A 57,671-nucleotide genomic window follows, 5' to 3' on the forward strand; every position below is an offset into this window, starting at 1 on the left:
AGTTTGGAGTTTAAAATTTTTATAAAAGTATCTTCAGCTACAACAGTGTCCGGATTTAATATGCATAAATATTCTCCTTTAGCTTCTGCAACTCCAATGTTATTTCCTTTTGGGAAACCTACATTTTCTTTATTTTCAATGAGTTTTATATCTGGAAATTTCTCTTTCATCATCAGACAACTATCATCTGATGAATTATTATCAATCAGAATGATTTCGCCATCAATGTTTTCTAATGCTTTTTGAACACTAAAAACACACTGCTCTAAAAAGTAGCGAACGTTATAATTGAGAATGATTACTGATAATTGCATAGTGCGAATATAATTAATCTTTAAAACTATTTATAGCAACAATTTATTTAATTCAGAAAATCTTAATATCTTCGAAGTTCAAAACATCCTAGATTCCTTATTAACAAATCAATAACTTTTCAAAATGAAATTTTTATTTAAAACATTAGTTTTTTTATTGTCATTAAATTTGTTTTCACAAGAAGACATCAAAGCCAACTACGACAAAAAAGAAGTTTATATTCCTATGCGAGATGGTATTAAACTTTACACAGCAATTTATACACCAAAAGACATTTCTAAGGATAAAAAATACCCTATATTAATGCAAAGAACTTGCTACAGTATTGCACCTTATGGAGAAGAAAACTTTAAAAAATCTTTAGGACCAAATTCTTTTTTAGAGGAAGAGAAATACATTTTCGTGTATCAAGATGTACGTGGAAGATATATGAGTGAAGGCACTTTTACCAATATGACTCCACAAGTAGAACACAAAACAAAGAAAGACGTTGATGAAAGTACTGACACTTATGATACTGTAGATTGGTTAATAAAAAATATCAAAAACAATAACGGAAAAGTTGGTCAATATGGAACATCATATCCAGGTTTTTACACAGCAGTTGGAACCGTTGCCAATCATCCTGCTTTAGTTGCATCTTCTCCACAAGCTCCAATTTCTGACTTCTTTTTTGATGATTTTCACCATAATGGTGCTTTTGTAATGGGCTATTTTAGAACTTTTCCAGTATTTGGAGTTCAAAAAACCAAAGCTGAAAATAAAGCTTGGTATACCGATCAAATGATTCGACCAACTTCTAAAGATGGTTCCATTTTCTATAATGAACTTGGAACTGTTAAGGAAGCTACTGAAAAATATTATAAGGATAATTTTTTTATGCAAGAAATTGTGAATCATCCTAATTATGATTCTTTTTGGCAATCCAGAAATTTATTACCTCATTTAAAAAACATCAAACATGCCGTAATGACTGTTGGTGGTTGGTTTGATGCGGAAGACTTAGCTGGACCATTAAACATCTACAAAACCATCGAAAAAACGAGTCCAAAAGCAAAAAACACGATTGTAATGGGACCATTTTCCCATGGTGGTTGGTCAAGAGAATCTGGAAAACACTTTCATAATGACATCTATTTTGGAGATAGTATTGCGACTTTTTATCAGAAAAATATAGAATATAAATTCTTCAATCACTATTTGAAAGGAAATTCAAAAAATGCCGTTGACCTACCAGAAGCTTATATGTTTGATACTGGAAAAAAAGAATGGAAAGAATTTACAACTTGGCCTCCAAAGGAAAGTTCAAAATTTAATTTTTATTTGAGTTCAAATGGAAAATTAGAAAATGAAAAAGCTCAAAACAATTCTTTTTCAGAATATTACAGCGATCCAAATAATCCTGTTCCAAGTAGTATTAATTATGCCGAATACAATGGATTTACACCAAGAAACTACATGAGTGAAGACCAACGTTTTGCTTTAAACAGACCTGATGTAGTTACCTTTACAACTGATTATTTGACAGAAGACATTACTTTAGCTGGAGAAATTATGGCTAAACTAAAAATAGCTTCTTCATCTTCCGATGCAGATTTCATAGTAAAGTTAATAGATATTTATCCTGCTGATGAACCTCAAAATGCAGATAAACCGGATGTTCTTTATGCTAATTATCATCAAATGGTTCGAAGTGAAGTAATGCCCACACGATTCAGAACTAGTTTTGAAAAGCCAGAAGCATTAACTCCAAATCAAACTACTGAAGTTAATTTTAGATTACAAGATGTTTTGCATACTTTCAAAAAAGGTCACAAAATACAAATTCAAGTAGAAAGTACTTGGTATCCAATGATTGCTGTAAATCCACAGAAATTTTTAGAAAATCCATATTTAGCTGATAAAGAAGATTATACAAAAGCCTTTATCAAAATCTTTAATGATAGTCATATTGAGGTCGAAATTTTAAAATAAATTTGAAAGCTGTCTGAAAAGGCAGCTTTTTTTATTTACTATTAAAACATTGTTTCATTATAGGCAATAAACTACTTTTGCACTTTTAAAATCTAAATACCAAATTCACTGTGAATTACCTTTCTGTAGAAAATATATCAAAAGCATATGGCGAACGTGTTTTGTTTGAAAACATCTCGTTTGGAATTAACAAAGATCAAAAAATAGCTTTTATTGCCAAAAATGGTTCTGGAAAAACCACCATAATGAATATTTTAAATGGTTTTGACGAACCAGATACAGGTCAAGTTGTGGTTCGAAAAGGAATCAATATGGCTTTTCTTTCTCAGAATAATAATTTGCAAGAAGAGCTTAGTATTGAAGAAAGTATTTTCGCTTCAGATAATGAAATTCTAAAAATTATTGAGCAATATGAAAAAGCTTTAGAAAATCCAGAAGATGAAGAAGTGTATCAAAGAGCTTTTGATGATATGGACCGACACAATGCTTGGGATTTTGAAACGCAATACAAACAAATTCTTTCCAAACTTAAATTAGACGACTTAAAACTTAAAGTCAAAAGTCTTTCTGGTGGACAAAAAAAGCGTTTGGCATTAGCTATAATCTTAATTAGTCGTCCTGATTTATTAATTTTAGATGAGCCTACCAATCACTTGGATTTAGAAATGATTGAATGGTTAGAAAGTTATTTTGCCAAAGAAAACATCACCTTATTTATGGTTACGCACGACCGTTTCTTCTTAGAACGTGTTTGTAATGAAATCATCGAATTAGACAATGGAAAATTATACCAATACAAAGGAAATTATTCGTATTACTTAGAAAAGAAAGACGAACGAATTGCTTCTGAAAATGCCAGTATTGATAAAGCTCAAAACTTATTCGTAAAAGAATTAGCATGGATGCGAAGACAACCAAAAGCTAGAACGACCAAATCAAAATCACGTCAAGATGATTTTTACAAAATCAAAGAAAAAGCGGAAAGTCGTAGAAAAGAAAATGTAGTTGAATTGGAAATCAACATGGAACGAATGGGAAGTAAGATCATTGAATTGGTTAAGCTTAACAAAAGTTTTAAAGACCGAATTATTTTAAATGATTTTTCATATTCGTTTCAAAGAGGTGAAAGAATTGGAATTATCGGAAAAAACGGTACAGGAAAATCAACTTTCTTAAACATCATGACCCAAACCATGCCACCAGATTCTGGAAAGGTAATTGTTGGAGATACTATAAAAATTGGATATTACACTCAAAGTGGTATCAATCCAAAACCAGGTCAAAAAGTTATTGATATCATTAAAGAATATGGTGAATATATTCCTTTGACTAAAGGAAAAATTATTTCGGCTTCGCAATTATTAGAACGTTTTTTATTTGATGCCAAAAAACAATATGATTTTGTAGAAAAATTAAGTGGTGGTGAGTTGAAACGATTATATTTATGTACGGTTTTAATCCAAAATCCAAATTTCTTAATTCTGGATGAACCAACTAATGATTTAGACATTGTTACCTTAAATGTATTAGAAAGTTTCTTATTAGATTTCCCAGGAAATTTATTAGTAGTTTCTCATGATAGATATTTCATGGATAAAATTGTGGATCACTTATTTGTTTTCCGTGGTGAAGGAGAAGTGGAAGATTTCCCAGGAAATTATTCTGATTTTAGAGCTTATGAAGATTCAGCAGATGTGCAACAAAAAGAAGACAACAAAGCGGAAAAGAAAGACTGGAAACAACAAAATATAACAACAGGTTTATCTTTCAATGAGCAAAAAGAATATCAAAAAATCGAACGAGAAATTAAAGATTTAGAATTCGAAAAAGCTAAAATAGAACAACTATTCACTGATGGAAAAGTGGCTGATGATGCTATAGAGATTAAAGCAAAAGAATTGCAAGCAATCATTCAAAAAATTGAAGCTAAAGAAGAAAGATGGTTTGAACTTTCTGCTAAAATGGAATAAGGTTGCACAAGGTCACATTAAGTTTTGCACAATGTTTCTCAAAGTTTTTTTTCTTTAATTTCTTTGCGTTACTTTGTGCCAAATATAGAGAAACTTAGTGCTACAATTAATTAAATCCTATCTAAAATTTCTAAAAAACTCCACAAATCAACATGGAGTTCATTCACCATTTGTATATAGTTTAGTTACAAAATGTTTTTACGATAATAAGAATTATGCCGAATATGAAATTCTAAAAAAATACAGAAAATCGCTTTTAACAAATAAAGATTTCATAGAAGTAACCGATTTTGGAGCAGGTTCAAGAGTTTTTAAATCCAACAAAAGACAAATTTCAAAAATTGTAAAAACAGCTGGAATTTCATCCAAAAGAGCTAAATTACTATTTCGAGTTGTAAATTATTTCCAACCCACAACCATTTTAGAAATAGGAACATCTTTAGGATTAGCCACTTCTGCACTATCTTTAGGCAATAAAACTTCTAAAATAATTTCTTTAGAAGGTTGTTCAAACACAATCACTATTGCAAAATCTCAATTACAAGATATAAACAACATCGAATTCATAAACACAAGATTTGAAGATTACTTTCAAAACTCCAAACTCCAAACTCCAAACTTCCAACTAATCTACTTCGACGGTAACCATTCCAAAAAAGCAACTTTAGATTATTTTGAACTTCTTTTACCAACAACCACAAACGAAACCGTATGGATTTTCGATGATATTCACTGGTCAAAAGACATGGAAGAAGCTTGGGAAATTATTAAAAAACATCCAAAAGTAAGAGTCACAATCGACACGTTTCAATGGGGATTTGTATTCTTTAGAACAGAACAAGAAAAAGAACATTTCGTAGTAAGAGTTTTATTTTAAACACAAAGACGCTAAGTTTTTCGCAAAGTTTGCTAAGATTTTTTCTAATTTCTTTAATTTTTCAAATCTGTGTTCCAAAAAATCAGTTTCTAAGTGTAACAATTTCAACCTTAATTCTACTTATGTTTAGTTATGAGTTCAAATTTTCTGAATTCTAAATTCTAAATTCTAAATTCTAAATTCTAAATTAAAATGTCAAAACCCATCATAGAAATCAAAGGAATCACCAGAAATTTCCCTTTAGGAAGCGAAACTGTTTATGTCTTAAAAGGAATTGATTTAACCATCAACAAAGGTGAATACGTTGCCTTAATGGGACCATCAGGTTCAGGAAAATCCACTTTGATGAACATTTTAGGTTGTTTAGACACACCAACGGCTGGTTCATACATGCTAAACGGAAAATTAGTCAGCGAAATGCACGACGATGAATTAGCAGGCATTAGAAACACCGAAATCGGATTCGTTTTTCAAACCTTTAACTTAATGCCAAGAACAACTGCTTTGGACAACGTAGCTTTACCAATGGTTTATGCAGGTTATTCAAAATCAGAAAGAAATGAACGCGCTACCGAAGTACTTACCCAAGTTGGATTAGCCGACAGAATGGATCACAAACCCAACCAACTTTCTGGTGGACAACGTCAACGTGTAGCTGTTGGTCGTGCTTTGGTCAATAAACCGTCTATCATTCTTGCCGATGAACCAACAGGAAACTTAGATAGTAAAACTTCTGTCGAAATCATGGGACTTTTCGATGAAATTCATGCCAATGGAAATACTGTTATCTTAGTAACACACGAAGAAGATATTGCCGCTCACGCACACAGAATCATTCGTCTTCGCGATGGTGTAATCGAAAGTGATAAAAAGAATAAATAAACATTTTTTGTCATGCTGAACTTGTTTCAGCATCTATATCTTTTGAAATTACTATTAATTTTTGAAATTGTATTTTGAGGTTGAAGCAAATAGCTTGGGCTTAATTTAGTTATGTATTTCCTGCTTTCCGTTACAATCTCTTCGAGGATTTCCACTGCAATCATGGCTATCAGAGAAATCATTTTTACTTTTATAAACTTTAGGCTATCTTTGAGGAAATTTAAACAAACATGATTCTTCTGCTTTCAGTTATTATTATTTTATACATTATCTTAAAGGTTTTGCATAAAAAGTATCCTAATAATATGAATCACAGAAAATCATTTCAGTTAAAGTCAAATAAGAAAAGTAAAAATGAAAAAGAAACTAACTAAAATACTCAAAAGCATTGCTTTATTAGTTATAATTCTCTTTGGATTGCTTTACTTTTTCCAAGAAAAAATCATATTTCATCCACAAAAATTAGATAAAAACTACAACTTCGCATTTGAAAATAAATTTGAAGAATTAAATTTTAAAACTAAAGATGGAGTTTCATTAAATGGCTTATTATTTAAAGCTAAAGAATCAAAAGGTTTAGTTTTTTATCTTCATGGAAATGCTGGTTCATTAAAAAATTGGGGACAAATTTCAGATTTATACACTTATTTAGATCATGACATATTTATACTAGATTACCGTGGATTTGGAAAAAGTGAAGGAAAAATAAAAAGTGAAAAACAACTATTTGAAGACAATCAAATTGTTTATGATAAATTAAAAGAAAGATACTCTGAAAAAAATATTATTGTAATTGGATATTCAATAGGTTCAGGTATGGCTGCCAAATTAGCTTCGGAAAACAGTCCAAAACATTTAATTTTACAAGCTCCTTATTTCAGTTTAACAGATTTAGTGAAAAATAAATACTCATTTATTCCTTCGTTTCTTTTAAAGTATAAAATAGAAACCGAGAAATTTTTAATAGATTGTAAAATGCCAATTACAATATTTCATGGTGATAATGACAATGTAATTTATTATGGTTCTTCAATTAAATTAAAAAATAAATACAAAGACAAAATAGATTTTATTACATTAAATGGAGAAAGTCATAATGGCATTAATGAAAATTATGAATACGCAACCCAATTAATGAAAATTCTAAATTATAAACCAAAAGAAATTCTAAATTCTGATTTCTAAATTCTAAATTTCACATGAAAGTCTACACAAAAACAGGAGATAAAGGAACCACAGCACTCTTTGGAGGCACAAGAGTTCCAAAACACCATATAAGAATCGAAAGTTACGGAACCGTTGACGAATTAAACTCTTACATAGGATTAATTCGCGATCAAGAAATTGATGCTCATTACAAAACCGTTTTAGCTGAAATTCAAGATAGACTATTCACTGTTGGAGCCATTTTAGCAACTCCACCAGAAAAAGAAACGCTAAAAAACGGACAACCTAGACTTCAAAATTTAGGTTTAGTTGAAACTGACATTGAATTTCTAGAAAAAGAAATCGATACCATGGAAGAATCTCTTCCTCAAATGACGCATTTTGTATTGCCTGGTGGACATACAACTGTGTCATATTGTCATATTGCACGTTGTGTTTGTCGTAGAGCTGAGCGATTATCTGTACATTTAAATGATTTAGAACCTACAGACGAACTTGTTTTGACATACTTAAACCGACTTTCTGACTATCTTTTTGTGTTGGCACGAAAGTTGTCCCAAGACTTAAACGCTGAGGAAGTAAAATGGATTCCAAAGAAGTAAGTTTGCAGTATTCAGTTTGCAGTAATCAGTTACTGTTTTAAAGTAATTTAGTATGTTGTTTAACATAGATACTGAACACTAAAAACTGATCACTGAACACTAAAAAAAAGACGTTCTTAAAAATAATTATAAAATAAATCAAAAAAAACTTGACTATTTGAGTTAAAAATTTATTTTTGCACAAATTTAAATCGATAAAAAGATGTATTGGACATTAGAATTAGCATCCTATTTAAGTGATGCACCTTGGCCAGCTACCAAAGACGAGCTTATAGATTATGCCATTAGAGCTGGAGCTCCTTTGGAAGTAGTGGAAAATCTACAGTCTATAGAAGATGAAGGAGAAATCTACGAATCAATGGAAGAAATTTGGCCAGACTATCCTACAGACGAAGATTATCTTTGGAATGAGGATGAGTATTAAAAAAATAAATAATCACAACAAAAAAGTCTCTACTTGAGGCTTTTTTTTTGGTTATATTTACAAACTATTAGATAAAACAAACTATTATGAGTTTTTTAAATTCAATATTGAAAGCTTTTGTGGGTGATAAATCCGAAAAAGACATAAAAGCTATCCAACCACTTATTGCAAAATCACACACTTTTGAAAAAGCACTTGAAGCTTTATCACATGATGAATTAAGAGCTAAAACAGCTGAATTCAAAGATAAAATTAAACAAGCTAGAGCAGAAAAAGATGCTAAAATTGCAACCTTAAAAACAGATGCTGAAAACACTATAGATATTGATGCAAGAGAAGACATTTATGCAGCAATTGATGTGCTTGAGGCTGAGGCTTATGAAATTTCAGAAAAAGTCTTAAATGACATTCTACCAGAAGCTTTTGCTGTAGTTAAAGAAACTGCAAAACGTTTTAAAAATAATTCAAGTATCACTGTTAAGGCTACTCCTAAAGATATTGAATTATCAGCTACAAAAGCATACATCACAATTGATGGTGATAATGCTGTTTGGGCAAACTCTTGGGATGCAGCTGGAAAAGCAATTACTTGGGATATGATTCACTACGACGTTCAGTTGATTGGTGGTGCTGTGTTACATCAAGGTAAAGTTGCCGAAATGCAAACAGGTGAAGGAAAAACTTTAGTAGCAACTCTTCCTCTTTATTTAAATGCATTAACAGGAAATGGTGTTCACTTAGTAACAGTAAATGATTATTTAGCACGAAGAGATAGTACTTGGAAAGCTCCATTATTCGAATTCCACGGAATGACTGTTGATTGTATCGACAATCACCAACCAAATTCAGATGCAAGAAGAAAAGCATACAACGCTGATATCACTTACGGAACAAATAACGAATTTGGTTTCGATTATTTACGTGATAATATGGCTCATGCTCCAGAAGATTTAGTACAACGCAAACATAATTTTGCTATTGTGGATGAAGTTGACTCGGTTTTAATCGATGATGCTCGTACTCCATTAATCATTTCTGGTCCAGTACCACAAGGTGATAGACAAGAATTTAGCGAATTAAAACCAAAAGTTGAAAACTTAGTTAATTTACAAAGACAGTTAGCAACTGGATTTTTAACAGAAGCTAAAAAATTAATCAAGGAAGGAAATACAAAAGAAGGTGGTTTCCAACTTTTAAGAGCTTATAGAGCCTTACCAAAAAGTAAAGCCTTAATCAAATTTTTGTCGGAAGAAGGAATCAAACAATTGCTTCAAAAAACTGAAAATCAATACATGGCAGATAACAATCGTGAAATGCCAAAAGTAGATGAAGCTTTATATTTCGTTATTGAAGAAAAAAACAATCAAGTTGAATTAACAGATAACGGAGTTCAATTTTTATCACAAGATACAGATGCTAGTTTCTTTGTTTTACCTGACATCGGAACTGAAATTGCTAAAATTGAAAAAGCCGATTTAAGCAAAGAAGAAGTTGCAGAAAGAAAAGACGAATTATTCAAAGACTTTTCTATTAAATCAGAACGTATTCATACTTTAACACAATTACTAAAAGCATATTCATTATTTGAAAAAGATACTGAATATGTTGTGATGGATAACAAAGTAATGATCGTTGACGAACAAACAGGTCGTATCATGGATGGACGTCGTTATTCTGACGGTTTACATCAAGCGATTGAAGCCAAAGAAAACGTAAAAATTGAAGCAGCAACGCAAACTTTTGCAACAGTTACTTTACAGAATTACTTCAGAATGTATAGCAAATTAGCTGGTATGACAGGTACTGCTGTTACAGAAGCTGGAGAATTATGGGAAATCTACAAATTAGATGTTGTTGAAATTCCAACTAACAGACCAATCGCTCGTAAAGATAAAGAAGACTTAATTTATAGAACCGTTCGTGAAAAATTCAACGCAGTTATTGAAGATGTTGTTGGTTTATCAAAAGCTGGTCGTCCAGTATTGATTGGAACAACTTCTGTTGAGATATCTGAATTATTGAGTCGAATGTTAAAAATGCGTGGTATTCAACACAATGTATTGAATGCAAAAATGCACAAAAATGAAGCTGAAATTGTTGCTGAAGCTGGAAAACCAGGAGTAGTAACTATTGCAACTAACATGGCTGGTCGTGGAACGGATATTAAGTTATCTGATGAAGTGAAAAAAGCTGGTGGTTTAGCAATTGTTGGTACAGAACGTCATGATTCACGAAGAGTTGACCGTCAGTTAAGAGGTCGTGCTGGTCGTCAAGGAGATGTTGGTAGTTCGCAGTTCTATGTTTCATTAGAAGATAACTTAATGCGTTTATTTGGTTCTGAAAAAGTAGCCAAAGTAATGGACAGAATGGGATTACAAGAAGGTGAAGTTATTCAACATTCGATGATGACTAAGTCTATTGAACGTGCTCAGAAAAAAGTAGAAGAAAATAATTTTGGTGTTCGTAAACGTTTATTAGAATATGATGACGTTATGAATGCACAAAGAGAAGTAGTTTACAAAAGAAGACGTCACGCTTTACACGGAGAACGTTTGAAAGTGGACATTGCAAATATGATGTATGACACTTGTGAATTAATCGTTCAAGAAAACAAAGCTGCTGGAGATTTTAAAAATTATGAATTTGAATTAATTCGTTATTTTTCGGTAACATCACCTATTTCTGAAAGTGAATTCAACAAACTTTCTGAAATGGAAATTACCGGAAAAACATATAAAGCTGTTTTAGCACATTACGAAGAAAAAGTAATTCGCAATGCAGAAGAAGCTTTCCCAGTAATTAAAAATGTTTACGAAAATAACGACGGAAAGTACGAAAGAATTGTAGTACCGTTTACGGATGGAATTAAATCTTTAAACGTTGTTACAAACCTTGAAAAAGCATATAATACACAAGGAAAATCGCTTGTTAGTGATTTTGAAAAAAATATCACTTTAGCAATTGTAGATGAAGCTTGGAAGAAACATTTACGCAAAATGGACGAAATGAAAACTTCGGTTCAGTTAGCCGTCCATGAGCAAAAAGATCCATTGTTGATTTACAAATTTGAAGCCTTCAAGTTATTCAAAAAAATGATTGACGATGTGAACAAAGAAGTGATTTCATTCTTATTTAAAGGAGATTTGCCTTCTCAAAATCCAAACGAAATTCAAGAAGCGAAAGTTATTCGTCAAAAAGAAAATTATACAGAAAGTAAAGAAGCAACAGAAATTAATGATTCTGCGGAAGCTAACAAACAAGCTGGACAAATGGCAAGCCAAAGACCACAAGTTACAGAAACAATTGTTAGAGATACTCCAAAAATTAACCGTAATGACACTGTTACTATCAAACATGTAATGAGTGGAAAAACGGAAACCTTAAAATTCAAAAAAGCTGAAAGCATGATTGCTTCTGGAGAATGGGTTTTGGTTTAGAAATTCAGAAGTCAAGATTTAGAAATCCTCAATTGAAAAATTGGGGATTTTTTTATTTTAAATTTAAATGAATATTTTTTCCAATCTCAATTTCTACATCATTCACAAAAAACAACTTTCCATCTTCATAAGTTGCTTCAATTAAATAATGACTTCCTTTGAAATAGTTTTGAGTAACTATTACTTTCAATTTTGAATCTTCTACAACTTGCAATTGATTTGGATAAATCAAAATTAACTCATCAGAAGCTTTATCAAAATAACTAGCTTTTATTTCGTTAACATCATCAAAAAGAGAAGCTACGTAATAATTGGGTGGATTTGCAATTAATTTTTTTGGTGTACCTTTTACCAACTGTTTTCCATCTTTTAAAACTACTATTTCATCTACAAAAGGTAAATAATCATTTTCATCGTGTGAGGCAATTATAGTAGTGATTTTATGTTCTTTCAAATATTTAAAAAGACTTCTGCGTAAACTATTTTTTCTAAAATTATCAATATGACTAAAAGGTTCGTCTAACAATAAAACTTCAGGCTCTAAAGCCAAAACTCTTGCTAAAGCTACTCTTTGCATTTGTCCACCACTTAAAAATTTGGCTTTCACATTGGCAAATTCAGTCATTTCTACAATTTCAAGTAATTCTAGAATTCGATTTTGTTTCTTTTCTTTATCAATATTGGACAGGTATTTTCCAACATTTTCTGCAACTGTGATGAAAGGCATCAAATCAAAATCTTGTGCCAAATACTTCATAAAATCCATTCCAGGAACTAAATGGTATTTTGGACCTAAAACTTCTTCTTCTTTCCAAAATATTTTTCCTTCATCTAAATCATGTAAACCATAAATTAGTTTTAACAACGTACTTTTTCCACAACCACTTTCACCAATTATAGCAAGAGTTTTGCCTTCTTCTAATTCTAAAGAAAATGTTGGAATTGTTTTTTGTTTTAAATACGAAAATGAAATATCTTGAATGGAAAGCATTATATAATTTTAGAATACAAATTTACAATAACAATTGCAATATCAATGTTAAAAGTCAATTTCAATAAATTAAACTACAAAGTTTAAAACCTCAAAGATTATTTCAATTTCTCTAATTTCTTGAATCTGTGTTCCTAAAAAAATAAAAAGAGCACAACTCTATTTAAAAGTAATGCTCTTTTCAACCAATCTAACTAAAAATTAAATGTATTTTTCAAATTGCTTTGTTTGTACTCTTGCTTTTAAATCGTGAAGTAAATTATACAATCCGAAAAATGTTCTATTGATGTATAAAAAATGTTTTGAACCTCTATTTCCATTCATTTTTCTTAATTGTGTGTCTTTTGAGAATTCCTCTCCCATTGCAGCGATTTGACCAAAAAATTCTGTATCAGAAAAATCAAAGAAATCACTATGAAAAGGTTTGGTAAACAAACTCAATAAACGATGAAATAAAGCTGTGAAATATTCAATTTCTTTTGGAGAATCATCTTCACGAAGAATTTCTAATTCATATAACTTCTCATTGAAAAGTTTTGGATTATCAATAATTTCTGGTCGAGCCAACTCAAAATAAGGCACATAAAAATCTTCGGGAACTTGTTTTATGCAACCAAAATCAATCGCAATTAAGTTTCCTTCTTTATCCACCAAAAAGTTTCCTGGATGAGGATCAGCATGAACTTGTTTCATTTTGTGCATTTGGTACATATAAAAATCCCACAAAGCTTGTCCCAATTTATCTCCTAAATCTCTATCTTCATTGTGAGCCGTAAATTCAGATAAATGTTCACCATGCATCCAATCCATTGTCAAAATTTTCTCTGAAGAAAGGTTTTCATAATACCTTGGAAAACGCAAATTATCTATTTGAGCACAAGCCTTAGAAATCTCATTTCCTTGTTTCAATTCCAAATTATAGTCGGTTTCTTCCATTAATTTATGTTCCACTTCCTTGAAATATTTTTCCGAATCTTTTCCTTGCAAATTAAACATCTTAATCGCAAAAGGTTTTACAATAGCCAAATCAGAACCAATACTTTCAGCAACTCCAGGATATTGAATTTTTACAGCTAATTCCTTTCCATCTTTAGAAGCTTTGTGAACTTGTCCAATACTAGCTGCATTTACCGAATTTTCAGAAAAAGTATCAAAAATTTCTTCTGGTGCTTTTCCTAAATATTTTTTAAATGTCTTTCTAACCAAAGGAGCAGACAAAGGTGGCACAGAAAATTGAGCTAATGAAAATTTTTCAACATAAGCTCTCGGCATAATATTTTTTTCCATGCTCAACATTTGAGCTACTTTTAAAGCACTTCCTTTTAGGCTTTTTAAACCATCATAAATGTCTTCTGCATTGTTTTCATTCAACTTATCTTTTGTCAAAGATGGATTCACCACTTTTTCACTGTAATAAGCCAAATAATTTCCTCCAACCTTAAAACCTGTTTTTACCAGTTGTCCAGCACGTTCTATTTTGTTAGTCGGAATTTTATCTAATGTTTTCATATTTTCTAATTAAATCGCTCTTTCCAAATGAATTTTCCTAAATCAATCACGCTTTCCAAAGGAGTTGTGTCCAAAACATCTAAAATAGCTTTGACTGATTTTTCAATCATAATGTCTGTTTTTTCAAATCCTTTTGAAGTATCATCCAACCAAAATTTCAACAAAAACAAAAATTGAATCCAAGCTCCTTCAGCATAAATTGGTTTTGTTATTTTTTGAATAGTTTCATTTTTAGGTTCTTCATTTTCATCAATAATTTGATTTATGAATGTTTTGAAATGAGTTCTTAACCCTTTTAATTGTTTTAAAGCTTTCAAACCTTCTTTATTATCTTTCAAAGTAAAATAGACATAACTTCTATTCAATGTTAATACTTCAAACATGGTAAAGTATAAAGACAATAATTTATTGCGATTTGAGTAAGAAGTAAAATTTTCATCTTTTGTTAAATTTGAAGCTGTATTTTCATAAAACTTAATCCAAATATCTTCTTTCAAAGCATCTATAGAACCATAAAAACTATAGAAGTCTACTTCTTCAATTTCGTTTTCTTTACAAAATAAGAAAATATTTTTAGGTTCAGTATTATGAGACAATACATAATCCATATACAAACTAACAATTGCTTTGTCGTCTATTTTTTTCTTTTTAGAAGTTTGTTTTTTAACTGGCATAATCTTGATTTTAAATATAGTATAAATTTACAAAACCGTTTTCCTTTGATAAAAAAACAAGAACCAAAGTTTTGTTAAAGTTCTTTCAAAAAAAAAGACCACTTAATTTAAGTAGTCTTTGTTATTATTTGTATATTTTAAATGATTATTCTCCTGCTTCTTTTTGAGCATCTTCAATCATTTTTTCATTAGCAGTAATCGCAAACTCTACACGTCTGTTTTTACTTCTTCCTTCTACAGTTTCGTTATCTGCAATTGGGTCTGCAATTCCTAAACCTTTTGTAGTAAAACGAGCAACACTTAAACCTTTTCCAGCTAAATAACTTTTAACTGAAGCAGCTCTTTGTTCTGATAATTTTTGATTGTATTCAACAGCTCCTGTGCTATCTGTATATCCAAAAATAGTAATATCAGTATCTGCATAACTTTGAAAAACCGGAATTAATTTGTCTAAATTTGCTTGAGCTTGAGCTGTTAAAGTTGATTTATTGGTATCAAAACGAACTGCATTTTCACCTAAAACCAATTTAATACCTTCTCCTACTCTTTCCACTTCTGCACCAGGTAAAGCTTCTTTAATTTCACGAGCTTGTTTGTCCATTTTGTTACCAATAATTCCACCAGTAACTCCACCCACTACTCCACCAAGAACTGCTCCTAATTCAGAACTTCCTCCTTTAACATTGTTTCCTATAACTGCTCCTAATACTGCTCCAGCAGCTGTTCCAATAGCAGCACCACGTTGTGTTTTATTTGTGTTTTTTACAGCTTCACAACTTGTAAAAAGTGTTGCTGCTAAAAAAACTACCGACAAACTATACATTATTACTCTTTTCATCTTTTTTTATTTTTTGGTTAGTATTATTGTTTTTGAAATTGGTAAGTTACTTCTTTCATGGAACCTCCAACATTTATTTTATCAATCAATTCAAAGCTAGTTTCTGTTACGTTAGCCACTCTCAAAATATAACCTTGATTTACTTTCTTCGCTTTGTAATCATTTATAATTTTCATTACAAAATTTCCTTCTTGATTTATGTACCAAGTAATTGGTGAACTAAATGCAATGCAATTTGCATCATTCAAAGTCATAGTTCCTTTGTTATTGTTAGAAACAAATTTCCAAGAACTTCCTACAAAACATTGTGAATCTGCTAAATCAAATGAAGTCACTTTGATATAATCTGAACCTGGAAAACTTACATTTGTAACCATCCAATCTCCTTTTATTACTCTTTCTGTCTTGTTGTCAACATTAGTGTTTGTAACTGATTGCGATTTACATCCAAATAATAAAACGGACAACACCATTATTAGAATACTTTTTTTCATAATTAAAATTTTAGTTAAATTAAGTTATACAAAATTAGGTCAGAAACTTTCTACTTTCTTATAAAATTACAAAATAATTTAACAAAATTCCAACATCAGTCAATTTGTCAGACGAAATGCAATTGGTACTCTATTTGTCTATTAAAAATTCAAATTGTTTAACTAAAAAAATATACATATGACAACAGGAAAAATTAATGTTTCAGTTGAAAACATCTTTCCCTTAATCAAAAAGTTTTTATATAGTGATCACGAAATATTTTTACGTGAACTAGTTTCTAATGCTACTGATGCTACTTTAAAATTAAAGCACTTAGCTAGTATTGGTGAATCAAAATCAGAATATGGAAATCCAATTATTGAAGTAAAAATTGATAAAGAAGGAAAGAAATTACACATTATTGACCAAGGATTAGGTATGTCTGCTGAAGAAGTAGAAAAATACATTAACCAAATTGCTTTTTCTGGAGCTGAAGAGTTTTTAGAAAAGTATAAAGATTCTGCCAAAGATTCTGGTGTAATTGGACATTTTGGATTAGGATTCTATTCTGCTTTTATGGTGGCTTCAAAAGTTGAAATCATCACAAAATCGCACACTGGTGCACCAGCTGCTCATTGGACTTGTGATGGAAGCCCTGAGTTTACTTTAGTTCCAAGCGATAAAACTACAAGAGGAACAGAAATCATTCTTCATATTGCCGAAGATTCTTTAGAGTTTTTAGAAGAGTCAAAAATCAAAGGTTTACTTACAAAGTATAACAAGTTTATGCCTATTCCAATTAAATTTGGAACAAAACAAGAAGCTCTACCGAAACCTGAAGATGCTCCTGAAGATTACAAAACAGAATATAAAGAAGTTGATAACATCATCAATAATCCAAATCCAGCTTGGACAAAACAACCTTCAGAACTAACTGATGAAGACTATAAATCATTTTATAGAGAATTGTATCCAATGCAATTTGATGAACCTTTATTCAACATTCATTTAAATGTAGACTATCCGTTTAATTTGACTGGAATTTTATATTTCCCAAAATTATCGGCTGATTTACAAATGCAAAAGGACAAAATTCAATTGTACCAAAACCAAGTGTTTGTAACAGATAATGTAGAAGGAATTGTGCCCGAATTCTTAACGATGTTAAAAGGTGTAATTGATTCTCCAGATATTCCTTTGAATGTGTCTCGTTCTTATCTTCAAGCTGATGGAAATGTAAAGAAAATTTCAAATTACATTACCAGAAAAGTTGCCGATAAATTGAAATCTTTATTCACTGAAAACCGTGAAGATTTCGAGAAAAAATGGAACGATATCAAAATTGTTTTGGAATACGGAATGCTTTCTGAACCAAAATTCTATGAAAAAGCTGGTTCATTTGTTCTATATCCAACAGTAGATGAAACTTACTTTACTTTAGAAGAATTAAAAGAAAAAGTAAAAGATACTCAAACGGATAAAAACGGAAAAACAGTTATTCTCTACGCTTCAAACAAAGAAGCACAACACAGTTATATTGCTGCTGCAAAAGACAAAGGATACGAAGTTTTATTGTTAGATAGTCCAATTGTTTCACATTTGATTCAGAAATTAGAAGGTGACAATGAAAACTTAACGTTTGCTCGCGTTGATGGTGATGCTATTGATAAATTGATTGAAAAAGAGGAAACTCAAATTTCAAAATTATCAGATGAAGAAAAAGAAACTTTAAAAGCTTCTATCGAAACTATTGTTCCAAAAGAGAAATATAGTGTTCAGTTAGAAGCAATGGATAGCAACGCTGCACCATTTATGATTACGCAACCAGAATTTATGAGAAGAATGAAAGAAATGAGTCAATCTGGTGGTGGAGGAATGTTTGGAATGGGTAATTTCCCAGAAATGTACAATTTGATAGTAAACTCAAATTCTGAATTCGCGACTTCATTGTTAAATACAAAAGACGAAACGGTTAAAGCCAACTTAGTGAAACAAGCTTTAGATTTAGCTAAACTTTCTCAAGGATTATTAAAAGGAGAAGAATTAACGGCTTTTGTGAAACGTAGTTTTGAAACTATAAAGTAATCTAATTTGTAATTCTGAACTTGTTTCAGAATCTCATCTATTTAAAAGGATTTAGATACTGAAATAGAAGATTTTATGAAGTTAAATAAAATTTAGCACAACAAAAAGAAACCTGTGAGATTATACTTGCAGGTTTTTTTAATTAATTTTATATATTAGCTAAAAATATACTAATGATTCTTAATAAAATACACTTAACATATTGCCACAGAAAACCAGAGCGTTCATTTTTTTGGAAAGGGAAACAATTCCCTGTATGTGCAAGATGTACAGGTATTCACATTGGATATTTAACTTTTCCAATTTTTCTTTTCGGTTTTGTAACACTAAATTTTTGGATTACCATTTTAATGATAATTCCAACCTATTTGGATGGTACAATTCAAGCTTTTTTTAACAGAGAGAGTAATAATTTCATACGAATTACAACAGGAATAATTGCTGGAATTGGGTCAATGTCCTTGATTTCAATCATTGGAAAAAAAATTGGGGACTACATATTATTATTAATTTAAAACCAAAATAATGTCAGAAAACTTTAACGAATTTGAACAAAAACCTAAAGACGAATTAAGTACAGGTTTGAAAGTACTATCATTTTGCATTCCTTTAGCTGGAGCAATTATTTATTTTACAAAAAAAGAAAAAGAACCTAATGCTGCACAATCAGCTTGTTATGCTGCACTAATTGGAATGGCAGTAGGATTGGTATTTAATGTTCTAATGCGTGTAGGTGGAATGAGTTAATCAACTTAGCTCAAAAAAAAATTAAAGAACCTGTAAGTTATTTCGAAGTTTCGGAACTTGCAGGTTTTTTTGTAGCTTTGAATTTCAAATAACTTTACATACTTTAAAAATTTGTGAAAAAAATATATTTATTTCTAATATTTCCTTTCTTGTTAGCTACAAAATGTGCTACTAAAGAAATTGATTTTATTATAGAAAACGAATCAAAAGACAAGTATTATATTACATCTACAAAAAACATTGATTTAATTAATAAATATTTATCTTCTAAATACATTGATGAAGATAGGGTAATTAATGTTGATGAAAAGATTGTTAAACCATTATTCTTAGAAGTTTCTTTAAATCATTATGAATCAAAAAAAGGTCAATACGTTTTTTATACTATTAAACAAAATGATTATAACAATCGTAATTTTGAGTTTGATAGTATTTGTGTTGAAAAAAATAAGTTTAATGTAAAAAATGTAAATACTATTTACATTAATAGAAAAAAATATTTTAAATCAACCAATCACTAGATGCAACAAAAACCAACCCTATACTTCAAAAATCACACAGAATGGAGAAATTGGCTTCATGAAAATCATGATAAACACAAAGCTGTTTATTTGATTTTTTATAAAGTAGCTAGTGAAACTCAAAGTATGCGTTGGGAGGAAGCTGTTAAAGTTGCTATTTGTTATGGTTGGATTGATTCAACAGTAAAAAAAATAGACGAAGAACGAAGACAACAACTCTTTACACCAAGAAAAGACAAAAGTGTTTGGAGTAAAGTTAACAAAGATTATATTGAAGATTTGATTGCTAATAATTTAATGCATGAAAGTGGTTTAAAAAAAATAGAAATTGCTAAAAAAAATGGTTCGTGGGAAAGTTTAGATGCTGTTGAAAATTTAGAAGTTCCAGATGATTTGCAAAAAGCATTTGATGCCAATGAAATTGCTTTTTCTAATTATGAAAACTTTAGTAAATCGTATCGAAAAAGTTATTTATATTGGTTAAATCAAGCCAAAAGAGAAGAAACAAGACAAAACAGAATTGCTCAAATTATCGATTTGTGTGAGAAGAATATTAAAAGTAAATAAGAAATTAATGTTAGGATTATTTAAAAAATTAGTAGTCAAGTTAGGTGGAGTTGATACATCAGAAAAAAATCATGTAGATATTTTTACAGAAGAAAGAATCACAGATGTAATTGGAGACAAAATTGCAAGTAAAGAAACAGGTGGAATTTGGATTAAAGTGCAAGAATTAGCCGAATTTCATTTTTTAAATGTAACAATTGTTGGAACTAAAAACTTTAAAACTCATAAAGGAATTACGTTTTATTTTATTGGAAATGACCAAACCTATGAATTACATTCTGACACTAAAGAAATAGCATCAGATAATTCAAATATCTCGAATCAATGGATAACTCAATTTAGTTTTGACATTACAGAAGTTGATTTTGATACAATGCTAACTGAAGGAAATACAATTGAAGTGAAAAGTAATAAACAAACGGAAGTTTTTACAATTATAAAATAATGCAAATTCATTCTAAAATTTTCCTAATTCCTTTTTTCTTACCTCTTTTTATTTGTATTTTTATGCTAATGTAATGATTAGTAACCCAAATTATTTATTATGAAAAAATCAATCTTATTTTTATTACTGCTAACTGGCATTATTTTCAGTGCTTGTTCTACTTCAAAACAAGCTAGTTCAAATGACTTATTCAATACAACTTGGGAACTAGATTACATCACAGGTTCAAGAATTGCTTTTGATGGATTATATCCAAATGAAAAACCTAATTTAATTTTTGACGAAGAAACAAACCGAGTACATGGAACAAACAGTTGCAATGGTTACTCTTATAAATATACTTTTGATAAAGACAAACTAACATTTAGTGAACCTGGTCCAGCAACTTTAAGATATTGCGAAGGAAATGGAGACAAAGCTTTTTTACAAATGATGGAAAAAGTTGAATCTTTTTCTTTTGATGAAAACAAAAAATTAAATTTAATCGCTAATGGAATTCCTGTAATGCGATTTAAAAAAGTATCTAATTAATTAAAACCAAAACAGCATGAAAAAATTTCTTATTTTAACTTTAGCAGTAGTAACTTTTGCAAGCTGTAAAAACGAAGAATCACAAAGTATTGAACCAACAGAAATTCCTTTAAAAGAAACAGCAAAAGAAAACACCCATCCATCATCAACAGAATGTTATGAGTATAATGCTGATGGAAGTAAAGTTCAGTTAAAAATGACCAACAAAGACAATGAAGTTTCTGGTGTGTTGACTTACGAACTAAAAGAAAAAGACAGCAATAAAGGAACTATCAAAGGAGAAATTAAAGATAATAAATTAATAGCTGTTTACACATTTCAATCAGAAGGAACTGAAAGTACCAGAGAAGTTGCTTTTTTAATGAAAGACAACCAATTAATTGAAGGTTATGGAGAAGTTGTAACGGAAGGAAATAGTGTAAAATTTAAAGATATTTCAAGTTTAGATTATTCTTCAAATATGCCTTTGTCTAAAGTAGATTGTCAGAAGTAAATAAACTTTAAAAATATTTAAATTAAGCCTGAAAGTATATCTTATCAGGCTTTTTTTAGTCTAATTTTTAAGAAAAGGTAACAAAAATCGTTTTTTATCGTCTTATGATTATACTTAAAAAAAACTACTACTTTGGAAACTATACTTTCAATCAACAACCTCAACAAAATATTTGGAAAAAAAATTCATGCTGTAAACAATGTTTCTTTTGAAATCAAAAAAGGAAATGTGTATGGAATTTTAGGTCCAAATGGTTCAGGAAAATCAACAACTCTTGGAATTGTATTAAATGTAGTCAATAAAACTTCAGGAGATTTTTCTTGGTTCAATGGAAGTTTAGAAACGCATGATGCTTTGAAAAAAGTGGGTGCTATTATTGAAAGACCCAATTTTTATCCTTACATGACTGCTCAAGAAAACCTAGAGTTAGTTTGTAAAATAAAAAATATTCCTTTTACTAAAGTGACTGAAAAATTGGAGTTAGTAGGACTTTTAGATAGAAAAGATTCCAAGTTCAAAACGTTTTCTTTAGGAATGAAACAACGTTTGGCTATAGCTTCTGCCCTATTGAATGATCCAGAAATATTAATTTTAGATGAACCAACAAACGGTTTAGATCCACAAGGAATTCGTCAAATTCGTGATTTAATTCGATTAATTGCTTCACAAGGAACTACTATTTTATTGGCTTCTCATTTATTAGATGAAGTCGAAAAAGTATGTTCACATGTTGTTGTGCTTCGCTTTGGAAAAATGTTATATGAAGGTCCAGTTGATGCAATGGCTTCCAATGAAGGATTTTTTGAACTTCAAGCTAAGGATTCAAATGCTTTGATTACGATTTTAATGAATCATAATTCGGTAGAAAAATGTGTGGAAGAAGAAGGAAAAGTTTTAGTGTTCTTAAAAAACAAATTAGAAGCTGATGAATTAAATCAATTTCTTTTTGAAAATCAAATAGTTTTAAGTCAACTAATCAAAAAAAAACATAGTTTAGAAGAACAGTTTTTACAATTGACCAAATAAATACTTTAGAACTCCAAACTTCTACCTACTGAATCATACAATTAAACAATTTCACGATTCAACAATTAAACAACAAAAAATCATGATAAGATTATTCCAAATAGAAATCCAAAAACTGTGGAAAAACAGAGCTAGTAAAGTATTAACTATTACCTATTTTGTTTTACTTACATTAATTTCGTTAATAGCTGCAATAGAGTTTGACATTGGTCCAATACATATTAGTGTAGCTGATCAAGGAGTTTTTAATTTCCCTTTTATTTGGCATTTTAACACATATGTTGCTGACTATTTCAAGATATTTTTAGCAGTTGTTATTGTTTCTATGATGGCCAATGAATATAGTTATGGAACTTTAAAACAAAATCTAATTGATGGAATGAGCAAGAAAGAATTTGTGCTTTCAAAGTTTATTACAGTTGTATTATTTGCTTTTATTTCCACTCTATTTGTGTTTATAGTTTCCATGATTTTAGGATTAATGTATTCTTCTTACACTGAAGTTGGAATCATTTTTTCACAAGTAGATTATATTTTAGCTTTTTTCGTAAAACTAGTTGCCTTTTTCTCATTCTGTTTATTCTTAGGAGTCTTAATTAAAAGAAGTGCATTTGCTTTAGGTTTTTTATTTTTTTGGTTTCTCTTCGAAAACATCTCATTTGCAATTATTAAATATGGAATTCTACGTAGGAAAGACAGTGAGGAAATTTGGGTAGACAAAGTTTATGATTTCTTACCATTAGAATCCATGTCAAATTTAATTGTAGAACCAATTACAAGGTTAAACTTTGCTAAAACTATTGGTACGCAAGTCGGAATTGAAAATGTAAAAGATTATAGTGTTCATTATTCAACTATGTTAATTGTGTTAATTTGGACAGCAATCTTTATTTTTGGTTCGTATTACATAGTAAAGAAAAGAGATTTATAGTATCTTTGCCCTCGCTATGAAGGGAATAAAATTTATACTATTATTTGTGTTAGCTGTTTTTTTTAGCCAAAAAAATTACGGTCAATACATCACAACTAACGAAAATTATACTGCTCAACAACTAGTTGAAGATGTTTTAATTAATAGTCCATGTGCAACTGTTTCTAATTTCTCTGTTTCAGGAGGAAATTTTACATCAGGAGAAAAAAGTTACGCTTACTTTGATGGAACTGGATCAACTTTTCCATTTCAAAACGGAATCGTTCTAAGTACTGGAAAAGCCTCAAACACTCAAGGACCAAACAACTCATTATCAGACGATGGTGCCAATATGGGTTGGAATGGAGATCAAGATCTTGAACAAGCCTTAGGTATTTCTAATACTTTAAATGCAACGATTTTAGAGTTTGATTTTATATCTGTAGGAAATAAATTTAGTTTTGATTATATTTTCTCTTCTGAAGAATATCAAGGAAGTGCTCCTTGTAAGTATTCTGATGGTTTTGCTTTCTTATTAAAAGAAGCAGGTTCAACAAATCAATATCAAAATTTAGCTTTAGTTCCTAATACAAATACTCCTGTTTTAGTTACTACTGTTCATCCTTTAATTTCGGGTGGAAATGGGTGTCCTGCCATAAATGAACAATATTTTGATGCATTCAACGGAACAAATCATCCAACTAATTTCAACGGACAAACAGTAGTTTTAACTGCTCAAGCTGATATTCTGCCAAATGTTTTATATCATATAAAATTAGTAATAGCAGATGAAGAAAATTATAGATATGATTCAGCTATATTTATTGGTGGTGGAAGTTTTAATTTTGGAATTGATTTAGGTGACGATCGTTTAATAGCAAATGGAAATCCATTATGTCAAAACGATAGTTTGCTTTTAGATGCTACACAAGCTGGAACAAATACTTATCAATGGTTTCAAAATGGAAATTTACTTATTGGAGAAACAAATCCAACATATAATATCACATCAGCTGGTAGTTATGCTGTGGAAGTAAATATTAATGGTTCTTGTATTTCTGAGGGAGAAATTGAAATTGAATATGCACCAGTTTTAAATGTAATACAAGATGAATTTACACAATGTGACACGGATGGAACACAAGATGGCTTTACAAGCTTTGATTTAACTACTATTGAAAATCAAATATTTTCAAATTTACCAACCAGTTTTTCAATTTCATTTTTTGAAACAACGAACGGAACAAATGTTTTGCCAACAAACTACACAAATACAACTTCATATCAACAAATTATTTATGCCAAAATAACAAATATTCAAGGTTGTTACCAAGCTTATCCAATAACACTAAAAGTAAATACATTATCTATAGGACAAAATGAAATAATTGGTTTGTGTAATGGAAATTCAAGCACATTATCAGTTCCAAACGGATTTACTTCATATAGTTGGAATACAAACCCTGTTCAAACTACGAATCAAATCAATGTAAGCTCAGCTGGAATTTATACGGTAACAGTTACGAATTCAAATGGCTGTTCTGCCACAAAAACATTTACAGTAGAATTATCAGAGCCAGCTACAATTACAAATGTTACAGTAAATGATTTTAGTGATAACAACTCAGCTACAATCGAAGTAACAGGAAATGGAACTTATGAATATTCTTTGGATGGAAATACTTATCAAGCGAGTAATACATTTTCTTTTCTTGCTACTGGTAATTATAGTTTTTACGTTAGAGATACCAAAGGTTGCGGAATTACACCTGGAACTTTCCAAGTATTAGCAGCTCCTAAATTTTTCACTCCAAATGGAGATAGTTTTAATGAAACATGGTATGTGCCTTTGTTAGCCTTACAACCTAAAACAATTATTACTATATTTGATAGATATGGAAAGTTGATTTATAGTTTTAAAGCCAATCAACCAGGTTGGGATGGAACTTTAAATGGAAAAATGCTTTTCGCTGATGATTATTGGTATACTATTACATTTGAGAACGGTAGAATTGTCAAAGGTCATTTTAGTTTAATTCGATAAAATATGATTAAAAATTTAATTTTAGTAGCTATTGGTGGTGCTTCAGGAAGTGTTTTGAGGTATTTAGTTCATTGGATAGTTTCTAAAAAATCATACTCAACTTTTCCTTATCAAACTTTTTTAGTAAATATTATAGGTTGCTTACTAATTGGCTTACTTGTTGGATATTTATATAAATACAATACAGAAAACGAATCCTTAAAACTTTTATTAATTACAGGTTTTTGTGGAGGTTTTACTACCTTTTCTGCGTTTGGTTTAGAAAATGTAAACATGATTCAAAATCAAAATTATCAACTAGCATTAATTTACACTTCACTATCATTAATTTTAGGTATTTTAGCCGTTAGTTTAGGAATAGTCATTTCAAAATAAGAAAAATAAATAATGTTTAATACAAACGAATTACAAGAATTAAAAAGCCTTTTATTATCACCTAAAAAAATCAGCATCATACCACATAGAAATCCAGATGGAGATGCTATGGGTTCAACATTAGCTTTGTATCATTTCTTAAAAAAATTAGATCATCAAGTTGTTGTTGTGGCTCCAAATGAGTTTCCTGATTTTTTAAGTTGGTTACCAGATGCTGATAAAGTTCTTGTTTTCGAAAGAGAAAATGACAGAGCCAAAAAAGAAATCGAATGCAGTAAATTAATTTTTACATTAGATTTTAATGCTTTACATAGAACAGGAGATGTAATGGGTGCTTATCTTGAAACATTAGATATTCCTATGGCAATGATTGATCATCATCAAGCTCCAGATTCTTATGCTAAATATACTTTTTCTGATGTTACTTATGGTTCAACTTGCGAAATGGTTTATCATTTTATTGAAGCTTTAGGTTATAAAGAAAGTATTGATAAAGATATCGCAACTTGCATTTACACAGGAATCACAACCGATTCTGGTAGTTTTAGGTATCCAAAAACAACAGGAGCAACACATAGAGTAGTTGCTGATTTAATTGATAAGGGAGTTGACAATTCTGCAATTCATAATTCATTATTTGACAATTCTTCAACAAATCGTTTGAAGATTTTAGGAATGGCTTTGAACAATATGGTGGTTTTACCTGAGTATAAAACATCTTATATTACGTTGTCACAAGAAGAATTAGACAGTGCAAACAATCAAAAAGGTGATACCGAAGGAATTGTTAATTATGGATTATCAATAAAAGGCATAGAGTTTGCAGCAATCTTCATCGAAAATAAAGAAGAAGGTATTATTAAAATCTCATTCCGTTCACAAGGAGACTTTGATGTTAATCAATTTGCTCGTACACATTTTAATGGTGGTGGACATATTAATGCAGCTGGAGGAAAATCTTTACTCTCATTAGATGAAACTGTGAAAAAATTTATTGCTATTTTAGCATCTGAAAAAAAATGAAAATGAAAATAAAAAAAATAATCTTATTAGCAATTATAGGTATATTCTCTATAAATTGTACTAACCAACAAGCAAGAAAACCTGTTTCACAATCATCAGGTTCTTTTATAAATGAATCCATTGAAAGAAACAAAGTATTGATTGCTGAAGAAGAAGAAGCTATAGATAAATTCATTAAAAACGATAGTTTAAATGAATATATATCTTCTCCAAAAGGATATTGGTATTCTTACAACACTAAAATTGATGAAGCTACTAATACTCCAATAAGAGGAGATATTGCCTATTTTGATTATGAAATTAAAAAGTTAGATGGCACAACAATTTATACCAAAGAGGAATTAAAACCTCAAACCTATTATGTAGATAAAGAAAATATATTAATGGGTTTACGTGATGGAATTAAAATCATGAAAAAAGGAGAAGAAATCACGTTTCTATTTCCTTCTCACTCTGGATTTGGGTATCATGGTGACAACAATAAAATAGGGACAAATGAACCTTTACTTTGTACAGTAACTTTAAACGACATAAAAAAAGACACGTCTAATAATTAATTTAAACAATGAGAAAATTAAATTTATTTTTTATCGCTCTAGTAGCGCTTTTTACTTCATGTAAAAATAACCCTTACGCAGATTTAGGAGATGGTTTATTTGCAAATATCGAAACCTCAAAAGGAGATATTATTGTAAAATTAGAATACCAAAAAACTCCTATTACTGTTGCCAATTTCGTTTCTTTAGCGGAAGGAAAGAATCAATTTGTGGAAGAAAAGTTCAAAAACAAACCTTTCTATGACGGATTAACATTTCACAGAGTTTTAAAAGATTTCATGATTCAAGGTGGTGACCCAGATGCTTCTGGTTTAGGTGGACCTGGATATAAGTTTAAAGATGAATTTGATGAAACACTTAAACACAATAAAGCTGGTGTTCTTTCAATGGCAAATGCCGGACCTGGTACAAATGGTTCTCAGTTTTTTATTACTCATAAAGAAACTCCTTGGTTAGATGGTGTTCATACAGTTTTTGGTGAAGTTGTTAAGGGAATGGAAAATGTAAATGCAATTGAACAAGGTGATACTATTACAAAAATTTCTATCATTAGAAATGGTTCAGATGCAGAAAAATTTGATGCTGTTAAAGTATTTACAGATTACTATAAAGTTGAAGCTGAAACTATAAAAATTGCAGAAGAAAGAGCAAAAGCTGTAATGGTAGATAAAGCAAATTATTTAACTGAAAAAAGAAAAGAAGCTACTAAAACAGCTTCAGGTTTAGAATACATAATCATCAATAATGGAGCTGGTGCAAAACCAAAAGCAGGAACTCAAGTTTATGTAAATTATGCAGGTTATTTTGAAAATGGTGATATGTTTGACACAAGTTATGCAGATGTGGCCGAACAATATGGTAGACTTGATGCAAAAAGAAAAGAAATGAATGGATACCAACCTTTTCCTTTTGAATATGGCAAAAAAGTAGGTTTAATTCCAGGATTTATTGAAGGTTTAGAAAACATGAAATTTGGAGATAAAGCATTAGTGTTCATTCCATATCAATTAGGTTATGGTGAAAATGGTAGCGGACCAATTCCTCCAAAAACAAATTTAGTATTTGAAATAGAAATGCTTGAAAAAGCACCTCAATAATAAAATATTTACAATGAAAAAATTAGTTTTATTTACACTATTAATTAGCTCCCTTTTTTCTTTTGCTCAAACAGAAGATGGATTATATGCTAAAATGAAAACCAATAAAGGAGATATCCTTTTAAAATTAGAATATCAAAAAACACCTATCACAGTAGCAAATTTTGTTTCTTTGGCAGAAGGAACTAACCCATTTGTAGAAGATAAATTAAAAGGAAAGCCATATTACAATGGATTAAAATTCCATAGAGTCATTGCTGATTTCATGATTCAAGGAGGTGACCCTCAAGGAACTGGTGCTGGTGGACCTGGTTATAAATTCAAAGATGAATTTGACGAAAGTCTAAAACATACTAAACCAGGAATTTTATCAATGGCAAATGCAGGACCAGGTACAAATGGTTCTCAATTTTTCATTACACACAAAGCAACACCATGGTTAGATAATAAGCATAGTGTTTTTGGAGAGGTTATAGAAGGAATGGATGTGGTAAACGCAATTGCTCAAGGAGACCAAATAATGGAAGTAAACATTATCAAAGTTGGTGAGGAAGCAAAAAAATTCGATGCAAAAAAAATTTTCAGTGACTACTACGGAAAAAAAGACGAAGAAGCTAAGGCAGCAAAAGAGATTGCAGATAAAGCAGCAAAGAACAAATTAGCTTACATAACTAAAATGAGAAAAAAAGCTAAGAAAACAACTTCAGGTTTAGAGTATGTTGTTGTTTCTAAAGGTAAAGGTGCCAAACCAGCAGCAGGAACAACGGTCTACATTAACTACGCTGGTTATTTTGAAAATGGTGAAATGTTTGATTCAAGTTATGAAGAAGTAGCCAAAGAATATGGAAAATTTGACCATCGAAGAAAAGATTCAAATGGTTATCAACCATTTCCTTTTGAATATGGCAAAAAACAAGGTTTAATTCCAGGATTTTTAGAAGGATTAGATTATATTAATTATGGTGATAAAATTCTTTTATTTATCCCTTATAATTTAGGATATGGAGAAAAAGGTGGTGGACCAATTCCTGCAAAAACAAATTTAGTTTTTGAAGTTGAAATGCTTGAAAATATTCCACAGTAAAAGGAAACAATAAATTTTAAGAAGGTATTTAGAGTCAAATCTAGATACCTTTTTTTATAAAGTAACTATTTAAAAACCAAAAGTTAAATTTCATCGTATATGTAGTATCAACAATAAAAACTATATATATGAAACCAAAAACTACGTTTAAAAACTTTATGGCTCTTACAATTTTTCTTCTGGGAATAACCGTTTCCTTTGGGCAAGTAGTAACGAGCAGTGCTGACGATGGCTCAGCAGGAACTTTAAGAAGTCAAATAGCTGCAGCCTCATCAGGAACAACTATTACATTTGCACCTAGTGTAACTAGCATTATCTTAACAACAGGTCAAATCACTATTGATAAATCTTTAACAATTACAGGTAATGGCATTACAAATACAACTATCAATGGTAACGCAAACGGTAGAATATTTGATGTTACAGCTGGTAATTTTATCTTAAATGATATTCTATTGACTAACGGATTAGCTGACAATGGTGGAGCAATTCAAGTTACAGGAGCAAATCTTACAATAAACAATTCTTCTATTTCAAATAGTATAGCAAATGGAGCTTCTGGAAGTGGAGGTGCAATTATACTAAACTCAAACTCAAGTTTAACATCTTTATTATCATCTTTTACAGGTAACATAGCAAATAGAGCTGGTGGAGCGATTGAAGTAACTGCAGGAACAACAACAATTTTAACAAATGTAACATTATCAGGAAACAATGCAGGAGTATCTCCAGCTACAGCTGCACCAGGAAACGGTGGAGCTCTTCACGTTTCAGGAAACGGTACTGTAACTATTACAGGTGGAATGGTAAACATGAATATGGCTGCATCTGAAGGTGGTGGTTTATGGAATGGAACTGGAACAATGACAATTGACGGAACTACTATTTCAAACAACACTGCTGCAGGAATAGCTTCTGATAACGGTGGTGGTGGTATTTACAACCTAAATAATGGTACATTAAACATATCAAATGCAACAATAACAAATAACATGGCTACTGGAACAGCAGGTTCTGGTGGTGGAATTCTTAATGATGTTGGTGCTACTTTAAATGTAACAAATTCTACAATTACAGGAAACACAGCAAACCGTGCTGGTGGTGGAATTGAAGGAAATGCAACGATGGGAACTTCATTCGTAAATTTAACAGGTGTAACTTTAAACGGAAATACTGTTTTTAATTCACCTGGAAACGGTGGTGGTTTACACATGACTGGACCTGGAACAATAATGATTACTGGAGGAACAGTTAACAACAATATAGCTGGTGCAGAAGGTGGTGGATTATGGAATGGTTCTGGTATGATGACAATTAGTGGAACAACAATCGATGGAAACACAGCTTCTGGTGCAGCACTAGACAATGGTGGTGGTGGTATTTATAACTTCAACGGTGGAACTGTTTTAATTCAAAACGGAGCTATGATTACCAACAATATTGCAGATGGAACAGCAGGTTCAGGTGGAGGAATATTAAATGATGCTGGTTCTACTTTAACAATAAACAACTCAACAATTTCAGGAAACAGAGCTAATAGAGCTGGTGGTGGAATTGAAACTCAAGCAGGTTCAACTGTTACGCTTACAATGGCAACATTGACAAGTAACAATGCTGGTTTAGCTCCTGCTGTTGCTGCCCCAGGTAGTGGTGGTGGTTTACACGTTAGTGGAAATGGAACAATCAACATTACTGGTGGAATGGTAAACATGAATATGGCTGCTTCTGAAGGTGGTGGTTTATGGAATGGAACAGGAATAATGACTATTGATGGAACTACAATCAATGCAAACACTGCAGCTGGAAATGATCCAGATAATGGTGGTGGTGGTATTTACAACCTAAATAATGGTACATTAAACATATCAAATGCTACAATATCTAACAATATGGCTACTGGAACAGCGGGTTCTGGTGGTGGAATTTTAAATGATGTTGGTTCAACAACAAATATAACAAACTCTTCAGTTACTGGAAATTCTGCAAACCGTGCTGGTGGTGGAATTGAAGGAAATGCAACGATGGGAACTTCATTCGTAAATTTAACAGGTGTAACTTTAAACGGAAACACTGTGTTTAATTCACCTGGAAACGGTGGTGGTTTACACATGACTGGACCTGGAACAATAATGATTACTGATGGAACAGTTAATAACAATATAGCTGGTGCAGAGGGTGGTGGTTTATGGAATGGTTCTGGTATGATGACAATTAGTGGAACAACAATCGATGGAAACACAGCTTCTGGTGCAGCACTAGACAATGGTGGTGGTGGTATTTATAACTTCAACGGTGGAACTGTTTTAATTCAAAACGGAGCTATGATTACCAACAATATTGCAGATGGAACAGCAGGTTCTGGTGGAGGAATATTAAATGACGCTGGTTCTACTTTAACAATAAACAACTCAACAATTTCTGGTAACAGAGCTAATAGAGCTGGTGGTGGAATTGAAACTCAAGCAGGTTCAACTGTTACGCTTACAATGGCTACTTTAACAAATAATAATGCTGGTATTGCTCCTGCAATTGCTGCTCCTGGAAGTGGTGGTGGACTTCACGTTAGTGGAAACGGAACAATCAATATTACAGGTGGAATGGTAAACATGAATATGGCAGCATCAGAAGGTGGTGGTTTATGGAATGGAACTGGAACAATGACAATAGATGGAACTACAATAGACGCTAATACTGCTTCAGGAGCTGACCCTACTAACGGTGGTGGTGGTATTTATAACTTAAATGCAGGAATTTTAAATATTTCAAATGCAACAATTAGCAATAACATTGCAAACGGAACAGCGGGTTCTGGTGGTGGAATATTAAATGATGTAGGTTCGCAATTATCAATAACTAATACATCAATTACAGGAAACACAGCAGTAAGAGCTGGTGGTGGAATCGAAGATAATTCAGGAACTAGTACTATTCTATTGACAAATGTAAATTTAAACAACAATAGTGTATCAGGACCTCCAGGAAACGGTGGTGGTTTACATATTACTGGTGCAGGAAATGTAACAATTTCTGGTGGAACAGTAAATGGAAACACTGCTTCACTTGAAGGTGGTGGATTGTGGAATGGAACTGGTATTATGAGTGTTACAGGAACAACAATCAACGGAAATACTTCTACAGGAAATGCTGCTGATGATGGTGGAGCTGGAATATTTAACAACGGTGGTACTTTAATGTTAGATACTGCAATGGTAACTAATAACAACGCAACAGGAACTTCTGGTTCTGGTGGTGGAATATTAAGTATAGCTGGTCCAGTTACTATTTTAAATTCAACTTTAGATTCAAATTCAGCTAACAGAGCTGGTGGTGCAATTGAAGCTATTAATGGATCTTTAACTATTACAAATTCAAACCTTACCAATAATGATGTAGATGGAACAGCTGGAACTGCTAATCCTGGAAACGGTGGAGCAATTCACATTTCTGGAGTTGTAACAACAATGATAACTGGTGGAACAGTTTCTAACAATGATGCTGGTCGTGAAGGTGGTGGATTATGGAATCAAACTGGTTCTACAATGACTGTTACTAATGTTACTTTAGATAGTAATACAGCAAGTGGAGCAGCAATCAATCAAGGTGGTGGAGCAATCTTCAATAATGGTGGAACACTTAACGTGAATAATTCTACTCTATCAAATAACATAGTGGATGGAACTTTAGGAAATGGTGGAGCTATTCACGTAAAAACAGGAACTGCAAACGTAATGTTATCTACAATTTCAGGAAACACTTCAGCTAATGATGGTGCTGGAATTTACAACAATGATATGTTAAACATCAACGCTGTTACAATCGCAAATAATTCTGCAACTGCAAATGGTGGTGGAATTGCAAACAACAGTGCTACTACTCCATCATTAAAAAACACTATTGTTGCAACAAACACAGCTGCTACAGGTGTAGATGTTTTCTCAACCACTACTCCATTAACTTCAAACGGTTATAATTTAATAGGTGCTGACGCAACAAATGCATTCCCTGCAACTGCTACAGATATTGAAGGAATGAATCCATTTTTAGCACCATTAGCTAACAACGGAGGGACGACTTTAACACATGCTTTACAAACTAATAGTCCAGCTTACAATACTGGTGCTCCAACAGATTTATTTAACGACCAAATTAACAATGCTATTTTTGGAGGAACAAGAGATATAGGAGCTTATGAAGCACAAATGGCTTTAGCTAACGCTTCATTTGCAGGAAAAGTAGCTGCTATTTATCCAAATCCAACAACAAATGGATTAATAAATATTATTTTACCAACTGATTTTGACACTCAAGTTAACGGAACAATCTACGAATTAAGTTCAGGAAAAATAGTTAAACAATTCAATATTTCAACTACTAACTCTGAAATTAGATTAGATAATTTATCTACAGGTGTTTATGTAATGCAACTAGTTGCTGATACATTTACAGAAACACACAAGTTAGTTATTGGTAGATAAAACCCTGATTTCCCCAAATCATGAAAAAGCCTTTACGTAATTGTAAAGGCTTTTTTATTTTTATTATATTTGAAAGACGATTAAACAGTTAAACAAATAAAGCAAAAAATGGAACATCAACTACAACTCCTAAAAACTCGTTTCTACGAAAACCCAAACCGTCACAAAGACTTAGATTGGCATAAAATCGAAGAAAAACTAATAGCTAATCCTAAAAAAATAGCCATATTAGAACAAATGGAAAAAACAGGAGGTGAACCAGATGTAGTAGGATTTGATGAAGAAAAAAACCAGTATTTATTTGTAGACTGCTCAAGTGAGAGTCCAGCAGGCAGAAGAAGTTTTTGTTATGACAAAGAAGCTCTCGAATCGAGAAAACAAAACAAACCTAAAGACAGTGCAGTTGAAGCTGCAAAAGCAATTGGTATAGAACTTTTAAACGAAGATGAATACAGAAATCTACAACAACTAGGAAACTTCGACACCAAAACATCTAGCTGGTTAAAAACTCCAGAAAAAATCAGAAAATTAGGAGGAGCTATTTTTGGAGACTTTAGATTTGACACCGTATTCATATATCACAATGGAGCAGAATCTTATTACGCTGCAAGAGGCTTAAGAGGAATACTAAAAGTTTAAAGAACGGTCAAACGATTAAACAGTTAAACAAAAAAATGAACACAACTATCAAAACATACAACCAAAATCAACCAAATCCATATCTTGAAATTTGTAACCAACTTATGCAAATCATAGATAATGAGTTGATTGAAGCTGAAAGTAAAATTTGGCATGCTCATCCTGTTTGGTTTTTAGATGGAAATCCAATAGTTGGGTATAGCATCCAAAAAGCTGGTTGTCGATTAATGTTTTGGAGTGGAGCCGATTTTGAAGAAGATAAATTAAATACTAGAGGAACTAAATTCAAAGATGCGTCCATTTTTTACACAGACATAAATCAAATTAACCCTGAAGAAATAGAACGTTGGCTAAAAAAATCAAAAGAAATTCAATGGGATTATAAAAATATTGTAAAACGAAAAGGCCAATTAATAAAACTAACCCAATAAACACAAACCCTTTTAACCTCTTAACCACATAACCTTTTAACTCTTCTAGAATGAAACCAACAGCCGATCACAACGAAAGAATAGCAAAGATGACTTTCGCATCTGTATATCCGCATTATATCACAAAAGTTGAAAAAAAAGACAGAACCGTTCAAGAACTTCTTCAAGTAATAGAATGGCTAACAGGTTTTAACGAAAAAGACTTACAAAATCTCATTGAAGAAAAAGCAACATTTGAAACTTTTTTCCAAAAAGCAAATCTTAATCCAAACGCTCATTTAATCAAAGGAGTAATTTGTGGTTATCGAATTGAAGAAATTGAAAATAAATTAACTCGTGAAGTTCGTTATTTAGACAAATTAGTAGACGAATTAGCCAAAGGAAGAAAAATGGAAAAAATTTTAAGAACATAAATCTTCTAAATTCCACGATTCAACAATTAAACAAATAATCATGAAAAAAACAATCCTACTCCTACTCCTAATTACAATCTTATTCAGTTGCAAACAAGCAGCAATAACCTACAACGACCCAATTCCAAAACATGATAGTTTAAAAATTACATCCAAATTTTTAAACGAAGACCGAATAATTAATATTTGGACACCACCAAAATACGAACAATCAAATGACAGTTTGCCTGTTGTATATATGCCAGATGGAGGAATAAAAGAAGACTTTCCACACATGGCAAACACTCTAAGTGAATTAATTATAGCAAAAAAAATTCCTCCATACATTTTGGTAGGTATCGAAAACACAGATCGAAGAAAAGATCTTAGCGGACCTTCAAAAGTAGCATACGATTTAGAGTTTATAAAAAATCCTGGAGGTTCAAACAACTTTAGAAGTTTTATCCAAAATGAATTAATGCCTACCATCAATAAAAAATATAAAACTACTTCTAAAAAAACCATTATCGGAGAATCCTTAGCTGGACTATTTGTTGTAGAAACGTTTATGCTTCAACCCAACTTGTTTGATAATTACATTGCATTTGATCCTTCCCTTTGGTTCAACGAACAATATTTAGTCAAAAATTTTGAAACCTTAACGAAAGACAATGACTACAACAACAAAAAACTTTGGTTTGCAGGTTCAGATGCAGAAGACATTTCAAAATACACCAAACAATTAGAAGAAAAATTAAAAAACAAAAAAACCTCTTTTTCGTGGAAATATTCAGATGAACCAACAGAACATCACAATACTATTTTCAGAGCCACAAAAGAAAAAGCGCTAATTTGGACATTAAATAATTAAACAATTTTATACAATGAAATTTAAAATACTAACCGCTTTACTTCTTGCATCATTTACAACTTATGCACAAAACAATTGCCAAATGTTTAGAACAGGTAAATTTCAAAACATTAATAAAGGTGTTGTCAATTCAACAATTGAAAGAAATGATTCCATTCAACATGAATATTTTGCAGATAAAGAGATAAAGTTAAAAATAACTTGGATAGATAACTGTACTTATAAACTTAAATTAGTATTGGGAAATGATGCATTTTGGAATGGAAGACCCAAAGATCTTTCAACTCCTGATTTAATAGTTAGGATTACCAAAACAAATGGAAATGAATACGAACAAGAATCAAGATCTGAAGGAGATGACTTTATTTATAAAAGTACTTTAATTAAAATAGAATAAAATCCATATTTAAAAGAAAATTACATTTCAATTAAACGATTCAACAATTAAACAGTTAAACGATTAAACAACAAAAAAATGGCACTAATCAATCCTTACATCAACTTCAACGGCAATGCCGAAGAAGCATTCACTTTCTACAAATCAGTTTTTGGAGGTGAATTTGCACAAGTAATGCGTTTCAAAGACATGGCAAGTTCAGAATTTCCTGTATCAGAAAAAGAAGAAAACAAAATAATGCATATTGCATTGCCTATTGGTCAAAATGTCTTGATGGCCAATGATGTTCCAGAAAGCATGGGAACAGTTAATGAAAATGAAAACCGTTCTAAAATATCAATCAGTGCTGAATCTCGTGAAGAAGCTGATAAATTATTCAATGGTCTTTCTGCAGGTGGACAAGTAGAATTTCCTATGTCAGATAGTCCTTGGGGTTCTTACTTTGGAATGTTCAGAGACAAATATGGCATTGAATGGATGGTAGATTTTGATCCAAAATACAAAGGTAAAATCTAAAGTAAATCATTTAAAATTTGTAAAAATGCTTTCAAATTCTAATAAAGAAATTTTAAGTTCAAGAGTTTTGAATACTCCTGTTGAAAAAGTATATGAAGCTTTTGCCAATCCATCACATTTAAAAAATTGGTGGGGACCAGAAGGTTTTACCAATACTATTCATGAATTTGATTTACAACCAGGTGGAAAATGGATACTTACCATGCACGGTCCAGAAGTAGGTAATTATGAAAATTCATCTGTTTTTAAAACTGTAGAACCTAACAAATTGATTGCTTGGACAAGAAATTCGCAACCTTTATTTGATATGGAAATAGCTTTTGAAAAGCAAAGTGATTCCACAACAAAAATAACTTTTAGAATGATTTTCAAAACAGAAGAAGAATGTGAAAAAATAAGAAAATTTGCCGAACCCAAAAACGAAGAAAACTTCGACAGATTAGAAAAGGAATTGAAGAAAATGTAAAACATTATTACCTATCCTTTTTTACAAATAAACGATTAAACAGTTAAACAATTAAACAAAAAACCATGAAACTAGGAGCCTTCTCAATAAGTCTAGCCGTAAAAGACATACACAAATCAAAAGAATTCTACGAAAACTTAGGATTCAAATACAAAGGTGGAAACATCGACCAAAACTGGATTGTACTCAAAAATGAGAATGCCGTAATCGGACTTTTCCAAGGAATGTTTACCGATAATATAATCACTTTCAATCCTGGTTGGGATGGCAATGCAGAAAACATTGAAGAATTTGACGATGTTAGAGCCATACAAAATCATTTAAAAAAATTAGGAATAGAATTAACCAGAGAAGCTGACGAAAAAACATCTGGACCAGAATACATAACGCTAAAAGATCCAGACGGAAACAACATCCTAATCGACCAACACAGATAAAAAACAAAAAACATAACTCACAACTATTCCCTTTTCCCTCATAACTCATAACTCATAACTCATAACTAACAACACAAACCCTCTTAACCTTTTAACCTTATAACCTTATAACCTCAAAAAAAATGGCAACAACAAACACTTATTTAAACTTCAATGGAAATTGCGAAGAAGCATTTAATTTTTACAAATCAGTCTTTGGAGTAGAATTTAATTACATCGGACGATTTGGAGAAATGCCCGAAAGTGAAGACTATAAAGTTCCAGAATCAGACAAAGGTAAAATTATGCATGTTAGTTTACCCATAGGAACTTCAATTTTAATGGGAAGTGATGTTGGTGGTGATTGGGCTCCAACATATGTTCAAGGAAACAATTTTTCAGTCTCAATAACTCCAGAATCTAAAGAAGAAGCAGACAAATTATTTGAAGGACTTTCAGCAGGTGGACAAGTAACCATGCCAATGGCAGACACTTTTTGGGGAGCTTATTTTGGAATGTTCACAGATAAATTTGGAATCAATTGGATGATAAACTTAGAACAACATCAAAACTAAAAAACATATAATTATGAAAAAACTACAATACGAAATAAACATCAATGCTCCAGCAAACAAGATATATGATTTGATGCTTGGTATCACCAATAAATCAACCTATGAAAAATGGACAGCCGAATTTAATCCAACTTCAACCTATGAAGGAAGTTGGAACAAAGGAGACAAAATGTATTTCATTGGAACAGATGAAAACGGAAAACGTGGTGGAATGATTGCCGAAATTGCCGAAAACAAACCCTCTCAATTTGTTTCAATTCGTCATTATGGAATACTAGATGGTGAAAAAGAAATCACTTCAGGAGAACAAGTTGAAAAATGGGCTGGAGGACATGAAAATTATACGTTTAATGAAAATAATGGTGTAACGATAGTGAAAGTTGAAGTAGATACCATGGAAGAGTACATGGATTATTTTAATAACACTTGGCCAAACGCACTAAATAAGCTAAAAGAAATAGCAGAAAATTAGAATCGATTTTTCATTATCAAAAAAAGAAAGAGTATGAGAAAAGTAATTGCTGCAATAAACATAACTCTCGATGGAGTTTGCGACCACACAGTTGGCATTCCTGATGAAGATATTCACCAACATTACACAGAGCTTTTAAACAATGCTGGAGTCATTTTATATGGACGAACAACTTACCAACTCATGCAATTTTGGCAACAGTTCATTGAAAACCCATCTGAAGAAAAATCTATGAATGACTTTGCTATTGCCATTGACAAAGTACCAAAAATTGTTTTTTCACAAACCATAAAAAACACCGAATGGAAAAGTGCAAAAATGGCAACAAAAGAACTTGAAAAAGAAGTTGTAGCACTCAAAAAACAAGTTGGCGAAGATATTTTAGTCGGTAGTCGAAGTTTAATAATTCAACTTATAAACCTGAATTTAATTGATGAATTTCAAATTTGTATTTATCCAATGGTAGAAGGAAAAGGATTAAAACTGTTTGATCAAATAAAAAATAGAACTATTTTTAAATTACTAAAAACAAAAAAGTTTGACTCAGGTGCAATAATACTTTATTACGAACTAAAAAAGTAGTCAACCAAAATTACTTAATACCAAGAATTTTATTAAAAGATTTCAATTCACACTGATAAAATAATTTTATTTTATTTTTAAAAATACCCAATACCTTTTTCATAATACAATACATTTTAAAGTTTTCTATGTGACGAAAAAAAACCGCAGTTGTTACAAAAAAAATCCCTACTCACCCATTCTCCTATTCACTCCTTTTCCCTTTTCCCTCAAAACCCATAACATATAACCTACAACCTATAACCCAAAACCTTTTCCTCCCTTTCAACCTCAAAAAAAATAATCAATACCTTTTGTAAGATTTTAGACAACCATAACTCTTTTTACTTATATTTGAAAAAAACTTGTTACTATCCAGCCATTATGGTATAAAAGTACTAGGTAAATAGCGAGTATTACTAGTTGTGTGCAATTTACCCAAAAATCAGAAGAATATAAATTATACAATCATGAAATACTACATATTATTTTTTCTACTTATATCACAATTTAGCAACTCTCAATCAGATTATTTTGATGGAAATTATACAATTTGTCCAATTCCAAATGATAAAGAATCAAAAGAAAATTTTAAATTAGGAATAGATTGTATAAAAGCTAATTTATACATTGGTGGTGCAAATAGACTATTTTTAGATTTGATAAAAAAGGATAGCACATTTTGCGACGCATATTTTTTCGCGGGTTATACATATAGACTTTCAAATATGGACAAAGCTGCCTTAACGTATTATTACATGGCAGATAGTTTGAGCAATAAGAATTTTATTTTCAAACAAAATTTAGCTTTTATGGCTTCTAAAATGGGTTCATTTAAACTTGCAAGAAAGAAATATAGTGAAATGAAAGAATATTTCCCTGAAAGTGCTGAAGGGTTTTACGGTATAGCTTCAACTTCAATTTTTATTGGTGACACAAAAAATGGTTTAGAAAATTTAAATATTGCAATAAGGAAATATAATGAAAAAGGAATAACAATTGGAGATGAAATTTATTTTACTCAAGGAATTCTTTTAACAAGAGATGAAAAATATATTGAAAGCATTGAAGCTTTTGAAAAAATGAGCGGTAAAATTACCAAAAATGAAGAATATCGAATAAACTATGCTTTCAGTTTAATAAAAATTGGAAAGAATAATAATGACGAAAAATTAATCAAAAAAGCGAAAAAAGTGTTTGAAAAGATTGAAGATAAAACGAACTTATCTGAAATGATGCTAAACGAATTCAAATAAAAACTGCACACAACAGCGGTTTCAAGAAATGAAGAGGCTCGGGATTTATTTGAAATCGGAAAGGTTTTTAATTTAAAGTTTTGGTAATATTTGTAAAGGCTTGGTCTTAGTTCATCGCCACTTCTTGTAGCCGCAAAACGTTAGCAAACATATTAGCGCAACCAAATTCAAAAAAAATCATCTATAAAAGAAAAAACATGAAAGATATTTTAACCTTTTTGATTATAATCTTTTGTTTTGTTAGTTGTGAAAATACTGATGACGGAACTTCATCAAGCTTACCAAATTTTACATCAGAAGGAAAAAATACTTTTGGTTGTAAAATTGATAACCAAATCTTTCTTCCAAAACGAAAGATTACTGGTTCACCGTATTCTAATCCAATTTTAAAAGCGACATATGTATATAACGAATACTATTTTAATGGATATTATTTATCAATTTTTGCTAACAATGAGGTTAGTAATAAATTAATAAATATAAGATTAAATGGTGGTTTGAATCCTCTAATTGAAGGAAATACTTATCCTATTAATGTAAATCAAGACAACAATATATATGGAATTTATGAGCATTGGGGTAAAACTATTGACAATGGAGATGGAACTGGATTTACACCTGTTTATGAATTTACTACTAACAATTCAAATTTTGGAGAGTTAAAAATAATTAAACTTGATACAGAAAATAAAATTATTTCTGGAGTATTTTGGTTTGACTGCAAAGAGATTAATAGAGATACAATTTCACATATTACAGAAGGAAGATTTGATTTAAAATATACAATTGATTTTTAAAAATATGTTTGCCAACCACCATTTATAGCAATTACAAGACTAGGTTTGTAGTAAGATTTTTGTACTCGTAATCTTATGAAACAAACTTAAGCAACTCCCAAAATCATGTAATCCCAACAACGGAAGAAACCCACAAGAAACTCTTCCCTACTCACCCATTCTCCTATTCACACTTTACTCCTTTTCCCTTTTCCCTCAAAACCCATAACCTATAACCTACAACCTACAACCTTTTCCTTCCTATCAACCTCAAAAAAAATAATCAATAACCTTTTGTAAGATTTTAGAAAACCATAACTCTTTTTACTTATATTTGAAAAAGAAGTTAAAACTTGCGACTATCCTGCCAAATAGGTATAAAACTAGTAAATAAGTTGCGAGTATAAACTAGTTGGGCATAATTTGAGAAAAATGAGTAGACAAATCACATTTGGACTTATATTGATTTTAGCTATCGGTTGTAAATCAAATGAAAATAATGAATTTACCAAAGAGATTGATTCTTTACAAACAACTGAAATCAAAAAGGCTGAACCAATTGAATCAGAAATAAAAAAAGACGATACAAAAAAAAGGCAATATATCTTGCCAATACACGGTGAATTGAATCAACAAAATTTAAATAAATATTACCCTAAAGTAACTGACACAATCGAAGATTTAAGAATCATTGGTTCTGAAAAAATCGATTTGAATCTAGGAAATAATATTATAGTAAGTCTTTTACACAATACTGGAACATTTGACCAAATGATAATCTGTACTCATAATAAAGATTTTAACTTGATTGACAATTTATATATAGGAAAGGCAACAGATTTTGACAATGGTAAAAGCCATACTATTGAATATAACATAAAGGATAAAAATAAAATTATTTTCACTCAAACAGACTGGGCATATGTTGGGGAGGAAATTCAGCCTGTTAAAATTGAAAATATGAGCATTACCATAAATGAAAATGGACAAATAAAACATATGAAAACTATGCCCAACAGCGTGTATAAGAAATAGCGGGTTTAGTGTTAAATCAAAGGTAAGTGCTATTAATAAAAGTTAGTACCAAACTAAAAGTGAAGTGCTTTTTAATCCGCTACTTCTCATACACGCAAAACGTTATATGCAACTCTAAAACAACACCGTGAATAAAACTATTAAACAATGAAAATACAACTTCAAATCGTTTTGACATTCTTTGCGAGTTTGTTTTTGACAAGTTTTAGCAATTGGACTAATGCACAGACAAACAAAACTGAAATTTTACAACTTGAAGAAAATAAACGATTTTTCACTTTTACTTCTATTACCGAAATGGAATTTAGAAGTGCTTTAACAAATAATTATAACGCTTCCTTTGTAACCAAAATTAATGACACAACAAAACTTGAAAAAGCTTTTAAGTCAATTGAAAAAACTTACAACAATAGTGAAAAAGAACTTGCAGTAGAAGAGTTATGCAAATCGCCAAGATGTTTAACATCATTTAAAGCATACTATCCTACTCTTAACTTGTATTTGTTTTACATACTTGAAATGCATTATCCAAAAGCTGTATTTGTAAATTCAAATACAAGTGAAATGGCTTCAGGTTATGATAGATTTAGAGGCGAATATGGAGTAATGTCTAAAAATGGTCAATGGATTGGATTAGAGAGACAAGGTTCAGATAATTATCTACAAATTGAAATTTGTGAATCTTCAAAAAATACCATTAGTAAAAGTATTTCATTTGATTTTACATCAGTTGACATAAATGAAAAAGAAAAAACACCAATATTTTGGGTTGACAATAATACTATCTTTATTGCTGTCAAAGAATATGACAAACTTAACAACAAATTATTATCATTGTTTTATGCAATTAAATTCAAATAATGGCAATAGAAAGAGCTGCATATAACAGCGGTTTTGCTCAATGGCTGGTTTGGGCAAAATTTAAAAGATAGTCAATATCAGTAAAATAATTTAATTAATTAAGGCTAAATGCTTATTTATTAAACACTAGGCAAAACCACCAAACGTTAACACTCTAATAAACACAACAATGATAAAAATTATTACTTTATTATTTCTCTTACCAATTACTGTTTTTGGTCAGTTATCAGTTTCGCTAGAAGAAATGAAAAAAGATAAAAATGTTACATATGATAAATATGAACAGCTACTCTTTGAAGCAACAAATTATATTTTTGAAAATCCTGTGGATTTAAAATCCAAAGAATTTGTATCTGCAACTCAGATTGTAGGTTTTTGGATGAATAAAGATACTGAAATGGGAATTCCAACATTTGGTAACTTTTTCAATGCTCTAACAAACGAAGATAAACAACAATTTCTTTATATTGTTGCAATGATTAACTATGGTTTAGACCAAAAAATAAATAAGGATAGAATATTGGAATGTAAACCAATAGAAGGACAAAAATATAGCGAACAAGAAGATGTTAGAGAAGTTCAACTTGAAGGAGCAAAAATTGTTTTAAAATACATTGGTGATAAAAAGAATAATGTTAAAATAAGTTCGCAATCAAAAAAATATTTAAAAGCTTACGAAAAAGGCAACTTAGAAGATGTTTTCTTTGAATAAAAAGTGTGCCAACCACCATTTATAGCAATTACAAGACTAGGTTTGTAGTAAGATTTTTGTACTTGTAATCTTATGAAACAAATTTAAGCAACTACTAAAAAATTAAATCGAACAAAAGAAATTTATGAGCAAATTAAAAATAACCTGTCTAATACTCTTTTTGGGACTAATTAGCTGTAAAAGTCAAACAGAATCAAACCCAAAAGTCATACATAATAAAAATTTTAATTGGACTATAACTATTCCTGAAGATTTCAATTCCATAAATGAAAGCGATTGGAATAAAATACAACAAAGAGGAAAAGAAGCAATTGAAAAAACATTCGGAGAGGAAATAATTAATCAAGCAACAACTATTTTTAAATTTGAAAAAGGACAGTTTAATAATTTTGAAGCTAATTATCAACCCTATGATATTGAAATCGATGGAGATTATTTAGAAACTTACAAAGAAGTTAACTTAATAATGTATCAAACAATGGAAGCTCAAATGCCAAAAGCAAAACTTGATTCAATTTCATCAAAGCAAAAAATAAGCGGATTAGAATTTCAAAGATTTGACGTTACTATTGATTTCCCAAACGGAATGAAAATGAAAACCATTGGACTCAGCAGGTTGTTTGATAAAAAAGAGTTTACTGTAAATATAACTGCAGTGGATGAAAAAATAGCAAAAGAAATGTTAGAAGCTTTTTTAAATTCTAAATTTGAATAAACACTATTCACTAATCCCTATTTAAAACCATGACAAAAAGCGAACAACTAGCCAACCGTTTTCGAGAAGTCATTTTAAACGGAACATGGATTGCAAACACAAATTTCAAAAACCAATTAGAAAATACAAATTGGCAACTTGCAACCATTAAAGTAGAATCACTCAATACAATTGCTGTTTTAGCACAACACATCCATTATTATATTGTTGGAATAAAAAACGTGTTCATCAATGGAAAACTAGAAATCAGAGACAAATACAGCTTCAACTTTCCTCCCATAGAATCCCAAGACCAATGGGAAGATTTTCTAAACAAATTTTGGAACGACACCGAAGAACTAGTACAACTAATAGAAAAAACACCCGAAGAACAATGGAGTAAAAATTTCGTAGATCAAAAATACGGCAGCTATTTACGAAACATTGATGGAATGATAGAACACAGCTACTACCATTTAGGACAAATAGTCTTACTAAAAAAACTAGCTACTTACTCCTTTTAACAAATAAACAATTCAACAATTCAACAATTCCACAATTCCACGATTCAACAAATAAACAGTTAAACCCTCAAAAAAATAACCAACAACCTTTTGTAAGATTTTAAGCAACCTATAAAGTTTTTACCTATATTTGATAAAAGAAGTTAAAACTTGCGACTATCCAGCCAAATAGGTGTAAAACTAGGAAGAAAGTAGCGAGTATAAACTAGTTGTAGCCAATTTTTCGAGACACTATGAGTAAATCAGGAAATTACTTTTATAAATATTTTACAATTAACCAGAATTTATTCAATTCTCTTATTAATAACGAATTACATTTTTCTAATCCGAAAAACTTCAACGATCCTTTTGATTCATTACCAAGATTTAAGCTTTGTACAGATATAAACAAGTTAGAAAATTTCTATTTGTTCATCCAAGCAAATATTAATCAAAAAATAGACATTCTCAAAAGTCTGAAAGAATTTGAAAAGAAGAAATTAGATTTCGAACATTTACTCGAAGTATACCTTAAAGTTCTTGAGAAATTTGATGAAAGTTATTACAACGAAATTGGAGATTTTGAACATAGATTAATTGAAATTTTTACTTTTTATAATAACATTGAATATTTCCAAACAGCTTATAAACTCAACAATACTGAACTACAAACCAAAATGTATTTTGACTATACATTTCTCTATGTCGACATTCACAAATATGGAATTACCTGTGGTTCGCAAACAGAAACCTGTCCTGTAATGTGGGGACATTATGGCAACAATCATGCGGGAATTTGTCTAAAATTTGAATTCTATAATTCAAAAAATGAACAAGACATCTGCTTTTCAAAAGACGAAAAATTGGAAATTGTTGAAGTAGAATATACTAATTCACCTTTGGATATATTTAGTTATAACAAAGACGAACTTGAAAATTTGATATTTAAAATTTTACAAACAAAATGTGAAAAATGGGCATATGAGAAAGAAATCCGTCTTATAAACTATAGTCAAGGGTTTTTAAAAATCAACAACAAATCTATAAAACAAATCATATTTGGTTGCAAAACAACTCCAAAAGATAGATACTCTCTTTGTAAATTATTAGCTTGTTTAGGATATCGAGATTACGAAATGAAAATTGCCAGAATTCAACCTGATTCTTATGAATTGACTATTGAAACTATGAGACTGGAACACTTGGCTGGAAGCGGTGTACTTATAGAAGAATTAAATGTTAAAAAACCATTTTAAAAAAACTGGCTATAACAGCGGTTTGAAGCAATAGTTGGTTTGCTTCGTTACCTTGACGTTTTTTCTTCACGAAAAAATTCTATCTTTAACAGAAAATAATTAGTTCGCTGGCTTCACTACTGCGTCAAGCCGAGGCACGTTAAAAACAAAAACCTCTTTTTAAATAAAAAAAGAGGTTTTTTTATACAAAACAATACCACACATTTTCTAAAAAGCCAACAAAACAAACATTCTACAAACATACTCTAAAAAAAATAATAAATATTTTGTTAAAATGTTAATTCAGTAAGAATATTTATATATTTTTTGACGCCATTAGTAACAATTTAATAATTTAATTTATGGCATCAACATCAGAGGTAGGTCACGCTAAAAATGTAGCAAACTTTCAAGACCTTATTGAATTCGTCATTGGTTATGACGTCTAAATTAAAAAGCAACTACTGTTAAAAATTTCTCAAGGCTAATCAAGTTGCCCACATTTTTTTTATATTTAAAGAACAAATTTCTAAAACTTAATTTTTACGGTTAATTAGAGATCTATAAATTTAAAAATCAATATGTATGTCATTAGATAAAGCCAAATTACAAGCCTTCATCCCACTCTTCTACCTAGTCTGGTCAGATGATCTATTAACCCAAAAAGAATTCCAAACTTTACAACAGTTCATCAACTCCCAAACATGGTTAACTCAAAAAGAACAAAAAGAATTAACAGCCAAAATCGACATATTTAATCCACCTTCCAGAGAAGACATAAACACTTGGTATATAACTTTGCAAAATACCATACAACAAAACCCAAGCATCAAGTCATTGCATGATTTAGCAACAGTTTTATCAAACCACAACAAAAACCTAAAAGGAATTGCCACACAATTCACCAAACTAGAAAATGATTTAGGTATATTAGGAGAAGAAGTTATTAGCGAATTCAAAACTAATAAAAACACTTTAACATCTAACCTCAAAACCAATAGCACATTTGAAGTCAACAAACTGACATCCTTTTTAGACGGAGCACAAGAACCCATCATCAACAAAGTAAAAGAAGTCATTTCAAGAAAAGAGTTTGCCTACGAAACCTCAACAGACATAAATATCTATAGAGAAAAAGTATATGAATGGTGTAAAATCTTAGCCAAAGAAAACTTAGGCAACATGGCTTATCCCAAAAAATACGGAGGAGGAGAAAACATGGCAGACTATTTTGCAATCATGGAAACCCTAAGCTATCACGATTTAAGTTTAGTCATTAAGTTTGGAGTACAATTCGGTCTTTGGGGTATGAGTGTTTATTCCTTAGGAACAGCAAAACATCACCAAAAATATTTACAAGATATTGGTTCCCTAAAACTACCAGGTTGCTTTGCCATGACAGAAACCCATCACGGTTCCAATGTAAAAGGCTTGGAAACTTCAGCAACATACAACCACAAAACCAAAACATTCACCATACAAACCCCAAACAAAAACGCACAAAAAGAATACATAGGCAATGCAGCTGTTCACGGACAAATGGCAACCGTTTTTGCTAAACTAATCATAGACAACCACGATTATGGAGTCAATGCTTTCGTAGTTCCCATTAGAGACCAAGAAGGCAACACCTTAAAAGGTATAACCATTGGAGATTGCGGTCACAAAATGGGTTTAAATGGAGTAGACAACGGAACCATTAGTTTTGATAATGTAGAAATTCCAAAAGAAAACATGCTAGATCGTTTCGCATCCGTAAACGAAAAAGGAGAATTTGAAAGTCCCATTCCAAGTGACAACAGAAGATTCTTCACCATGTTAGGAACATTAGTTGGTGGACGAATAGGAATCCCACGTTCAGCACTAGCAGCCGCAAAATCAGGATTGACTATAGCCATAAAATATGCAGACCAAAGAAGACAATTCGGTCCAGAAGGTGGTTCAGAAATTCCTATTTTAAATTACAGAATACACCAAAGAAGATTGTTACCTCATTTAGCCAAAACTTATGCTATTCACTTCGCATTGCAATACTTAACCAACCGTTTCATCAACAGAACCGAAGAAGAAATGCAAGAAATAGAAGCCTTAGCAGCAGGAATGAAATCCTATTCCACTTGGAACACTACAACAGTACTACAAGAATGCCGTGAAGCCTGTGGAGGAAAAGGCTACCTATCAGAAAACAGAATAGATGCCCTAAAAAACGACACCGATGTCTACACTACTTTTGAAGGAGACAACACAGTTCTAATGCAATTAGTAGCCAAAAACAGATTGTCAGAATTCAGAAAAGCATTCGGAGAAATGGGTTCCATGGGCATGATAAATTACGTGTTCGAAAGTGCCAAAACAGCCGTATCACAAAAAAACCCAATCGCCACCAGAAACACAAGCGAAGAACATTTGCTAAACAACGAGTTTCATTTGCAAGCCTTCCAATATAGAGAAAAAAGCATCTTAGAATCAGCTGCAAAAAGAATCAAAAAACTAATTGATAATGGCTTAGAACCATATGATGCTTTCAACGTAGTACAACATCACATGATAGAAGTAGCACAAGCCTACCTAGAAAGAGTAACTTTAGAACAATTCCAAAAAGCCACAGCATCCGTTGAAGATGAAGCACTAAAAAACACCTTAACTAAATTGCTCCAATTATATGCTTTGCATCAAATAGAAAAAAACAAAGCTTGGTATTTAGAAGACGGTTACATGGAACCTGTAAAAACAAAAGCCATCAGAAAAACAGTAAATCAATTGTGTTGGGAAATCCGTCCAGATGCAGTTGCTTTAGTGGATGCTTTTGCCATTCCAGATAGTTGTTTAGCAGCACCGATTGCTTTTCAGTAAATAGAAAAAATAGTCTAATTAAAACCATAACATTATGAGCCAACCCGATTTTAGTATTTTAAAAGCATTATACATCAATTGTACTTTAAAAAAGTCTCCAGAAAAAAGTCACACTGATACCTTAATGAATGTGTCCAAAGAGATCATGAAAAAGGAAAAAGTCACCTTAGAAGAAATCCGTTTGATAGACCACAAAGTAGCAAGTGGCATTTATCCAGATATGACAGAAAACGGCTGGAACGAAGACGAATGGCCAACCCTTTTTAAAAAAGTAATGGACGCTGATATATTAATTGTGGGAACACCTATTTGGTTAGGAGAAAAATCTTCCGAATGTCAAAAGCTAATTGAAAGATTATACGCAATGAGTGGAAAAACAAACGAAAAAGGACAATATATCTTCTATGGAAAAGCAGGTGGTTGCATAATCACAGGAAACGAAGATGGAGTAAAACATTGTGCAATGGGAATTTTATATGCATTACAACATGTAGGTTACTCAATTCCACCACAAGCAGATGCAGGTTGGATAGGAGAAGTCGGACCAGGACCAAGTTATGGAGATACAGAATGGCAAGGCAAAAAAATAAATCCCCCAATAGGAACAGACTCAGACTTCACCAACAGAAACACCACCTTCATGACCTATAATCTTTTACATTTAGCTTTAATGTTAAAAAATCAAGGAGGTTACCCCAAATATGGAAACTCAAGAGAAGACTGGGACAACGGAAAACGTTGGCAATTCGAAAATCCAGAATACAGATAAAAAAAAACCAACTCGTTTTTGAGTTGGTTTTCTGTTTTAATATTCGAATGTTCCGTATTCACTGGTAATGGTTAGCTTCTTAGTTGGACTCTCTTCTACTCTACCCACAATTTGAGCATCAACACCAAATGATTTTGAAATTTCGATGATGTCATTTGCAATAGATTCATCTACATAAAGTTCCATTCGGTGTCCACAATTAAACACTTGATACATTTCTTTCCAATCTGTTTTAGATTGCTCTTGTATCAATTTGAATAAAGGAGGAATTGGAAATAAATTATCTTTAATCACGTGAACATTATCCACAAAATGCAACACTTTAGTTTGTGCTCCACCACTACAGTGAACCATTCCACAAATTTCTTTAGGAGTATATTTATCTAATATTTTCTTAATAATAGGAGCATAAGTTCTAGTAGGAGAAAGTACTAGTTGTCCAGCATCAATAGGACTATTCTCAACTTCATCTGTCAATTTTATTTGTCCAGAATAAACCAATTCATTAGGTACAGAAGCATCAAAACTCTCAGGATACTTCTCTGCTAAATACTTATGAAACACATCGTGACGAGCAGAAGTCAAACCATTGCTTCCCATTCCACCGTTATAACTTTTCTCATAAGTAGCTTGTCCAGAACTTGATAATCCAACGATTACATTGCCTGGTTTTATATTAGCATTGTCAATCACATCAACACGTTTCATGCGAGCAGTAACTGTTGAATCTACGATAATAGTTCGAACTAAATCTCCAACATCAGCCGTTTCTCCACCTGTTGAATGAATCGTAACACCAAATGATTTTAACTCATTTAATAATTCTTCAGTTCCATTAATAATAGCAGATAAAACCTCAGCAGGAATTAAATTCTTATTACGACCAATTGTTGAAGAAAGCAAAATATTATCTACAGCTCCTACACACAATAAATCGTCAATATTCATGATCAAAGCATCTTGTGCAATACCTTTCCAAACCGAAACATCACCAGTTTCTTTCCAATACATATAAGCCAATGAAGACTTTGTACCAGCTCCATCTGCGTGCATTATGATACAATACGCATCATCATTCGTTAAATAATCTGGAATAATTTTACAAAAAGCCTTAGGAAAAAGACCTTTATCAATATTTTTAATAGCATTGTGAACATCTTCTTTAGCAGCAGAAACTCCACGAAGATTGTAGCGTTGACTAGTATCAGAACTCATTTTTGTTGTTTGTGTGTTGTTGTGTGGCAAAGATAGGAAAAGATTTTTGGATTTTTAGAGTTTTAGAATTTTGGAACACCAATTGAAGAAATTAGAGAAATTTATAAAAATTAAGAAAAAAATGAATCAAGTTCAAGATGACTAAATTATAAAATTCGTAATTCGTAATTGATAATTCGTAATTATTTCTTCACAATCAAAATCTCCACTCTTCTATTAGCTACACGTTCCTCTTCATTTTTTTCAGGAATTGGGTAAATTGGCATAGAACTACCAAACCCTTGAAAACTCACTCGACTTGCAGGAATTCCTTTTGCAACTAAAAACAATTTAATAGCTTTAGCACGTTCACGAGATAACATTACCGAACGAGAATCAGTAACATCTGCATTACAACAAACATGTCCTTGTACTTGAATAACTAACTTAGGATTTTTTTGCATCACATCTAGCAAATCATATAAAACAGGTCGAGATTCATTCATTACCCCAAACGTATTGTGATAGAAATTGATGTCTTTTAATATTAAAGTTTTACCTACTCTTGTTTTAGTCATTCGTTCTGCTAAAGGAGCATCATCTGAAATAACTTCATCTAAAACAAAAGTTGAGTCAACCTCTATTTCTACATCTTCTTCAATACCCAAAATTTTATTTTCATTTGGTAAATCTTTTTCTTCAATGTAGTAGATGGTTACTTTTCTGTTTTCAGCTTTATTTTTAGATTGGTTAAAATTTTCACCATAACTTCTACTTTTAAAATCTTCTCTAAATGGAACTTTCTCTTTTACAATTTCAAATACATGATTAACTCTTTTTTTGGCCAAAGTATCGTTATAACCACTGCTTCCATCTTCATCAGTATAACCGTTTATAGCAACAATTTTGTCTTTGGTATGTAAAATCATCCAATCGTTTAGCTTTTTATTTTCAGCTTTTGTGAGCTCAAACTTATCACTGTTAAAATAAACAGCAAATTGTTCTTGCGCAAAAGTGTTTGTTATAAAAAAGAAAAGGATAAAGGATAAAAAAGACTTCATTTTAATGATTTAAGATTAAAAAACTAAGTAACGATAAATTTATTACATAAAAAAACGTGCCATTATTAATTTTCAAGAATCATGATTTCAACTCTTCGGTTGGCATTGCGTTCATCTTCATTTTTTTCAGGAATAGGAAATATTGGTTTTGAGCTTTTAAAACTTTTATAAGTCAATCTGTTTTTGTCTATTCCACCATAAAAAAGATAGGAATAAACTGCAAGCGCTCTAACCAAAGCAATATCTTCCGTTTCTTCAGATGCGTCTAAAGATTGACAACAAATGTGCCCTTGAATTTCAATTTTTAGTTTTGGTATACTCTTCATAACATTTAATAATTGTTCCAAAACAGCTTTAGATTCAGGAAGCACATTACCAGAATTGTTATAAAAGTTTAGGTTTTTTATAATTAATTTATCTCCTTTTCTTAACTTTTTAATTTGTTCGATAAGGTCAATTTCTTTAAAAATGATTTCAACTTTTCTATTTAAAGCCAAGTTTTCATTTTTTTTAAAATTTTCTCCTTTTGCTTCTACTATAATATTTTTATTATAAGAATTTGATTCTATATATTCTTTAATAAATTTTGCTCTATTAACTGACAGTTCGTAATTATATGAATTCGTTGATCTATAATCACAGTAACCAATAACATTTGTTATTTCAATTGCTTTATTGCTTAAAAACTGGTCCAATTTTAATTGCTCACTTTCTGTAAGTCTAAACGAATTGGTTTCAAAATAAACGGTAAACTTAGACTGCGAAAATGAAACTAAAGAAAACAAAAGAAACAGTAAGTACCTTTTCTGCATAAAAAAATTATTTTAGTTATAACGTAAAATAAAATTGAAAAGTATAAAATTATTCCCAATCTGGCATTGTTGCTCCAACAAATAGCGTTTCTCTAGATTCAAGAGTGCCAATTTCATATTTTTGAATATATCTTGTACTTAAAAAGTCGTTTGAAGTATTTACAAAAATAACCTCAGCTTCATTAGGTGAATATCTTACATCTAAATCAACTGTTCCTGGTGGCTTTTGTGTTGAAATTTCGGAAGTAGTTCCTGTTGAAAAAACATGCTGAAATATTCTTGTATCTAATTGTCTGTAATTGGCATTTTCAAACCCAGAAATATCTCTAGTAAAAAGTAATTTTTGTCCTGATACTGAAAAATTTAATCCTCCAACTGCTCCTGAAACAGGTGTGATAACTTGTGTTAAAAATGTTCCTGTAGAACTAATTACAAATACTTCTGCAGTATATCCGCTTAAATTATTTGTTTTTAATGCAATTTTAGTGCCGTCAAAACTCCAATCACATTCAGAAATTAACTTCCCTCCTGTAGTTTGATACACTTGTGTTAACCCACTACCATTGCTGTTTATTCTGTAAAGTCTATCAAAATTTGGATATATAATTTGACTTCCATTTGTATTCCAAGAAAAATTAATATAATCCGAATTAAAACCTGCAATAGGAACTGAGCTTGTTACCTTAAATACATTTGTACCATCAGGGTTCATAATATAAATATGATTTTGAGCTCCATTAGAACGAATAAAAGCTATTTTATTAGATTGATTATTTTTTCTAGGTCTCCAACTATTGGTAGCAGAATCTGTTAATTGAATTTCGTTTCCGTTATCATCACTAGTAAAAATAACGTTATTTTGCCCTATCTTCTTTACATATAAATACCTTGTTATTGGAAAATTAATAGTTGTAAATGATTTTATTGAACTATAAACCAAATCATTAATTCCATCAGATGCAGTTACTTGCCAAAAGTATTTTACACCATAAACTAAATTAGTCAATTGAAAAGAAGTATCTGTAATGTCGGAATAAATCACTTCATTTGAATTGGCATCATTTTTTAAAATCACTTGATAAGTCAAAGCATCATCATCTGGATCTGTAGCTGTCCAAGTTAAGTTAACTTGAATATTTTGATTTGTAGCATTATCTGCTGGAGTGACTAAAACAGGAGTATCTGGTGGACGATTTTCACTGGTTGATAATTCTAATTCAAATACCAATTCTGTATTAGCTCCATTTGTAACCGTTGCTGCTTCAAATTTGGTAATATATCCTTCTTTTTTGGCTTGGTATGAATAATCTCCAACTACTACATCTATCATACTAAACTTACCATCCTCATCAGTAAACACAATACTAGAATTTGGATTTGAGAACACTTTTACATTTGCAATTGGTTCAAAACTACCTGATTTTACTACTCTCCCAGAAACAGTTCCAAATTGAATTTCTTCTAAGCTATCTTCACTACATGAAACTAGTAGTATCAAAAAAAACAAACTTAATTTTATATAACTATTTTTCATAACTCTTTAATTAAATACTATTTGAAATAATAGGTTAACCCAAAACCAAAACGATAATAATAATCATCTCTTTTTCCTGCAACTACAAAATCCACATCATCACTAAATGTTAAATTATGTTCTCCAAAAAGTCTAAATCCAATATTATCAGAAACCAAATATTCAAGTCCTACACCATATTGAACTTTAAAATGTGAATAATCTGTGGACTTAGTTGTTCCAAAGCCTAAACCTCCAAAAATATAAGGTGTTAATTTGTCTTTTGGTAATAAAACAATTTCTGTATTGGCATCAAAAATTAAGTATTCATAACTTTTTCTGTTTTTAGTATCAAATTTATTCCATGCAGCTGATAGTGATAAATTGACGCTTTCCGTAAAAAAATATTTTAAACTCCCTTTTGCAAAGGGTCTAAAAAGTGGGTTTGAATAATCTCCTTGAATTCTTGTAACACCTCCTGCAAAATCAATAGCAAAATCAGATCTTTTTTTGGTTAATTTTCTATTGTAGATAGCAGATGAATCAGCTATAGATTCTTCTAAATCATAATTTTTAATTAATTCATCAATTTCATTTTGTGGTGCATCAGCGGTCCAAATTTTGTCTTTTATGCCTTCTAATACTAAAGATTCTACTGCTTTTTCAATAGCTTCTGTAACGGCCATTTGTACAGGTTCATTTGTGGTATAACCTGTTTCAACTTCTAAAAGTCTTTTAAATTTTACATACCTAAAAAAACTTTGATCAATGGCTTGAGAAAAAAGAGTTTTAGACACATAAACCGTTTTTAAAATTTTTCCATTGGATGTGGAGACCATTCTAAGATAAATAGTTACCCTATCTTGTCTATATTTTGTAGAACCACCTGCACCAAAATACCTAGCACCAAATCCACCTGTAATAATGTTAGAATCATATGAAACAATTCCTCCTTCAAGTAAAACTCCTGCATATAATAGTGGTGTTAACTGAGGTTCATTTGTGTTTTTAGAATATTCTTGTCTGGTAGAACGAATAAGATTTCTCTCTTGTAGCAGGTTTCCAATGTTTTCACGTTCAATAGGAATGAACCATTTTGAATCTTCTAATGCTTTAATTAATATGGAAGTAGCTCCTTGTGTAACTGCAGTACTAAATGTACTTCCAACTTCTGAAGCTTTGTATTGACCTGTTTGATCTCTAAACTTATAAATCCCTATAACAACGGGTTCTTTAGGTTTAGGTAAATTTTTTAATAAAGATGTAGCTGGTGTGCTCTCACCAATAATAGCTCTTTCAATACCCAAAGGTTGATTATAATAAGCACTACAACCATATAAGAAGTAAATGGCGAAAAAAAAATAGTAAAATTTTCTCATATATAAATTTATGGATTTGGGATAATAACCTGAGTTTGTTCACCAGTAGTTGTATCTAAAATACTAATAGTTAATCCACCTTCTGACGGATAAACATCTATTGATAAGCTTCCAAAAGTATATGTTCCTTCAGAGATACCATCATTGCCAAATTGTTCAGCAAATAATGATCTTGAAACTTGATTTAAAAGTTGTGAATTTAAATTATCTATAAATTTTTCTAATTCAGTCTTTTTTTCTGTTTCAACTCCATCGTCCTTTAATTTATTTTGAGATTCGGCTGAACTTAGCAGCCATTGGTAATTAAATGTATCACCTCCAAATGCTGGATTTTTTGGTTTATAAACCAAATCTTGAGCATTCATTGAAAATGAAAAAAACAATGTTAGTAGTAGGATTAAAAATTTCATGATTAGAGGCTTTTATTTAATATTGTGTAATATATTTCTTTTCGTTTTCTATTTTTTTAAGAAATTGATAGGTTTCATATAAGGCCTTTTTTGCCATTGACTCTAAAAATTCTTCATCGGGTCTTGCTAAAAACTCAAATACTACTTCATTTTCTATCATAATTACAATTTTGGTGTTTCTTCCAAAACTTAATTCTTCATTTACTTTGACTATTTGTTTTGCATTTAAATTGTAATCTCTATATAAATAATAAAAATTATCATAAAAATCTTTTCCAATTTTGGTCTTAGTTTCATCAGCAACTATTCCTGCTAATTCAATTCCATCATCTAAAATAATTACTTTATCCTTTTTTTTTTGGTCGCTAATTACGACTCTATCCTGACTAACAATTTGATTATTTTCATCGTAAAAAAGTAACAAAACTATTATTTCGTCTTCACTGCTTTTATTTATTTGTGTAGTTGAAAGGTTTTTATTTTGATTAGCATCTAATGTAAAAACACCTTCTTGTGCGTTGGAAGAACGATTTTCTGATTTTAGGTTCTTTTTTATAACTGATAATTTATAAGTCAAACTTTGAAGAATGTCTGTTAAATTTTCAGCTGTTCCTGTAATCTTAATATTTCCTTCTACATCTTCTAGAACTATTTTTGCCTTGACATCTGTGTTCAAATTTTGTGCTTTTAAACTAAAATTAATTAGTAATAAAAAGGTAAAAAGAACTGAATATGTAGTTGGTTTTTTCATTTTATTG

The 57,671-nt window shown here is 30.8% G+C and carries 60 protein-coding genes (2 of these 60 running past the window's edge); 46 read left to right on the forward strand and 14 right to left on the reverse strand.

The annotated features are described in order from the left end of the window. On the reverse strand, window positions 1-314 hold the 5' portion of the coding sequence (locus tag ACFO3U_RS12865) for a glycosyltransferase family 2 protein (protein ID WP_379743140.1). 820 nt of this gene lie to the left of the window's left edge; 314 of the gene's 1,134 nt are visible here — the first part of the coding sequence; it begins with the start codon at window positions 312-314; its stop codon lies beyond the left edge, outside the window. Window positions 315-438: 124 nt separating this feature from the next. Here ACFO3U_RS12865 and ACFO3U_RS12870 point away from each other — a divergent pair, with 124 nt between their 5' ends. The 8 genes from ACFO3U_RS12870 to secA all read left to right on the forward strand — a co-directional run bounded on the left by ACFO3U_RS12870 (window position 439) and on the right by secA (window position 11,648). Next, complete coding sequence (locus tag ACFO3U_RS12870; protein ID WP_379743143.1) at window positions 439-2,289, forward strand: CocE/NonD family hydrolase; 1,851 nt, start codon at window positions 439-441, stop codon at window positions 2,287-2,289. Between the two features lie 110 nt (window positions 2,290-2,399). Further along, the gene (locus ACFO3U_RS12875) at window positions 2,400-4,259 is read left to right on the forward strand and encodes an ABC-F family ATP-binding cassette domain-containing protein (protein ID WP_379743146.1); all 1,860 of its coding nucleotides are present in this window, start codon (window positions 2,400-2,402) and stop codon (window positions 4,257-4,259) included. A 97-nt stretch (window positions 4,260-4,356) separates the two neighbouring features. Next, a complete protein-coding gene (locus tag ACFO3U_RS12880; protein ID WP_379743149.1) occupies window positions 4,357-5,136 on the forward strand; it encodes an O-methyltransferase in 780 nt (259 codons plus the stop codon). Between the two features lie 192 nt (window positions 5,137-5,328). Then, window positions 5,329-6,018: an ABC transporter ATP-binding protein gene (locus ACFO3U_RS12885; protein WP_379743152.1), complete on the forward strand. Its 690-nt coding sequence runs from the start codon at window positions 5,329-5,331 to the stop codon at window positions 6,016-6,018. A 354-nt stretch (window positions 6,019-6,372) separates the two neighbouring features. Continuing rightward, window positions 6,373-7,203, forward strand: coding sequence for an alpha/beta hydrolase (locus ACFO3U_RS12890; protein ID WP_379743155.1), 831 nt, complete (start codon window positions 6,373-6,375; stop codon window positions 7,201-7,203). A gap of 14 nt (window positions 7,204-7,217) precedes the next feature. Next, window positions 7,218-7,787, forward strand: coding sequence for a cob(I)yrinic acid a,c-diamide adenosyltransferase (locus ACFO3U_RS12895; RefSeq protein ID WP_379743158.1), 570 nt, complete (start codon window positions 7,218-7,220; stop codon window positions 7,785-7,787). Between the two features lie 202 nt (window positions 7,788-7,989). Further along, entirely contained in the window at window positions 7,990-8,211 is a 222-nt protein-coding gene (locus tag ACFO3U_RS12900) for a DUF2795 domain-containing protein (protein ID WP_022828503.1), read from the forward strand. Between the two features lie 86 nt (window positions 8,212-8,297). Next, window positions 8,298-11,648 (forward strand): preprotein translocase subunit SecA, encoded by a 3,351-nt coding sequence (gene secA, locus ACFO3U_RS12905; protein ID WP_379743161.1) that lies wholly within the window; start codon window positions 8,298-8,300, stop codon window positions 11,646-11,648. Between the two features lie 52 nt (window positions 11,649-11,700). On the opposite strand, the gene ACFO3U_RS12910 is transcribed toward secA, so the two are convergent. The 5 genes from ACFO3U_RS12910 to ACFO3U_RS12930 all read right to left on the reverse strand — a co-directional run bounded on the left by ACFO3U_RS12910 (window position 11,701) and on the right by ACFO3U_RS12930 (window position 16,154). Continuing rightward, complete coding sequence (locus ACFO3U_RS12910; RefSeq protein WP_379743164.1) at window positions 11,701-12,639, reverse strand: ABC transporter ATP-binding protein; 939 nt, start codon at window positions 12,637-12,639, stop codon at window positions 11,701-11,703. Window positions 12,640-12,840: 201 nt separating this feature from the next. Further along, complete coding sequence (locus ACFO3U_RS12915) at window positions 12,841-14,148, reverse strand: ABC1 kinase family protein (RefSeq protein WP_379743168.1); 1,308 nt, start codon at window positions 14,146-14,148, stop codon at window positions 12,841-12,843. A gap of 5 nt (window positions 14,149-14,153) precedes the next feature. After that, window positions 14,154-14,822 carry a TetR family transcriptional regulator C-terminal domain-containing protein gene (locus ACFO3U_RS12920; protein WP_379743171.1) on the reverse strand — a complete coding sequence of 223 codons (669 nt, stop codon included), beginning with the start codon at window positions 14,820-14,822 and terminating at the stop codon, window positions 14,154-14,156. Between the two features lie 145 nt (window positions 14,823-14,967). Continuing rightward, window positions 14,968-15,660, reverse strand: a complete 693-nt coding sequence (locus tag ACFO3U_RS12925; RefSeq protein WP_379743174.1) for a YiaD family glycine zipper/OmpA-like lipoprotein — start codon at window positions 15,658-15,660, stop codon at window positions 14,968-14,970. A 23-nt stretch (window positions 15,661-15,683) separates the two neighbouring features. After that, on the reverse strand, window positions 15,684-16,154 hold the full coding sequence (locus tag ACFO3U_RS12930; protein ID WP_338375319.1) for a hypothetical protein: 471 nt from the start codon (window positions 16,152-16,154) through the stop codon (window positions 15,684-15,686). 178 nt (window positions 16,155-16,332) lie between these two features. Here ACFO3U_RS12930 and htpG point away from each other — a divergent pair, with 178 nt between their 5' ends. From htpG to ACFO3U_RS13120, 38 genes are all read left to right on the forward strand, one after another. Then, on the forward strand, window positions 16,333-18,219 hold the full coding sequence (gene htpG, locus ACFO3U_RS12935) for a molecular chaperone HtpG (protein ID WP_379743177.1): 1,887 nt from the start codon (window positions 16,333-16,335) through the stop codon (window positions 18,217-18,219). A 173-nt stretch (window positions 18,220-18,392) separates the two neighbouring features. Next, entirely contained in the window at window positions 18,393-18,734 is a 342-nt protein-coding gene (locus tag ACFO3U_RS12940; protein WP_379743180.1) for a DUF2085 domain-containing protein, read from the forward strand. Window positions 18,735-18,744: 10 nt separating this feature from the next. Next, a complete protein-coding gene (locus ACFO3U_RS12945; protein WP_379743182.1) occupies window positions 18,745-18,966 on the forward strand; it encodes a hypothetical protein in 222 nt (73 codons plus the stop codon). Between the two features lie 113 nt (window positions 18,967-19,079). Continuing rightward, entirely contained in the window at window positions 19,080-19,487 is a 408-nt protein-coding gene (locus ACFO3U_RS12950; protein WP_379743185.1) for a hypothetical protein, read from the forward strand. Next, on the forward strand, window positions 19,488-20,054 hold the full coding sequence (locus ACFO3U_RS12955) for a YdeI/OmpD-associated family protein (RefSeq protein ID WP_379743188.1): 567 nt from the start codon (window positions 19,488-19,490) through the stop codon (window positions 20,052-20,054). Then, window positions 20,029-20,499 (forward strand): hypothetical protein, encoded by a 471-nt coding sequence (locus ACFO3U_RS12960; RefSeq protein WP_379743191.1) that lies wholly within the window; start codon window positions 20,029-20,031, stop codon window positions 20,497-20,499. Before ACFO3U_RS12955 ends, ACFO3U_RS12960 begins: the two co-directional genes overlap by 26 nt. 99 nt (window positions 20,500-20,598) lie before the next feature. After that, a complete protein-coding gene (locus ACFO3U_RS12965) occupies window positions 20,599-21,030 on the forward strand; it encodes an META domain-containing protein (protein WP_379743194.1) in 432 nt (143 codons plus the stop codon). Window positions 21,031-21,046: 16 nt separating this feature from the next. Then, window positions 21,047-21,523: a hypothetical protein gene (locus ACFO3U_RS12970; protein ID WP_379743196.1), complete on the forward strand. Its 477-nt coding sequence runs from the start codon at window positions 21,047-21,049 to the stop codon at window positions 21,521-21,523. A gap of 132 nt (window positions 21,524-21,655) precedes the next feature. Then, entirely contained in the window at window positions 21,656-22,549 is an 894-nt protein-coding gene (locus ACFO3U_RS12975; RefSeq protein WP_379743199.1) for an ABC transporter ATP-binding protein, read from the forward strand. A gap of 82 nt (window positions 22,550-22,631) precedes the next feature. Next, complete coding sequence (locus tag ACFO3U_RS12980) at window positions 22,632-23,480, forward strand: ABC transporter permease (protein ID WP_379743203.1); 849 nt, start codon at window positions 22,632-22,634, stop codon at window positions 23,478-23,480. A gap of 16 nt (window positions 23,481-23,496) precedes the next feature. Then, a complete protein-coding gene (locus tag ACFO3U_RS12985; protein WP_379743206.1) occupies window positions 23,497-25,503 on the forward strand; it encodes a choice-of-anchor L domain-containing protein in 2,007 nt (668 codons plus the stop codon). A 3-nt stretch (window positions 25,504-25,506) separates the two neighbouring features. After that, window positions 25,507-25,878: a fluoride efflux transporter CrcB gene (crcB, locus tag ACFO3U_RS12990; RefSeq protein WP_379743209.1), complete on the forward strand. Its 372-nt coding sequence runs from the start codon at window positions 25,507-25,509 to the stop codon at window positions 25,876-25,878. A gap of 12 nt (window positions 25,879-25,890) precedes the next feature. After that, window positions 25,891-26,901 carry a DHH family phosphoesterase gene (locus tag ACFO3U_RS12995; RefSeq protein WP_379743212.1) on the forward strand — a complete coding sequence of 337 codons (1,011 nt, stop codon included), beginning with the start codon at window positions 25,891-25,893 and terminating at the stop codon, window positions 26,899-26,901. Window positions 26,902-26,903: 2 nt separating this feature from the next. Continuing rightward, window positions 26,904-27,458 (forward strand): gliding motility-associated peptidyl-prolyl isomerase GldI, encoded by a 555-nt coding sequence (gldI, locus tag ACFO3U_RS13000; RefSeq protein WP_379743215.1) that lies wholly within the window; start codon window positions 26,904-26,906, stop codon window positions 27,456-27,458. 8 nt (window positions 27,459-27,466) lie between these two features. Next, entirely contained in the window at window positions 27,467-28,555 is a 1,089-nt protein-coding gene (locus ACFO3U_RS13005; RefSeq protein ID WP_379743218.1) for a peptidylprolyl isomerase, read from the forward strand. Between the two features lie 13 nt (window positions 28,556-28,568). After that, a complete protein-coding gene (locus ACFO3U_RS13010) occupies window positions 28,569-29,639 on the forward strand; it encodes a peptidylprolyl isomerase (RefSeq protein ID WP_379743220.1) in 1,071 nt (356 codons plus the stop codon). Window positions 29,640-29,767: 128 nt separating this feature from the next. Then, window positions 29,768-34,114 carry a beta strand repeat-containing protein gene (locus tag ACFO3U_RS13015; protein WP_379743223.1) on the forward strand — a complete coding sequence of 1,449 codons (4,347 nt, stop codon included), beginning with the start codon at window positions 29,768-29,770 and terminating at the stop codon, window positions 34,112-34,114. Between the two features lie 108 nt (window positions 34,115-34,222). After that, window positions 34,223-34,753, forward strand: coding sequence for a DUF4256 domain-containing protein (locus ACFO3U_RS13020; RefSeq protein WP_379743226.1), 531 nt, complete (start codon window positions 34,223-34,225; stop codon window positions 34,751-34,753). A 35-nt stretch (window positions 34,754-34,788) separates the two neighbouring features. Then, complete coding sequence (locus ACFO3U_RS13025; RefSeq protein ID WP_379743229.1) at window positions 34,789-35,184, forward strand: DUF1801 domain-containing protein; 396 nt, start codon at window positions 34,789-34,791, stop codon at window positions 35,182-35,184. Between the two features lie 50 nt (window positions 35,185-35,234). Continuing rightward, window positions 35,235-35,597, forward strand: a complete 363-nt coding sequence (locus ACFO3U_RS13030) for a DUF2200 domain-containing protein (protein ID WP_379743232.1) — start codon at window positions 35,235-35,237, stop codon at window positions 35,595-35,597. Window positions 35,598-35,637: 40 nt separating this feature from the next. Then, the gene (locus ACFO3U_RS13035) at window positions 35,638-36,447 is read left to right on the forward strand and encodes an alpha/beta hydrolase (protein WP_379743235.1); all 810 of its coding nucleotides are present in this window, start codon (window positions 35,638-35,640) and stop codon (window positions 36,445-36,447) included. Between the two features lie 13 nt (window positions 36,448-36,460). Beyond that, a complete protein-coding gene (locus ACFO3U_RS13040; RefSeq protein WP_379743238.1) occupies window positions 36,461-36,844 on the forward strand; it encodes a hypothetical protein in 384 nt (127 codons plus the stop codon). Window positions 36,845-36,922: 78 nt separating this feature from the next. Beyond that, window positions 36,923-37,360 (forward strand): VOC family protein, encoded by a 438-nt coding sequence (locus ACFO3U_RS13045; protein WP_379743241.1) that lies wholly within the window; start codon window positions 36,923-36,925, stop codon window positions 37,358-37,360. A 25-nt stretch (window positions 37,361-37,385) separates the two neighbouring features. After that, window positions 37,386-37,826: an SRPBCC family protein gene (locus tag ACFO3U_RS13050; protein ID WP_379743244.1), complete on the forward strand. Its 441-nt coding sequence runs from the start codon at window positions 37,386-37,388 to the stop codon at window positions 37,824-37,826. Window positions 37,827-37,891: 65 nt separating this feature from the next. Further along, on the forward strand, window positions 37,892-38,263 hold the full coding sequence (locus ACFO3U_RS13055) for a VOC family protein (RefSeq protein WP_379743247.1): 372 nt from the start codon (window positions 37,892-37,894) through the stop codon (window positions 38,261-38,263). 122 nt (window positions 38,264-38,385) lie between these two features. Continuing rightward, complete coding sequence (locus ACFO3U_RS13060) at window positions 38,386-38,817, forward strand: VOC family protein (RefSeq protein ID WP_379743250.1); 432 nt, start codon at window positions 38,386-38,388, stop codon at window positions 38,815-38,817. A 13-nt stretch (window positions 38,818-38,830) separates the two neighbouring features. Further along, window positions 38,831-39,289 carry an SRPBCC family protein gene (locus tag ACFO3U_RS13065; protein WP_379743253.1) on the forward strand — a complete coding sequence of 153 codons (459 nt, stop codon included), beginning with the start codon at window positions 38,831-38,833 and terminating at the stop codon, window positions 39,287-39,289. Window positions 39,290-39,322: 33 nt separating this feature from the next. Continuing rightward, a complete protein-coding gene (locus ACFO3U_RS13070) occupies window positions 39,323-39,871 on the forward strand; it encodes a dihydrofolate reductase family protein (protein WP_379743256.1) in 549 nt (182 codons plus the stop codon). A 449-nt stretch (window positions 39,872-40,320) separates the two neighbouring features. After that, a complete protein-coding gene (locus tag ACFO3U_RS13075) occupies window positions 40,321-41,106 on the forward strand; it encodes a tetratricopeptide repeat protein (protein WP_379743259.1) in 786 nt (261 codons plus the stop codon). 197 nt (window positions 41,107-41,303) lie between these two features. Continuing rightward, a complete protein-coding gene (locus tag ACFO3U_RS13080) occupies window positions 41,304-41,903 on the forward strand; it encodes a Riean_0653 family protein (RefSeq protein WP_379743263.1) in 600 nt (199 codons plus the stop codon). A 411-nt stretch (window positions 41,904-42,314) separates the two neighbouring features. Then, window positions 42,315-42,917 (forward strand): hypothetical protein, encoded by a 603-nt coding sequence (locus ACFO3U_RS13085; RefSeq protein WP_379743266.1) that lies wholly within the window; start codon window positions 42,315-42,317, stop codon window positions 42,915-42,917. 147 nt (window positions 42,918-43,064) lie between these two features. Continuing rightward, on the forward strand, window positions 43,065-43,778 hold the full coding sequence (locus ACFO3U_RS13090; RefSeq protein WP_379743269.1) for a hypothetical protein: 714 nt from the start codon (window positions 43,065-43,067) through the stop codon (window positions 43,776-43,778). A 169-nt stretch (window positions 43,779-43,947) separates the two neighbouring features. Further along, window positions 43,948-44,490, forward strand: a complete 543-nt coding sequence (locus ACFO3U_RS13095; protein WP_379743271.1) for a hypothetical protein — start codon at window positions 43,948-43,950, stop codon at window positions 44,488-44,490. Between the two features lie 124 nt (window positions 44,491-44,614). Continuing rightward, entirely contained in the window at window positions 44,615-45,205 is a 591-nt protein-coding gene (locus ACFO3U_RS13100; protein WP_379743274.1) for a hypothetical protein, read from the forward strand. Window positions 45,206-45,234: 29 nt separating this feature from the next. Then, on the forward strand, window positions 45,235-45,708 hold the full coding sequence (locus ACFO3U_RS13105) for a DUF1572 domain-containing protein (RefSeq protein WP_379743277.1): 474 nt from the start codon (window positions 45,235-45,237) through the stop codon (window positions 45,706-45,708). 233 nt (window positions 45,709-45,941) lie between these two features. Continuing rightward, the gene (locus ACFO3U_RS13110) at window positions 45,942-46,943 is read left to right on the forward strand and encodes a DUF2971 domain-containing protein (RefSeq protein WP_379743280.1); all 1,002 of its coding nucleotides are present in this window, start codon (window positions 45,942-45,944) and stop codon (window positions 46,941-46,943) included. Between the two features lie 564 nt (window positions 46,944-47,507). After that, on the forward strand, window positions 47,508-49,775 hold the full coding sequence (locus tag ACFO3U_RS13115) for an acyl-CoA dehydrogenase family protein (protein WP_379743283.1): 2,268 nt from the start codon (window positions 47,508-47,510) through the stop codon (window positions 49,773-49,775). A gap of 34 nt (window positions 49,776-49,809) precedes the next feature. Further along, the gene (locus tag ACFO3U_RS13120; protein ID WP_379743286.1) at window positions 49,810-50,544 is read left to right on the forward strand and encodes a flavodoxin family protein; all 735 of its coding nucleotides are present in this window, start codon (window positions 49,810-49,812) and stop codon (window positions 50,542-50,544) included. A 36-nt stretch (window positions 50,545-50,580) separates the two neighbouring features. On the opposite strand, the gene ACFO3U_RS13125 is transcribed toward ACFO3U_RS13120, so the two are convergent. The 8 genes from ACFO3U_RS13125 to ACFO3U_RS13160 form a co-directional block, all read right to left on the reverse strand. Further along, on the reverse strand, window positions 50,581-51,759 hold the full coding sequence (locus ACFO3U_RS13125; protein WP_379743289.1) for an AIR synthase related protein: 1,179 nt from the start codon (window positions 51,757-51,759) through the stop codon (window positions 50,581-50,583). 182 nt (window positions 51,760-51,941) lie between these two features. Then, complete coding sequence (locus tag ACFO3U_RS13130) at window positions 51,942-52,799, reverse strand: OmpA family protein (RefSeq protein ID WP_379743292.1); 858 nt, start codon at window positions 52,797-52,799, stop codon at window positions 51,942-51,944. Window positions 52,800-52,864: 65 nt separating this feature from the next. Then, the gene (locus ACFO3U_RS13135) at window positions 52,865-53,611 is read right to left on the reverse strand and encodes an OmpA family protein (protein ID WP_379743295.1); all 747 of its coding nucleotides are present in this window, start codon (window positions 53,609-53,611) and stop codon (window positions 52,865-52,867) included. Window positions 53,612-53,660: 49 nt separating this feature from the next. Further along, on the reverse strand, window positions 53,661-55,109 hold the full coding sequence (locus ACFO3U_RS13140; RefSeq protein ID WP_379743298.1) for a carboxypeptidase regulatory-like domain-containing protein: 1,449 nt from the start codon (window positions 55,107-55,109) through the stop codon (window positions 53,661-53,663). A 53-nt stretch (window positions 55,110-55,162) separates the two neighbouring features. Further along, a complete protein-coding gene (locus ACFO3U_RS13145) occupies window positions 55,163-56,503 on the reverse strand; it encodes a CsgG/HfaB family protein (RefSeq protein WP_379743301.1) in 1,341 nt (446 codons plus the stop codon). Window positions 56,504-56,511: 8 nt separating this feature from the next. Next, window positions 56,512-56,913, reverse strand: coding sequence for a curli production assembly/transport component CsgF (locus ACFO3U_RS13150; protein ID WP_379743304.1), 402 nt, complete (start codon window positions 56,911-56,913; stop codon window positions 56,512-56,514). 16 nt (window positions 56,914-56,929) lie between these two features. After that, entirely contained in the window at window positions 56,930-57,664 is a 735-nt protein-coding gene (locus tag ACFO3U_RS13155; protein ID WP_379743307.1) for a CsgE family curli-type amyloid fiber assembly protein, read from the reverse strand. 1 nt (window position 57,665) lies between these two features. Next, window positions 57,666-57,671, reverse strand: the 3' portion of a protein-coding gene (locus tag ACFO3U_RS13160) for a hypothetical protein (RefSeq protein WP_379743310.1). 510 nt of this gene lie beyond the right edge of the window; the window shows 6 of its 516 coding nt (coding positions 511-516); its start codon lies off the right edge, out of view; it ends in the stop codon at window positions 57,666-57,668.

The organism is Flavobacterium ponti (genome assembly GCF_042652765.1).
GTDB classification, from domain to species: Bacteria; Bacteroidota; Bacteroidia; order Flavobacteriales; family Flavobacteriaceae; genus Flavobacterium; species Flavobacterium ponti.

Bases quoted from the DNA above. Each gene is read 5' to 3' on its own strand.
- ACFO3U_RS12980 (WP_379743203.1), top strand. From the start codon at position 22,632: ATGATAAGATTATTCCAAATAGAAATCCAAAAACTGTGGAAAAACAGA.
- ACFO3U_RS12900 (WP_022828503.1), top strand. From the start codon at position 7,990: ATGTATTGGACATTAGAATTAGCATCCTATTTAAGTGATGCACCTTGG.
- ACFO3U_RS13120 (WP_379743286.1), top strand. From the start codon at position 49,810: ATGAGCCAACCCGATTTTAGTATTTTAAAAGCATTATACATCAATTGT.
- ACFO3U_RS12940 (WP_379743180.1), top strand. From the start codon at position 18,393: ATGATTCTTAATAAAATACACTTAACATATTGCCACAGAAAACCAGAG.
- ACFO3U_RS13090 (WP_379743269.1), top strand. From the start codon at position 43,065: ATGAAAATACAACTTCAAATCGTTTTGACATTCTTTGCGAGTTTGTTT.
- ACFO3U_RS13095 (WP_379743271.1), top strand. From the start codon at position 43,948: ATGATAAAAATTATTACTTTATTATTTCTCTTACCAATTACTGTTTTT.
- ACFO3U_RS12955 (WP_379743188.1), top strand. From the start codon at position 19,488: ATGCAACAAAAACCAACCCTATACTTCAAAAATCACACAGAATGGAGA.
- ACFO3U_RS12910 (WP_379743164.1), bottom strand. From the start codon at position 12,639: ATGCTTTCCATTCAAGATATTTCATTTTCGTATTTAAAACAAAAAACA.
- ACFO3U_RS13155 (WP_379743307.1), bottom strand. From the start codon at position 57,664: ATGAAAAAACCAACTACATATTCAGTTCTTTTTACCTTTTTATTACTA.
- ACFO3U_RS13135 (WP_379743295.1), bottom strand. From the start codon at position 53,611: ATGCAGAAAAGGTACTTACTGTTTCTTTTGTTTTCTTTAGTTTCATTT.
- ACFO3U_RS13065 (WP_379743253.1), top strand. From the start codon at position 38,831: ATGAAAAAACTACAATACGAAATAAACATCAATGCTCCAGCAAACAAG.
- ACFO3U_RS13010 (WP_379743220.1), top strand. From the start codon at position 28,569: ATGAAAAAATTAGTTTTATTTACACTATTAATTAGCTCCCTTTTTTCT.
- ACFO3U_RS12895 (WP_379743158.1), top strand. From the start codon at position 7,218: ATGAAAGTCTACACAAAAACAGGAGATAAAGGAACCACAGCACTCTTT.
- ACFO3U_RS12945 (WP_379743182.1), top strand. From the start codon at position 18,745: ATGTCAGAAAACTTTAACGAATTTGAACAAAAACCTAAAGACGAATTA.
- ACFO3U_RS12930 (WP_338375319.1), bottom strand. From the start codon at position 16,154: ATGAAAAAAAGTATTCTAATAATGGTGTTGTCCGTTTTATTATTTGGA.
- ACFO3U_RS12915 (WP_379743168.1), bottom strand. From the start codon at position 14,148: ATGAAAACATTAGATAAAATTCCGACTAACAAAATAGAACGTGCTGGA.
- ACFO3U_RS13025 (WP_379743229.1), top strand. From the start codon at position 34,789: ATGAACACAACTATCAAAACATACAACCAAAATCAACCAAATCCATAT.
- ACFO3U_RS13130 (WP_379743292.1), bottom strand. From the start codon at position 52,799: ATGAAGTCTTTTTTATCCTTTATCCTTTTCTTTTTTATAACAAACACT.
- ACFO3U_RS13005 (WP_379743218.1), top strand. From the start codon at position 27,467: ATGAGAAAATTAAATTTATTTTTTATCGCTCTAGTAGCGCTTTTTACT.
- ACFO3U_RS12885 (WP_379743152.1), top strand. From the start codon at position 5,329: ATGTCAAAACCCATCATAGAAATCAAAGGAATCACCAGAAATTTCCCT.
- ACFO3U_RS13125 (WP_379743289.1), bottom strand. From the start codon at position 51,759: ATGAGTTCTGATACTAGTCAACGCTACAATCTTCGTGGAGTTTCTGCT.
- ACFO3U_RS13030 (WP_379743232.1), top strand. From the start codon at position 35,235: ATGAAACCAACAGCCGATCACAACGAAAGAATAGCAAAGATGACTTTC.
- ACFO3U_RS13035 (WP_379743235.1), top strand. From the start codon at position 35,638: ATGAAAAAAACAATCCTACTCCTACTCCTAATTACAATCTTATTCAGT.
- ACFO3U_RS13055 (WP_379743247.1), top strand. From the start codon at position 37,892: ATGAAACTAGGAGCCTTCTCAATAAGTCTAGCCGTAAAAGACATACAC.
- ACFO3U_RS12920 (WP_379743171.1), bottom strand. From the start codon at position 14,822: ATGCCAGTTAAAAAACAAACTTCTAAAAAGAAAAAAATAGACGACAAA.
- ACFO3U_RS12985 (WP_379743206.1), top strand. From the start codon at position 23,497: ATGAAGGGAATAAAATTTATACTATTATTTGTGTTAGCTGTTTTTTTT.
- ACFO3U_RS13105 (WP_379743277.1), top strand. From the start codon at position 45,235: ATGACAAAAAGCGAACAACTAGCCAACCGTTTTCGAGAAGTCATTTTA.
- crcB (WP_379743209.1), top strand. From the start codon at position 25,507: ATGATTAAAAATTTAATTTTAGTAGCTATTGGTGGTGCTTCAGGAAGT.
- ACFO3U_RS13050 (WP_379743244.1), top strand. From the start codon at position 37,386: ATGCTTTCAAATTCTAATAAAGAAATTTTAAGTTCAAGAGTTTTGAAT.
- ACFO3U_RS12925 (WP_379743174.1), bottom strand. From the start codon at position 15,660: ATGAAAAGAGTAATAATGTATAGTTTGTCGGTAGTTTTTTTAGCAGCA.
- ACFO3U_RS13040 (WP_379743238.1), top strand. From the start codon at position 36,461: ATGAAATTTAAAATACTAACCGCTTTACTTCTTGCATCATTTACAACT.
- ACFO3U_RS13080 (WP_379743263.1), top strand. From the start codon at position 41,304: ATGAAAGATATTTTAACCTTTTTGATTATAATCTTTTGTTTTGTTAGT.
- ACFO3U_RS13145 (WP_379743301.1), bottom strand. From the start codon at position 56,503: ATGAGAAAATTTTACTATTTTTTTTTCGCCATTTACTTCTTATATGGT.
- ACFO3U_RS12995 (WP_379743212.1), top strand. From the start codon at position 25,891: ATGTTTAATACAAACGAATTACAAGAATTAAAAAGCCTTTTATTATCA.
- ACFO3U_RS12870 (WP_379743143.1), top strand. From the start codon at position 439: ATGAAATTTTTATTTAAAACATTAGTTTTTTTATTGTCATTAAATTTG.
- ACFO3U_RS13150 (WP_379743304.1), bottom strand. From the start codon at position 56,913: ATGAAATTTTTAATCCTACTACTAACATTGTTTTTTTCATTTTCAATG.
- secA (WP_379743161.1), top strand. From the start codon at position 8,298: ATGAGTTTTTTAAATTCAATATTGAAAGCTTTTGTGGGTGATAAATCC.
- ACFO3U_RS13060 (WP_379743250.1), top strand. From the start codon at position 38,386: ATGGCAACAACAAACACTTATTTAAACTTCAATGGAAATTGCGAAGAA.
- ACFO3U_RS13020 (WP_379743226.1), top strand. From the start codon at position 34,223: ATGGAACATCAACTACAACTCCTAAAAACTCGTTTCTACGAAAACCCA.
- ACFO3U_RS13100 (WP_379743274.1), top strand. From the start codon at position 44,615: ATGAGCAAATTAAAAATAACCTGTCTAATACTCTTTTTGGGACTAATT.
- ACFO3U_RS13045 (WP_379743241.1), top strand. From the start codon at position 36,923: ATGGCACTAATCAATCCTTACATCAACTTCAACGGCAATGCCGAAGAA.
- ACFO3U_RS13015 (WP_379743223.1), top strand. From the start codon at position 29,768: ATGAAACCAAAAACTACGTTTAAAAACTTTATGGCTCTTACAATTTTT.
- gldI (WP_379743215.1), top strand. From the start codon at position 26,904: ATGAAAATAAAAAAAATAATCTTATTAGCAATTATAGGTATATTCTCT.
- ACFO3U_RS12970 (WP_379743196.1), top strand. From the start codon at position 21,047: ATGAAAAAATTTCTTATTTTAACTTTAGCAGTAGTAACTTTTGCAAGC.
- ACFO3U_RS13115 (WP_379743283.1), top strand. From the start codon at position 47,508: ATGTCATTAGATAAAGCCAAATTACAAGCCTTCATCCCACTCTTCTAC.
- htpG (WP_379743177.1), top strand. From the start codon at position 16,333: ATGACAACAGGAAAAATTAATGTTTCAGTTGAAAACATCTTTCCCTTA.
- ACFO3U_RS13085 (WP_379743266.1), top strand. From the start codon at position 42,315: ATGAGTAGACAAATCACATTTGGACTTATATTGATTTTAGCTATCGGT.
- ACFO3U_RS12890 (WP_379743155.1), top strand. From the start codon at position 6,373: ATGAAAAAGAAACTAACTAAAATACTCAAAAGCATTGCTTTATTAGTT.
- ACFO3U_RS13070 (WP_379743256.1), top strand. From the start codon at position 39,323: ATGAGAAAAGTAATTGCTGCAATAAACATAACTCTCGATGGAGTTTGC.
- ACFO3U_RS13075 (WP_379743259.1), top strand. From the start codon at position 40,321: ATGAAATACTACATATTATTTTTTCTACTTATATCACAATTTAGCAAC.
- ACFO3U_RS12965 (WP_379743194.1), top strand. From the start codon at position 20,599: ATGAAAAAATCAATCTTATTTTTATTACTGCTAACTGGCATTATTTTC.
- ACFO3U_RS13110 (WP_379743280.1), top strand. From the start codon at position 45,942: ATGAGTAAATCAGGAAATTACTTTTATAAATATTTTACAATTAACCAG.